General features: G+C 65.2%; 55 protein-coding genes and 1 tRNA gene (2 of these 56 running past the window's edge). 29 read left to right on the top strand and 27 right to left on the bottom strand.

Annotated features, from left to right (window positions below; all coding sequences use genetic code 11):
* Window positions 1-162, bottom strand: the beginning of a protein-coding gene (ybaK, locus tag ACFWO3_RS02530) for a Cys-tRNA(Pro) deacylase (RefSeq protein ID WP_378573347.1). 333 nt of this gene lie to the left of the window's left edge; 162 of the gene's 495 nt are visible here — the first part of the coding sequence; it begins with the start codon at window positions 160-162; the stop codon falls past the left edge of the window.
* Between the two features lie 258 nt (window positions 163-420).
* On the opposite strand from ybaK, the gene ACFWO3_RS02535 reads away from it, so the two are divergent.
* A complete protein-coding gene (locus ACFWO3_RS02535) occupies window positions 421-1,047 on the top strand; it encodes a sigma-70 family RNA polymerase sigma factor (protein ID WP_378573988.1) in 627 nt (208 codons plus the stop codon).
* Window positions 1,044-1,328 carry a mycothiol system anti-sigma-R factor gene (rsrA, locus tag ACFWO3_RS02540; RefSeq protein WP_378573349.1) on the top strand — a complete coding sequence of 95 codons (285 nt, stop codon included), beginning with the start codon at window positions 1,044-1,046 and terminating at the stop codon, window positions 1,326-1,328. The genes ACFWO3_RS02535 and rsrA overlap by 4 nt, the downstream gene beginning before the upstream one ends.
* Before the next feature lie 70 nt (window positions 1,329-1,398).
* On the opposite strand, the gene ACFWO3_RS02545 is transcribed toward rsrA, so the two are convergent.
* Entirely contained in the window at window positions 1,399-1,473 is a 75-nt protein-coding gene (locus tag ACFWO3_RS02545; RefSeq protein ID WP_110293457.1) for a 50S ribosomal protein bL37, read from the bottom strand.
* Window positions 1,474-1,564: 91 nt separating this feature from the next.
* Between ACFWO3_RS02545 and ACFWO3_RS02550 the strand changes: the two genes are divergently transcribed.
* Window positions 1,565-1,780: a biotin/lipoyl-binding carrier protein gene (locus ACFWO3_RS02550; RefSeq protein ID WP_378573351.1), complete on the top strand. Its 216-nt coding sequence runs from the start codon at window positions 1,565-1,567 to the stop codon at window positions 1,778-1,780.
* 8 nt (window positions 1,781-1,788) lie between these two features.
* Window positions 1,789-3,309, top strand: a complete 1,521-nt coding sequence (locus ACFWO3_RS02555; protein WP_378573353.1) for a sensor histidine kinase — start codon at window positions 1,789-1,791, stop codon at window positions 3,307-3,309.
* A gap of 83 nt (window positions 3,310-3,392) precedes the next feature.
* Here ACFWO3_RS02555 and ACFWO3_RS02560 read toward each other — a convergent pair whose 3' ends face one another.
* Together ACFWO3_RS02560 and ACFWO3_RS02565 are read right to left on the bottom strand one after the other, a co-directional pair.
* Window positions 3,393-3,647 carry a WhiB family transcriptional regulator gene (locus ACFWO3_RS02560; protein ID WP_378573355.1) on the bottom strand — a complete coding sequence of 85 codons (255 nt, stop codon included), beginning with the start codon at window positions 3,645-3,647 and terminating at the stop codon, window positions 3,393-3,395.
* 230 nt (window positions 3,648-3,877) lie between these two features.
* Complete coding sequence (locus ACFWO3_RS02565) at window positions 3,878-4,834, bottom strand: diacylglycerol/lipid kinase family protein (protein ID WP_378573357.1); 957 nt, start codon at window positions 4,832-4,834, stop codon at window positions 3,878-3,880.
* 73 nt (window positions 4,835-4,907) lie between these two features.
* Between ACFWO3_RS02565 and ACFWO3_RS02570 the strand changes: the two genes are divergently transcribed.
* On the top strand, window positions 4,908-5,339 hold the full coding sequence (locus tag ACFWO3_RS02570; protein WP_378573359.1) for a hypothetical protein: 432 nt from the start codon (window positions 4,908-4,910) through the stop codon (window positions 5,337-5,339).
* On the opposite strand, the gene ACFWO3_RS02575 is transcribed toward ACFWO3_RS02570, so the two are convergent.
* Both ACFWO3_RS02575 and ACFWO3_RS02580 read right to left on the bottom strand, forming a co-directional pair.
* Complete coding sequence (locus ACFWO3_RS02575; protein ID WP_378573361.1) at window positions 5,309-5,839, bottom strand: GNAT family N-acetyltransferase; 531 nt, start codon at window positions 5,837-5,839, stop codon at window positions 5,309-5,311. The two genes, ACFWO3_RS02570 and ACFWO3_RS02575, sit on opposite strands and share 31 nt — an antisense overlap.
* Window positions 5,836-6,492, bottom strand: a complete 657-nt coding sequence (locus tag ACFWO3_RS02580) for an acid phosphatase (protein WP_378573363.1) — start codon at window positions 6,490-6,492, stop codon at window positions 5,836-5,838. Before ACFWO3_RS02580 ends, ACFWO3_RS02575 begins: the two co-directional genes overlap by 4 nt.
* Window positions 6,493-6,636: 144 nt before the next feature.
* Here ACFWO3_RS02580 and ACFWO3_RS02585 point away from each other — a divergent pair, with 144 nt between their 5' ends.
* Window positions 6,637-7,434 carry a ParA family protein gene (locus ACFWO3_RS02585; protein WP_378573366.1) on the top strand — a complete coding sequence of 266 codons (798 nt, stop codon included), beginning with the start codon at window positions 6,637-6,639 and terminating at the stop codon, window positions 7,432-7,434.
* Window positions 7,435-7,580: 146 nt separating this feature from the next.
* Here ACFWO3_RS02585 and ACFWO3_RS02590 read toward each other — a convergent pair whose 3' ends face one another.
* The 3 genes from ACFWO3_RS02590 to ACFWO3_RS02600 are packed head-to-tail and all read right to left on the bottom strand — an operon-like array spanning window position 7,581 to window position 10,919.
* Window positions 7,581-8,069, bottom strand: a complete 489-nt coding sequence (locus tag ACFWO3_RS02590) for an SDR family NAD(P)-dependent oxidoreductase (protein ID WP_378573368.1) — start codon at window positions 8,067-8,069, stop codon at window positions 7,581-7,583.
* A 39-nt stretch (window positions 8,070-8,108) separates the two neighbouring features.
* Window positions 8,109-9,326, bottom strand: coding sequence for a hypothetical protein (locus ACFWO3_RS02595; RefSeq protein ID WP_378573370.1), 1,218 nt, complete (start codon window positions 9,324-9,326; stop codon window positions 8,109-8,111).
* A gap of 9 nt (window positions 9,327-9,335) precedes the next feature.
* Window positions 9,336-10,919 (bottom strand): DEAD/DEAH box helicase, encoded by a 1,584-nt coding sequence (locus ACFWO3_RS02600; RefSeq protein ID WP_378573991.1) that lies wholly within the window; start codon window positions 10,917-10,919, stop codon window positions 9,336-9,338.
* Between the two features lie 317 nt (window positions 10,920-11,236).
* On the opposite strand from ACFWO3_RS02600, the gene ACFWO3_RS02605 reads away from it, so the two are divergent.
* Window positions 11,237-11,917, top strand: coding sequence for a ferritin-like fold-containing protein (locus tag ACFWO3_RS02605; protein ID WP_378573993.1), 681 nt, complete (start codon window positions 11,237-11,239; stop codon window positions 11,915-11,917).
* Window positions 11,918-12,052: 135 nt separating this feature from the next.
* The gene (locus ACFWO3_RS02610; protein WP_378573373.1) at window positions 12,053-12,283 is read left to right on the top strand and encodes a DUF3107 domain-containing protein; all 231 of its coding nucleotides are present in this window, start codon (window positions 12,053-12,055) and stop codon (window positions 12,281-12,283) included.
* A 71-nt stretch (window positions 12,284-12,354) separates the two neighbouring features.
* Here the strand turns inward: ACFWO3_RS02610 and ACFWO3_RS02615 are convergent, their stop codons facing one another.
* The gene (locus tag ACFWO3_RS02615; protein WP_378573375.1) at window positions 12,355-13,020 is read right to left on the bottom strand and encodes a TetR/AcrR family transcriptional regulator; all 666 of its coding nucleotides are present in this window, start codon (window positions 13,018-13,020) and stop codon (window positions 12,355-12,357) included.
* 299 nt (window positions 13,021-13,319) lie between these two features.
* On the opposite strand from ACFWO3_RS02615, the gene ACFWO3_RS02620 reads away from it, so the two are divergent.
* The 4 genes from ACFWO3_RS02620 to ACFWO3_RS02635 all read left to right on the top strand — a co-directional run bounded on the left by ACFWO3_RS02620 (window position 13,320) and on the right by ACFWO3_RS02635 (window position 17,670).
* Window positions 13,320-14,141, top strand: coding sequence for an SDR family oxidoreductase (locus ACFWO3_RS02620; RefSeq protein ID WP_378573377.1), 822 nt, complete (start codon window positions 13,320-13,322; stop codon window positions 14,139-14,141).
* Window positions 14,142-14,523: 382 nt separating this feature from the next.
* Window positions 14,524-15,468 carry a DUF3152 domain-containing protein gene (locus ACFWO3_RS02625; RefSeq protein ID WP_378573996.1) on the top strand — a complete coding sequence of 315 codons (945 nt, stop codon included), beginning with the start codon at window positions 14,524-14,526 and terminating at the stop codon, window positions 15,466-15,468.
* Window positions 15,469-15,564: 96 nt separating this feature from the next.
* A complete protein-coding gene (gene moeZ, locus ACFWO3_RS02630) occupies window positions 15,565-16,770 on the top strand; it encodes an adenylyltransferase/sulfurtransferase MoeZ (RefSeq protein WP_378573379.1) in 1,206 nt (401 codons plus the stop codon).
* A 45-nt stretch (window positions 16,771-16,815) separates the two neighbouring features.
* Complete coding sequence (locus tag ACFWO3_RS02635) at window positions 16,816-17,670, top strand: TIGR02569 family protein (protein WP_378573381.1); 855 nt, start codon at window positions 16,816-16,818, stop codon at window positions 17,668-17,670.
* Here ACFWO3_RS02635 and ACFWO3_RS02640 read toward each other — a convergent pair.
* A complete protein-coding gene (locus ACFWO3_RS02640) occupies window positions 17,667-18,335 on the bottom strand; it encodes a FadR/GntR family transcriptional regulator (RefSeq protein WP_378573384.1) in 669 nt (222 codons plus the stop codon). The genes ACFWO3_RS02635 and ACFWO3_RS02640 overlap by 4 nt on opposite strands.
* A gap of 67 nt (window positions 18,336-18,402) precedes the next feature.
* Between ACFWO3_RS02640 and ACFWO3_RS02645 the strand changes: the two genes are divergently transcribed.
* The 6 genes from ACFWO3_RS02645 (at window position 18,403) to ACFWO3_RS02670 (ending at window position 26,019) form a co-directional block, all read left to right on the top strand.
* Entirely contained in the window at window positions 18,403-19,578 is a 1,176-nt protein-coding gene (locus ACFWO3_RS02645; RefSeq protein ID WP_378573998.1) for a CynX/NimT family MFS transporter, read from the top strand.
* A gap of 135 nt (window positions 19,579-19,713) precedes the next feature.
* Entirely contained in the window at window positions 19,714-21,135 is a 1,422-nt protein-coding gene (locus tag ACFWO3_RS02650; RefSeq protein ID WP_378573386.1) for an MFS transporter, read from the top strand.
* A 41-nt stretch (window positions 21,136-21,176) separates the two neighbouring features.
* Complete coding sequence (nirB, locus tag ACFWO3_RS02655; RefSeq protein ID WP_378573388.1) at window positions 21,177-23,687, top strand: nitrite reductase large subunit NirB; 2,511 nt, start codon at window positions 21,177-21,179, stop codon at window positions 23,685-23,687.
* A 75-nt stretch (window positions 23,688-23,762) separates the two neighbouring features.
* On the top strand, window positions 23,763-24,170 hold the full coding sequence (gene nirD / locus ACFWO3_RS02660; protein ID WP_378573390.1) for a nitrite reductase small subunit NirD: 408 nt from the start codon (window positions 23,763-23,765) through the stop codon (window positions 24,168-24,170).
* On the top strand, window positions 24,167-25,312 hold the full coding sequence (locus ACFWO3_RS02665) for a uroporphyrinogen-III synthase (RefSeq protein ID WP_378573393.1): 1,146 nt from the start codon (window positions 24,167-24,169) through the stop codon (window positions 25,310-25,312). Before nirD ends, ACFWO3_RS02665 begins: the two co-directional genes overlap by 4 nt.
* The gene (locus ACFWO3_RS02670; protein ID WP_378573395.1) at window positions 25,309-26,019 is read left to right on the top strand and encodes a sirohydrochlorin chelatase; all 711 of its coding nucleotides are present in this window, start codon (window positions 25,309-25,311) and stop codon (window positions 26,017-26,019) included. Before ACFWO3_RS02665 ends, ACFWO3_RS02670 begins: the two co-directional genes overlap by 4 nt.
* Here ACFWO3_RS02670 and ACFWO3_RS02675 read toward each other — a convergent pair.
* Entirely contained in the window at window positions 26,008-27,732 is a 1,725-nt protein-coding gene (locus tag ACFWO3_RS02675; RefSeq protein ID WP_378573397.1) for an NTP transferase domain-containing protein, read from the bottom strand. The genes ACFWO3_RS02670 and ACFWO3_RS02675 overlap by 12 nt on opposite strands.
* A 53-nt stretch (window positions 27,733-27,785) precedes the next feature.
* Window positions 27,786-28,205, bottom strand: coding sequence for a DUF1761 domain-containing protein (locus ACFWO3_RS02680; protein ID WP_378573399.1), 420 nt, complete (start codon window positions 28,203-28,205; stop codon window positions 27,786-27,788).
* Between the two features lie 50 nt (window positions 28,206-28,255).
* Here ACFWO3_RS02680 and ACFWO3_RS02685 point away from each other — a divergent pair, with 50 nt between their 5' ends.
* Entirely contained in the window at window positions 28,256-28,927 is a 672-nt protein-coding gene (locus tag ACFWO3_RS02685) for a winged helix-turn-helix transcriptional regulator (protein ID WP_378573401.1), read from the top strand.
* 1 nt (window position 28,928) lies between these two features.
* Here the strand turns inward: ACFWO3_RS02685 and ACFWO3_RS02690 are convergent, their stop codons facing one another.
* Window positions 28,929-29,231: an MGMT family protein gene (locus tag ACFWO3_RS02690; protein WP_378573404.1), complete on the bottom strand. Its 303-nt coding sequence runs from the start codon at window positions 29,229-29,231 to the stop codon at window positions 28,929-28,931.
* Window positions 29,231-30,004 (bottom strand): alpha/beta fold hydrolase, encoded by a 774-nt coding sequence (locus ACFWO3_RS02695; RefSeq protein WP_378573406.1) that lies wholly within the window; start codon window positions 30,002-30,004, stop codon window positions 29,231-29,233. The genes ACFWO3_RS02690 and ACFWO3_RS02695 overlap by 1 nt, the downstream gene beginning before the upstream one ends.
* A gap of 67 nt (window positions 30,005-30,071) precedes the next feature.
* On the opposite strand from ACFWO3_RS02695, the gene ACFWO3_RS02700 reads away from it, so the two are divergent.
* Together ACFWO3_RS02700 and ACFWO3_RS02705 are read left to right on the top strand one after the other, a co-directional pair.
* Window positions 30,072-33,365 carry an ATP-dependent helicase gene (locus ACFWO3_RS02700; protein WP_378573408.1) on the top strand — a complete coding sequence of 1,098 codons (3,294 nt, stop codon included), beginning with the start codon at window positions 30,072-30,074 and terminating at the stop codon, window positions 33,363-33,365.
* Entirely contained in the window at window positions 33,362-36,727 is a 3,366-nt protein-coding gene (locus ACFWO3_RS02705) for an ATP-dependent helicase (protein WP_378573410.1), read from the top strand. The genes ACFWO3_RS02700 and ACFWO3_RS02705 overlap by 4 nt, the downstream gene beginning before the upstream one ends.
* Here the strand turns inward: ACFWO3_RS02705 and ACFWO3_RS02710 are convergent.
* Window positions 36,684-37,088: a MauE/DoxX family redox-associated membrane protein gene (locus ACFWO3_RS02710; protein WP_378573412.1), complete on the bottom strand. Its 405-nt coding sequence runs from the start codon at window positions 37,086-37,088 to the stop codon at window positions 36,684-36,686. The two genes, ACFWO3_RS02705 and ACFWO3_RS02710, sit on opposite strands and share 44 nt — an antisense overlap.
* 157 nt (window positions 37,089-37,245) lie before the next feature.
* On the opposite strand from ACFWO3_RS02710, the gene ACFWO3_RS02715 reads away from it, so the two are divergent.
* Both ACFWO3_RS02715 and nudC read left to right on the top strand, forming a co-directional pair.
* On the top strand, window positions 37,246-38,313 hold the full coding sequence (locus ACFWO3_RS02715) for a potassium channel family protein (protein ID WP_378573414.1): 1,068 nt from the start codon (window positions 37,246-37,248) through the stop codon (window positions 38,311-38,313).
* A 76-nt stretch (window positions 38,314-38,389) separates the two neighbouring features.
* Window positions 38,390-39,268: an NAD(+) diphosphatase gene (gene nudC, locus ACFWO3_RS02720; protein WP_378574000.1), complete on the top strand. Its 879-nt coding sequence runs from the start codon at window positions 38,390-38,392 to the stop codon at window positions 39,266-39,268.
* On the opposite strand, the gene ACFWO3_RS02725 is transcribed toward nudC, so the two are convergent.
* Complete coding sequence (locus ACFWO3_RS02725; protein ID WP_378573416.1) at window positions 39,265-39,495, bottom strand: mycoredoxin; 231 nt, start codon at window positions 39,493-39,495, stop codon at window positions 39,265-39,267. The two genes, nudC and ACFWO3_RS02725, sit on opposite strands and share 4 nt — an antisense overlap.
* Before the next feature lie 110 nt (window positions 39,496-39,605).
* Between ACFWO3_RS02725 and ACFWO3_RS02730 the strand changes: the two genes are divergently transcribed.
* From ACFWO3_RS02730 to ACFWO3_RS02740, 3 genes are all read left to right on the top strand, one after another.
* Complete coding sequence (locus tag ACFWO3_RS02730) at window positions 39,606-41,696, top strand: ATP-dependent DNA helicase UvrD2 (protein ID WP_378573418.1); 2,091 nt, start codon at window positions 39,606-39,608, stop codon at window positions 41,694-41,696.
* A gap of 125 nt (window positions 41,697-41,821) precedes the next feature.
* Window positions 41,822-41,980, top strand: coding sequence for a hypothetical protein (locus ACFWO3_RS02735; RefSeq protein ID WP_378573420.1), 159 nt, complete (start codon window positions 41,822-41,824; stop codon window positions 41,978-41,980).
* Between the two features lie 178 nt (window positions 41,981-42,158).
* On the top strand, window positions 42,159-42,452 hold the full coding sequence (locus tag ACFWO3_RS02740; RefSeq protein ID WP_378574003.1) for a WhiB family transcriptional regulator: 294 nt from the start codon (window positions 42,159-42,161) through the stop codon (window positions 42,450-42,452).
* A gap of 11 nt (window positions 42,453-42,463) precedes the next feature.
* Here ACFWO3_RS02740 and ACFWO3_RS02745 read toward each other — a convergent pair whose 3' ends face one another.
* The 3 genes from ACFWO3_RS02745 to ACFWO3_RS02755 all read right to left on the bottom strand — a co-directional run bounded on the left by ACFWO3_RS02745 (window position 42,464) and on the right by ACFWO3_RS02755 (window position 46,203).
* Entirely contained in the window at window positions 42,464-43,819 is a 1,356-nt protein-coding gene (locus ACFWO3_RS02745) for an ABC1 kinase family protein (protein WP_378573422.1), read from the bottom strand.
* Entirely contained in the window at window positions 43,806-44,684 is an 879-nt protein-coding gene (locus ACFWO3_RS02750; protein WP_378573424.1) for a hypothetical protein, read from the bottom strand. The genes ACFWO3_RS02745 and ACFWO3_RS02750 overlap by 14 nt, the downstream gene beginning before the upstream one ends.
* A 106-nt stretch (window positions 44,685-44,790) precedes the next feature.
* On the bottom strand, window positions 44,791-46,203 hold the full coding sequence (locus ACFWO3_RS02755) for a zinc-dependent metalloprotease (protein ID WP_378573426.1): 1,413 nt from the start codon (window positions 46,201-46,203) through the stop codon (window positions 44,791-44,793).
* A 115-nt stretch (window positions 46,204-46,318) separates the two neighbouring features.
* On the opposite strand from ACFWO3_RS02755, the gene ACFWO3_RS02760 reads away from it, so the two are divergent.
* The gene (locus ACFWO3_RS02760) at window positions 46,319-47,341 is read left to right on the top strand and encodes a PDZ domain-containing protein (protein WP_378573428.1); all 1,023 of its coding nucleotides are present in this window, start codon (window positions 46,319-46,321) and stop codon (window positions 47,339-47,341) included.
* A gap of 12 nt (window positions 47,342-47,353) precedes the next feature.
* Here ACFWO3_RS02760 and ACFWO3_RS02765 read toward each other — a convergent pair whose 3' ends face one another.
* Window positions 47,354-47,956: a PPA1309 family protein gene (locus tag ACFWO3_RS02765; protein ID WP_378573430.1), complete on the bottom strand. Its 603-nt coding sequence runs from the start codon at window positions 47,954-47,956 to the stop codon at window positions 47,354-47,356.
* A gap of 216 nt (window positions 47,957-48,172) precedes the next feature.
* Here ACFWO3_RS02765 and ACFWO3_RS02770 point away from each other — a divergent pair, with 216 nt between their 5' ends.
* A complete protein-coding gene (locus tag ACFWO3_RS02770; protein WP_378573432.1) occupies window positions 48,173-51,151 on the top strand; it encodes a UPF0182 family protein in 2,979 nt (992 codons plus the stop codon).
* Between the two features lie 69 nt (window positions 51,152-51,220).
* On the opposite strand, the gene ACFWO3_RS02775 is transcribed toward ACFWO3_RS02770, so the two are convergent.
* Together ACFWO3_RS02775 and ACFWO3_RS02780 are read right to left on the bottom strand one after the other, a co-directional pair.
* Window positions 51,221-51,736: a transglycosylase family protein gene (locus ACFWO3_RS02775; protein ID WP_378573434.1), complete on the bottom strand. Its 516-nt coding sequence runs from the start codon at window positions 51,734-51,736 to the stop codon at window positions 51,221-51,223.
* Window positions 51,737-51,926: 190 nt separating this feature from the next.
* Window positions 51,927-52,256 carry a transglycosylase family protein gene (locus tag ACFWO3_RS02780; RefSeq protein ID WP_378573436.1) on the bottom strand — a complete coding sequence of 110 codons (330 nt, stop codon included), beginning with the start codon at window positions 52,254-52,256 and terminating at the stop codon, window positions 51,927-51,929.
* A 422-nt stretch (window positions 52,257-52,678) separates the two neighbouring features.
* On the opposite strand from ACFWO3_RS02780, the gene ACFWO3_RS02785 reads away from it, so the two are divergent.
* Window positions 52,679-52,755, top strand: a tRNA-Met gene (locus ACFWO3_RS02785).
* A 347-nt stretch (window positions 52,756-53,102) separates the two neighbouring features.
* On the opposite strand, the gene ACFWO3_RS02790 is transcribed toward ACFWO3_RS02785, so the two are convergent.
* From ACFWO3_RS02790 to ACFWO3_RS02805, 4 genes are all read right to left on the bottom strand, one after another.
* Window positions 53,103-53,282, bottom strand: coding sequence for a hypothetical protein (locus ACFWO3_RS02790; protein WP_378573438.1), 180 nt, complete (start codon window positions 53,280-53,282; stop codon window positions 53,103-53,105).
* Window positions 53,283-53,358: 76 nt separating this feature from the next.
* Entirely contained in the window at window positions 53,359-54,999 is a 1,641-nt protein-coding gene (locus ACFWO3_RS02795) for an acyl-CoA synthetase (protein ID WP_378573440.1), read from the bottom strand.
* A gap of 78 nt (window positions 55,000-55,077) precedes the next feature.
* Entirely contained in the window at window positions 55,078-55,269 is a 192-nt protein-coding gene (locus tag ACFWO3_RS02800) for a hypothetical protein (protein ID WP_378573442.1), read from the bottom strand.
* 302 nt (window positions 55,270-55,571) lie between these two features.
* Window positions 55,572-56,519, bottom strand: partial view of an acyl-CoA dehydrogenase family protein gene (locus ACFWO3_RS02805; RefSeq protein WP_378573444.1) — the 3' portion only. Its footprint extends 261 nt past the window's final position; the window shows 948 of its 1,209 coding nt (coding positions 262-1,209); its start codon lies off the right edge, out of view; the stop codon is at window positions 55,572-55,574.

Below are 56,519 nucleotides of genomic sequence, written 5' to 3' on the forward strand. Positions count from 1 at the left end.
CTTGAACACCTGCATCGGCGTGATCTCCAGATCAGCGCCCAGTGCATCGACGGCCTCGGTGCCGTAGGAGTCGGCGTTCGGGTCGTGCTCGTATGCGTGCACGCAGTGTTCGATCCCGGCCTTCCGGAGAGCTGTGGTCGCCGGGGTGGCGCTGCCTGCCATGTGTGCACTCCTCGGTTCGGCAAACGGTGACGGGGAACAGATCGGCCGGAAGTGACGTTGCACCATCCAGTGTTCTCGAGATTCGGTGTTCTCGAGATTCATGGTCCTCGAGATTCAGGGTTCTCGAGGTTCAGGGTCCTGAGACAACAGTAAGGAGTGCTGGTGAACGTGAGGTCCTCGGTCATGACGCGTGAGCCGCGTTTGCAGTTGGCGGTAACCTTGACGCCCACGGCGACCGAAGGGATCAACGTGCAGGAAATGGACGGTCCACAGACCCGAGCGACCGAGACTCAGGACGAGTTGATCGCGCGTTTCGAGCGCGACGCACTGCCTCTGTTGGACCAGCTCTACGGCGCAGCGCTCCGCATGACCCGCAATCCCTCGGATGCGGAAGACCTCGTTCAGGAAACGTATGTGAAGGCCTACTCGGCATTTCGTTCGTTCCGGGCCGGCACGAACCTCAAAGCGTGGCTCTACCGCATTCTCACCAACACCTACATCAACTCCTATCGCAAGAAGCAGCGGCAACCCACCCAGTACCCCACGGACGAAATCACCGATTGGCAGTTGGCGGCGTCGGCGGAGCACACCTCGACGGGTTTGCGTTCGGCCGAGGTGGAGGCACTCGATGCCCTCCCGGACGACGACATCAAGGAAGCGCTGCAGTCCCTGCCCGAGGAATTCCGGATGGCGGTGTACTACGCCGACGTCGAGGGATTTCCGTACAAGGAGATCGCAGACATCATGGGCACACCGATCGGCACGGTCATGTCGCGCCTGCACCGCGGGCGCAAGCAGCTTCGTGGGTTGCTGGCCGACGTCGCCCGTGAACGTGGATTCAACCGTGGCGCCGCGTCGGCCCCGGAGCAGGAGGTTTCGCGGTGAGCGAGCAAGACGAATTCGAAAGGCTCGATTGCTCGGCAGTGATTGCCGATGTGTGGTTGATGCTGGACAACGAGTGCGACGAGGCTTCGCGTGCTCGGTTGCAGAGGCATCTCGACGATTGCGGTTCGTGCCTCGAGGCGTACGGCATCGAAGAACGGGTGAAGAGCCTCGTGAGTCGCAAGTGCGGTGGTGACCACGCACCGCAGGGTCTGCGTGAGCGGTTGAGCATGGAGATCAGACGAACCATCGTCGTCACGGATACCGGATCCGACGAGAAGTAGCGCTGCAAGACGCATGGAACACAAACGGGGCCGGGAAGCACCTGCTGCCCGGCCCCGTTTCGTATGCGCCTCAGCTGTTGGGACGCTTGCCGTGATTGGCGGCGTTTCCCTTGCGACTGCGCTTCTTGCGACCACGCTTACCCATGAAAGGCTCCCTTCTGTTTCGCTCCAGTCTTTCACGTGTGGTTGGCTGTGATTGCAACTGGGTTTGTCGGATTCGGGAATGAGGATTCACGATGGCAGAAGACGTGCGTGCCGAGATGGTCTCGACGGTCTATCAGGTGGTCGTGAGCGCGGGGGACAGCGTGAAGGAAGGCGACACCCTCGTCATCCTCGAATCCATGAAGATGGAGATTCCCGTCATCGCCGAGGAAGCCGGCACGGTCGCATCCGTCGACGTTCAGGTGGGTGACGTCATCAAGCAGGGCGATCTGATCGCCGTCATCTCGTGAGCTGAACCTTGTCGACGCTCAGCGATCTGCTCGCCGAACACACCGATCTCCCCGGTTCGGCGGTGGACCACCTTCAGCGAGTGGTGGGCGAGTGGCAGCTCCTGGCCGACCTCTCCTTCGCCGACGTCCTGCTGTGGGTCGGTACGGATTCGGGAATCGGCGGCCTGGGCGCGGGCTCGGTGATCTGCGTGGCGCACTGCAGGCCCACCACTGCTTCGACGGCTTTTCAGGAAGACATGGTCGGTGCCGTCGTGTCGGAGTCCGAGCATCCGCAGGTTCGCCGCGCACTCTTCGAAGGTCGCATCGTCAGAATGACCGAGGACGGTGACCACACCCGGGTGCCGCCGCGCAAGGAGGCAGTGCCGGTTCGTTGGGCAGGTGACGTCATCGCCGTGCTCAGCCGGGACACCAACGCGAACAGGGAACGCGCACAGAGCCCCCTGGAAGTCGCGTACCTGGACTGCGCCGACGACCTGTGCCAGATGATCACCGACGGCACGTTTCCGATCCGAGAGGCGCGAGCAGACACCAATTCGAGTCCTCGCGCAGGCGACGGCTTCATCCGTCTCGACACCGACGGCAACGTTGTCTTCGCGAGCCCGAACGCGCTCTCCGCATATCACCGTATGGGGCTCAATTCGGAACTGATCGGTCAGAATCTGGCGGCCACGACGCGCGCACTGGTCACCGACCCGTTCGAATCGCGGGAGGCGGCGTGGTACATCCGCGACACGATCGACGACAAGCCCGGCCGCCGGATGGAGATCGAGGCCAGGGGAGCGACAGTCCTGTTGCGGGCTCTGGTCCTCAAGCCCGGCGGGGTGCGAGTCGGGGCGGCGGTCGTGGTCCGCGACGTCACGGAGGTCAAGCGGCGTGACAGGGCCCTCCTGAGCAAGGACGCGACCATCCGTGAGATCCACCATCGCGTGAAGAACAACCTGCAGACGGTCGCCGCACTTCTGAGGCTGCAGGCGCGGCGAACCAGGAACGAGGAGGCGCAGCAAGCGCTCACCGAGTCGGTGCGGCGCGTGACATCGATCGCGCTCGTGCACGACACCCTGTCGATGTCCGTCGACGAAGAAGTGGACCTGGACGAGGTGGTGGACCGGTTGGTGCCGATCCTCTCCGATGTCGCGACAGTCGGTACCCCGGTGACGATCGGCCGCGAAGGGAGCCTCGGAGTGTTCACCGCGGAACGCGCGACTCCGATGGTGATGGTGATGACCGAACTCGTTCAGAACGCGATCGAGCACGCCTTCGGTGCCGGCGAGCCGGGGCACGTCACGATTCGGGCCGATCGGTCCGCGAAATGGTTGGACATCGTCGTTCACGACGACGGCAACGGGCTACCCGAAGGTTTCGACCTCGAGACTTCGGATCGTCTGGGTCTGCAGATCGTTCGCACTCTGGTGGCCGCGGAACTCGACGGGTCGCTGCGGCTCGAGAACGGCCCGAACGGTGGCACGGATGCGACGCTGCGGGTGCCGCTCGGTCGGCGGGGCCAGCTCGGTGAACGCCGAAGGCCGTAGGTGCGGGACGTCGGACATTCAAGATGTCGGACATGCAAAAGGCCCGACACCATGTGGTGCCGGGCCGTCAACTTCTCGCTGGTCTAGACGGTAGTGCGTGCGCGCGTGCGGGCGTTGCGGCGCTTGAGGGCGCGACGCTCGTCTTCGCTCATGCCGCCCCACACACCGGCGTCCTGGCCCGACTCGAGTGCCCATGCGAGGCAGTCGGCGGTCACCGGGCAGCGGTTGCAGACAACCTTGGCATCCGCGATCTGTGCGAGAGCCGGACCACTGTTGCCCACGGGGAAGAACAACTCGGGGTCTTCGTCACGACAGATTGCGTTGTGGCGCCAGTCCATCCTTCTGCTCCTTAACTGGGTGCGAAAACGCACCATTTCGTTGGTTCTGAGTTCACCTGTGCGTACTTGGTGTTTCCGCACTGTTGCTTGTGAATGCTTTCACGAACTGGGCTGATGTCAATAGAAATCGACCGCACCGTGGGCGAACTCACTCACTTAGGTTTGCCTTTGTCAATTGATCCGGTATAGAGTTCGGGGGTTGTCTGACCAGGTCAAATTCAGCACCGATTCTACGGCCCCGGCGGCGCCACCACATCCAGAGCGTTCGGAACGAAAACGAACTCCGCTTCGCTTCTCAGGCCGATGTAGTCACCGTCCATCTGAAGCCCGATCGGGGTTGTCGCCGTGACCCGGATTCGGGGCACGTCGTCCACCCGAAACAATTTCTTCGCGCTCGGCTTCGCGCCACGGACCAGAAGCTGGCGAGTCACCCTCAGCGTCGCTATGAGCGACGTCGTCTGCATGGCGAATACGCCGAGACCGCTGTCGAACGAGGTGCCGGGATTCGTGTGTACCTCGCGCTTGTCGAAGAACGTCCAGGGGCTGGAGTTGGAAACGAAGCAGTAGTGCACTCCCTCGACGGGCTCGTGCCCGAGAATCTCGACCCTGAGGGTGGGCTCGGCGCCTTTGGTGCGGAAGAAGCTGCGGACCGCCGCGCGGACGTACCGTGCGGGGCTGGCCGGTTTGCCGTCCGTCCGGTGCGCGTCCACTGCCTCGCACACCTGAGCGTCCCAGCCCAGACCGGCGTTGAACGTGAACCACCGGTTGTCGCAATGGGCGAGACCGATGGTGCGTTTGCGTCTGAACGACAACAAATCGATCAGCTGGTTGGTGGCATCCACGGGGTCCGGGGCGATGCCGAGCGATCGCGCGAAGACGTTCGCGGAGCCGCCCGGAACCACGGCTATCGGCGGAATCGGACCCACCCGCACCGCCCGCATGCTGTCCGGATGCGGGGTGCCGAGCAGCCCGTTGACAACTTCGTTCACGGTGCCGTCGCCGCCGTGCACGATGATGAGCCCCATACCGTCGTCGCATGCCTGCCGGGCGAGCTCGGCCGCATGGCCGCGGTGGGTGGTGTGCGCGACCTCGAGACGCACGCGGCTCGACAACGCGTGGGCAAGCAGATCCCGCCCGGCGGGCGTCGTCGACGTTGCGTTCGGGTTGACGATCAGCAGTGCGCGCACGGGACGTCAGCCTAGCGGCCTCTGGGCGCCCTGCCGGACGAGGCGCCTCCCGATGGTGTTCTAGGCTGGCCGGGTGTCGACACCACCTGTACGCAACTCCACGCCCGTGACCGTTCGGTGGGCCGGTGGACTCGTCGCGCTCGAGGGTGCCGTCGCGGTCGGCGTCGCAGCCGTTCTGGTGATCCGCGGTCTGCTGGGTCACGATCAGTCGATTGCCAGCGGATACGGCACCGCGGCGTGGTTCGCAATTCTCGGTGGGGGAGTGCTTGCCGCAGGAATCGCGCTCTTCCTTGGCCGGAGATGGGGGCGCGCGATCGCCATCGTCGCCCAATTGCTGCTGTTGCCCGTCGCATGGGCTCTGCTCACCGACTCGCATCAGCCCGTGTTCGGGGTGCTCCTCGCGCTCGTGGTGATCGGTGCGTTGGGTTGCCTCTTCAGTGGGCCGACCTCGCGGTGGATGGAGGCACAATACGGTCAGGACCCCGAGGAATCCGAAGAGTCCTGAGTCGGTCGGACGCTCTCGTCGGCGAGCGCCTGCAGTGGCTGCCCGGCAAGGCGATAGGTGGTCCACTCGTTCTGGGGCTTCGCGTCGAGTGACTCGTAGAACTCGATGGACGGGGTGTTCCAATTGGCGACCGACCACGCCAGCCGTGTGTATCCGTTGTCGACACATTCTTTCGCGAGCGCCGCGAGCAACGCCTTGCCGTGACCGCCGCCGCGCGCCGACTGCCGGACGTAGAGATCCTCCAGATAGATCCCGTGGCTGCCGTCCCAAGTCGAGAAGTTGAGGAACCAGACCGCGATTCCGACGACTGCATCGTCGTCGTTCACGGCGACGTGCGCGAAGGCAGCGGGGCTGTCGCCGAACAGTGCGTCGCTGATCTGCGCCTGAGTGACCGAGCATTCGTCCTTGGCGCGCTGGTGCTCGGCGAGGAGGTAGATCAGCTCGGTGATATCGGCGACGTCGCCCTGCTCGGCACGTCTGATCTGGGCGGCTCGAGTCATGCGAGTTCCTCCTGGCGGACAATGTTGTGGCTGATCACCTGGCGGGCGCCGTGCTCGAAGCCGAGGATCGACAACCCTGCCGGTGACAGAGCAAATCTACGACCTTCGGACACCGGAAGGTCGATCCATCGGGAAATCAGTGCGCGTGAGAAGTGGCCGTGGCCGACGAGAACGACGTCGTGTTCCGCGAGCTGGGATTGGGCAACCGACAACACGAGGTCACATCGAGAGTGGATGTCCTCGGCTGATTCGCCGCCGGGGCAGGGGTGGGTCCAGACCGTCCAATCGGGAACGGATTCGCGAATCTCGGGGGTGGTGCGGCCCTCGTACTTCCCGTAGTCCCACTCGGCGAGTGCGTCCCAGGTGCGGTTCACGCGCAGACCGGCGAGTCCGGCGGTCCGGTGCGCGCGCAGTCGGGGGCTCGACACGATCAGCGGTGCCCGTAGGCCCAGCGTGTCCACAAGCGATGCGACACGCCGAGCCTGCATCTCACCCACCTCGGAGAGGGGAATGTCGGTGCGGCCGGTGTGTTTTCCCAGTTCGGACCACTCCGTCTGGCCGTGCCGCAATAGCACGATCCGCGGGTTTCGCTCCGAGTCGGAGACCGCCGCGGCATCGGACGTTTCGGCATCGGACGTTTCGGAGGCGCTCATCGAACTATCATTGCAGCGACCAAGCCGCGAGTTGCACCGGCCGGGCACAGTGCGTCGCACCGACCCGGGTCGGTGCACCGTACGACCTGCTTCGTTCCGGACGAATGTCTCGCGGTCGGCGGGGAAGTGAGTGAGGATCGAATCGTGACAACCATTCTTGCAGTTGCGAATCAGAAGGGCGGGGTCGCGAAGACCACCACCGTCGCATCCTTGGGGGCGGCACTCGTCTCGCTGGGACAGCGGGTGCTTGTGGTCGACCTCGACCCCCAGGGGTGCCTGACGTTCTCGCTGGGCCACAATCCGGATCGGTTGGAGGTATCGATCCACGACGTCCTCACAGGTGACGTCACGGCGGACAAGGTGGTTCTGGACACCGACGACGGCGTGGCGTTGCTTCCTGCCACCATCGATCTGGCCGGGGCCGAAGCCATGCTCCTGATGCGGCCCGGCCGGGAGTTCGCACTCAAACGGGCACTGGCCCCACTCCACGACGACTACGACACGATCATCATCGACTGCCCGCCGTCGCTGGGCGTGCTGACATTGAATGGTCTCACTGCCGCCGAGTCCGTTCTCGTTCCGTTGCAGTGCGAGACGTTGGCGCACCGTGGCGTGGGACAGCTTCTGCGCACGGTCGGCGAGGTACAGCAGATCACCAACCCCGACCTCGTGCTGCTCGGCGCCCTGCCGACGCTGTACGACGCCCGGACCACACACAGCAGGGACGTCCTCTCCGACGTCTCGGACCGCTACGACCTACCCGTACTGTCGCCGCCGATCCCGCGCACCGTGCGATTCGCGGAGGCCACCGCTTCGGGTGCGACGGTTCTGTCGGGTCGCAAGAACAAGGGAGCCCAGGCCTACCGTGATCTCGCGGAAAACCTCGTCAAGCATTGGGCGGGGTCCGAACTGACTACGTTTGCGCTCGGAAGTGGCGGGTGAGTTCGTCCTGAGTCGGGTGTCAGGGAGCCGGCCAGCGCCGCCACTTCGTCCGGTCGTCCGCCGCCGCCCGAGGGGGACGGGATAGAAGTCGAGCGCCTTGGCCAGTTCCGGGTCCAGATGATCGCCTGACGTCATCGGCGTGTCGATCATCCCGGGTGCGATCGCGCTGATGCGTACTCCTGCGCCGATCCATTCCGGTCGGACGGCTTCGTGCCGTGCCCAGTGCGCGTGGGCAAGTTTGGCAGGCTCACGAGATCCTCGGGGATTCCCGGTTGTGTGCTGGTACTGCTGGACGACAGTACGACCACGGATGCGGCGGGTGCGGTGACAAGAGCGTCACGGACGCCTGCCACGAAATCGACCGTCCCGAAGTAGTTGACGGCAGCCAGCAGGCCCCCGGGGTGCTCGGACAGGGGCCCCAGTCCAGCGCAGCACACCAGTCCATCGAGGTGGCCGTCGGCCAGTTCCGTTGTGGCAGCAGAGGCCTCGGCCCGCCCCTGCGGTGTGGACAGGTCACCGACGACGTCCGCGTCGTGCAGGTCGACTCCGATCACCTTGTGGTCCGCATCGAGGAGGCGTTGACGTGTTGCAGCACCGATCCCGGATGCGGCGCCCGTTATGGCATGGGTCGACATCCCGAAAGTAGAACACGTTCCATATTGGTCGGGTGTGCTTCAGCGAAGCGCCACCACGGTGTCGCCCCGTTGTTCGAGAATCACGTCACCGACGACGGATGTCGTGACGGGACCCTCGTAATCGCCACGGTCCACGGGAATCGTGCGAAGTGGTCGGCCGGTCGCCCCGTCGAGCACCGCGATTCCTGTCGGGACAGGCACGAGGAAGTTGCTTCCCATGGCTGCGCCCGGGCCGATGGCGCCGACGAATGCCCAATCGGGATGCAGATCGGTCTGATTCAGCCGCATGACTTCGGTGCCGGTCCACCAGGTCAGGCCCTCCGGCGTCGACGACGTCAGCACCTCGGGACCCACAGGGCGGGGGAGTGGAGTCACCGACACCTCCTCGCCGTCGCCACCGTAGACCCCGATGCGGTCTCCGGCGGTCGCTCCGGCAGGCAGATAGACGGCCGTCGTGTCGCCTTCGACCGCGAGGATCCTGGCCCCTCCGGCGTCGACGTCGAGGTCGGCCAGTACGGACGACCCGTACTCCTCGGGTTCCTGACCGTCCTCGGGGGCAGGGCTGAGAATCGTCAGCCTATCGGCCTGTTCTCCGGGGCATCGCTCCAGCACGGCTGTGCGTGAACTGCTCGTGGCGGCGTCACGCAGTACACATCCGCTGCGCGGTTGCTTGTTGGGGTTGATCGGCGCGTCGACGCGGCCGTACTCGACCGTGCGAACCAGGTCGGAGCGCCACAGCTCCATCCGGCTGTCACCGCGGGACACCACGTAGGTTCCACCGTTCGAGACGGCGACTGCCTGATCCGCATCACTGTTGCGCTGCGCCTCGAGAACACCGGTGCCGCCCGCGAGTGCGGTGACCTGCGAGCAGCCACGGTCGTCCCGGTACACGGCAACCACTTCGTCCCAAGCGGCCACCGCCCCGCACAGATCGATGTCCCGTTCGTAGCGCCACACCTCGTCACCCGTCGTGCGATCGCGACCGATCACGGTGCCGCCGTCGGCGGTCACGACGACAGCCTTCGCGGCGACGACCGGGGTGTCTGTTGCCGAACTCGTTGCCTCCCAGACGGGTTCGAGCGTCTCGGGAACCGTCAGAACGGTCTCGGCGGCCTCGGGAGGCGTCTCGTTGGTGACGGAGGTGGTCCCACGCGCATCGCTTCGGAACCACACAACCGCGGCGACCACGACCAGCACGATGACGATGGCGGCCGCGACGATCAGATCGACGCGGGTGCGCCGCTCGGGTGCGAGCACGGTGTTCGGCTACTCCGAAGCTGCCGTGCCGGCCGCCTTGGCGGGACGGCGCCGACGCCGACGACGCGGTTTGGACGTGCCCTCACCGGATGCGGGGGCAGGCTGATCGCTCGGAGCAGTCTGGGATGCGGCCTGCTCGTTGGTGGCAGACGCGGGCTTGCCACCACGGGTACGACGACGGTTGCGGCTGCGTGCCGGGCGTTCGGACCTCTCGGTCCGCTCCGAGCGCCCGGTCTTCTCCGCACTCTCGGAGGCAGGTGCGGACTTCTTCTTGATCGAACCCTTGGCATCCGTCGGGATCGACAGTTCCTCGTACAGGTGGGGCGAGGACGAGTAGGTCTCGGCGGGCTCCGGGATGTTGAGGTCGAGCGCCTTGTCGATGAGCTGCCACCTGGGAATGTCGTCCCAGTCCACGAGGGTGACGGCGGTACCGGTGCGACCCGCACGGCCGGTACGGCCGATCCGGTGCACATAGGTCTTCTCGTCCTCGGGGCACTGGTAGTTGATGACGTGGGTGACGTCGTCGATGTCGATACCGCGGGCGGCGACGTCGGTGGCGACCAGCACGTCGATCTTGCCGTTACGGAACGACTTGAGCGCCTTCTCGCGGGCGATCTGGCCGAGGTCGCCGTGGACCGACCCGACAGCGAAGCCGCGCTCACCGAGGTCGTCGGCGACCTTCTGAGCGGTCCGCTTGGTGCGGGTGAAGATCATAGTGGCGCCGCGACCCTCGGCCTGCAGGACACGTGCGACCATCTCCGCCTTGTCGAGGGCGTGCGCACGGTAGATGTGCTGGCTGGTCCGCTCGTGCACTGCGGACGACTCCGCTTCCTCGGCCCGGATGTGCGTGGGCTGCGTGAGGAAGGTGCGGGCAAGCGTGATGATCGGGCCGGGCATGGTGGCCGAGAAGAGCATCGTCTGCCGCTTCGTAGGGACCATGCCGAGGATGCGCTCGATATCGGGGAGGAAGCCGAGGTCGAGCATCTCGTCGGCCTCGTCCAGGACGAGAACGCCGACCTTGCCCAGGATCAGGTGACCCTGCTTGGCGAGGTCGAGGAGACGGCCCGGTGTGCCGACGACGACGTCGGCACCCTTCTGCAGGGTGGCGATCTGGGCTTCGTACGGGCGACCACCGTAGATGGCGAGAACTTCGAGCTTGTCCTTCTCGCCCTTCAGGTACTTCGACGCATTCTCGAGATCCTGGGTGACCTGCACACAGAGCTCGCGGGTCGGGACGATCACCAGGGCGCGAGGGGTGCCGTCGAGGGCGGCGGTACCCGTGGTGCCGGTGGAGATGCGGTGCAGGAGCGGAACGCCGAAGCCGAACGTCTTGCCCATGCCCGTGCGGGCCTGACCGATGAGGTCGTCACCGGCGAGGGCGAGGGGGAGAGTCAGCTCCTGGATTGCGAAGGTGCGTTCGATTCCGATCTCGTCGAGGGCGCGAACGATTTCGTCGCGGACACCGAGCTCGGCGAACGTAGGTGCCACGTGCGACTCGTCGAGAGTGGCGGATAGTGTGGTTTCGGTTGCGTCGTCTTCGTGATCGACAGTGATCTTGCTCAGGGGACTTGCCTTCCTCGTAGCTGCACGCACGCACGAGGTGAGGGCTGGGCCGCTGGTCGGCCCGATTTCCCAGTCGACGTCTTGTCGACGTCCTCTACCGGCCGGTTCCTGCGTCCGCCTCAGCGCGGAAATCCGGAGGAATTCGGCGAAGCGTCGGGAACCGTCGATCAGGTGCGCGCACATTGTCACGGATAGCCACTCCGGACCGATCTACGATCCGAATTGTGCGTCCGCCCGAAATCTGCAGGGCGAAAATACGCGGCTTCCACGGTCATTGTAGCCGTACGCATGGAACGAGGGACCCGAGCATGGCAGACATCACCGGTCCGGCACTACGCTCTTCGCTCATGGGAGCCGATATTTCAGAATCGTCGTCGTCGCAGATCTCGCCGGAGCATCCGGGGGTGGGAGAGCTTTTCGCCGTTCTCGCCTACGGTGAGATCTCGGCGTTCTACCGGTTGGCGGACGACGCGCACATGGCGCGCACCCTCGAAGGCAAAGTTGCGTTGGCCAGCATGGCCGCCGCGGAGATGAACCACTTCGAGATGCTCGAATCGGCTCTCACCGAGCGTGGCTTCCACATCTACGAGGCCATGGACCCGTTCGTGCGTGCGTTGGACGACTACCACGCGTCGACGACCCCGTCGACCTGGTTGGAGGCGCTGGTCAAGGCCTACGTCGGCGACGGAATCGCAGCCGACTTCTACCGCGAGATCGGCCATTCCCTACCGCCGGAGGTATCGGCAACCGTGGAGGAAGTGCTGTCGGAAACCGGTCACTCCGAGTTCGTGGTCCACGAGGTGAGGCGCGCGGTCGAGGCCAGCACCCGCGACAAGGACCGTCTCATGTTGTGGGGCCGCAGGCTCCTCGGCGAAGCGATCACTCAGGCGCAATTCGTACTCGCTCAGCGTGAGGCACTGACGGATCTGGTGATCAACGCGTCCGGCGACCTCAACGGGATCGTGGCTCTCTTCGACCGCATGCAGGAAATGCACGCCGAACGAATGGCGGTGCTGGGACTCGTCTGACGTCACCGACGTGACTCGTGGCCGGCCGGCGGGGCGTGTTCGCTCTCGGCACAGGCCGGGTAGGCGCACCCTCGCCGGTGCTGCATTAGCCTGGCCTGGACAGCTGATAGTTCTCGGAGAGTTCGGAGGTTGACCGTGGAGGTCAAGATCGGCGTAATCGACAGCCCGCGGGAGCTCGTCGTCGCCAGCGAGCAGACGGCAGACGAGGTCGAATCCTTGGTCTCGGGTGCGTTGAGCGGCAAGACCGAGGTCCTGGAACTGAAGGACGAGAAGGGCCGCAAGTTCCTGGTGCAGGCCGCAAAGATCGCCTACGTCGAGATCGGCCCGACCGATCCGCGCAAGGTCGGGTTCGCGCCCTCCTCGTAGCTCACGGCCGAACGCAGGGAGAGGCCCTCACAGTCGTCGACTGTGAGGGCCTCTCTTCTGCGTTTCGGGTCCTAGTTCTGTTCGGACTGCAGTGGCACGTGCGAGAGACCGCCCCAGGCCAAAGTGACCGTGACGTCCACGGCCTCTTCCTTGGGGATCGGTCGGGAAGCTTCCAACCAGTATCGGGCCGTGAACTGGCTGGCGCCGACGAGACCGACCGCGAGAATGCGCGCTCGGTACGGATCGAGTCCGGAATCGTGGCTGACGAGGTCGAACACGGCGTCCACACAGGCCTCGGTCGCTTGCTCGACTCGGCTCTGGACCTGAGGCTCACCCATCAGGTCGGATTCGAAGACCAGCCGAAATCCTTGCGAGTCGTTGTCGACGAAGTCGAAGAACGCCTGAACGGCCGCACGCACGCGCTGCTTGTTGTCGGTGGTCGACCGCAGTGCCTGACGGACGCCGGCGATCAGGATGTCGACGTAACTCTGCAGGACGGCGACGTAGAGCTCGACCTTGCCGGGAAAGTGCTGGTACAGGACCGGCTTGCTGACACCCGCGCATTCGGCGATTTCGTCCATGCCGGCCGCGTGGTAGCCACGGCTGACGAACACCTCGCTCGCGGCGGCCAGGAGTTGCTGTCGGCGTGCGTCCCGCGGCAGGCGAGCGCTTCGACGAGGAGTTGTGGTCGTCGTGGCATCGCTATCGGAGTTCGTCCGATCCGCGAGTTCAGTCATGGTGCGTCCTATCCAGTCATGTATTCCGAGTCACATCATTGTGTGCGGTGTGACCATCTGAACGATACCTGTGCGAAGGATTGTGGGTGCGTCGCGGTCGCTCCGCGCCCGGAAGGGTTGCGGCGGAATGAGCAACCGCTGTTTGGAGATTGCAGGGTCGGGTAGTCGACAGGGGCTGGCCGACTTGGCCGTTCGACCGTGTAAGTGCTTTGCATCGCAGGAGCACCTCGGCACGTTCGATCGTTTGACGACGATCGTTGGCCAGCGTCGATGCATTGCTATGGCTGAAAGGAGCCCTTGTGAAGTCCGCAACTATCAATGGCCGTGTGATCGCAGTGACGGGGGGTGCCCAGGGGATCGGCAAAGAGATCGTCCGTCAACTCGCGGAACGGGGAGCCTTCGTGGCAATCGGCGATTTCAACACCGCGAAAGCTGCGGAGACCGTTGCCGAACTCCGCGGTGAGGTGGTGGCGTTCGAACTCGATGTCACATCGACGGAATCCTACGACGCATTCTTGGCGGAAGTCGAAGCCAAATGGGGGCCTTTGGACGTGCTTGTCAACAATGCGGGCGTCATGTGGGTCGGGAAGTTCGATGAGGAACCAGAGTCCTGGACCCAACGGCAACTCGATATCAACCTGCATGGCGTACTTCGGGGTGTGAAGCTCGTCGGGCCGAAGATGCGCGCTCGTCGCGCGGGTCATATTGTGACCGTCGCATCGGCCGCGTCCAAGTTGCCGACCCCTGGTGAAGCAACGTATTCCGCTACGAAGCACGGCGTATACGGATACCTGAAAACGCTCAAAGAAGAGTTGCGCGGTAGTTCGGTCGAACTTTCGATCGTCATGCCGACAGTGGTGGACACCGAGTTGGCCAAGGGTACTTCGAGTGGCGCTGCCACCATGCTCCAACCTGCCGATGTCGCGCAGGCGGTGGTCGACGTCATCGAGCGCCCGCGTTTCGAGGTTATGTTGCCCCGTTACGTCAATCCCGTGATTCGAGTGGTCAACGTCCTTCCGGAAATGGTGCGTGACCTCGTGTTCCGTAGACTGGTGCCAAACCAGGTCACCAGTACCGACAACGCTTCCCGCGAGGAATATCAATCAAGGTCGGATGACTAGGTGCGAATGTGCCCCGTGTCGGGGGCACGCCGGAGCGCACTTGTTGACTGGCTGATAGCGGAGATGCGGATGAGCGAGGTTGTCGCCTTGAGGTGTGATAGCCGACGGTTAACCACTCGTTGAGTCGCGGTGCGTCCAGACTGTGCAGATCGGTAGGCTCGTACGAAACTGTCCGACACTGTGAGATTCTAGGGCGGTGAACGACCGAGGAGGACCGCCGCGCGTGCGTAGTCGAACTCCCCAGAGTGACGATCACGGAGATTGGCATTCGCACCGCGACGAACGGCGGCCGGCGCGTCTCGCGAACGACGACGGCCATCTCGAATCCGGACTCCGCGAACGGGACTTCGAACAGCGGCAACGAAGGGGCTCGCATCAACCACTGCGTGCTCAGTGGGATCCGACGAGACGTGAGGTGCGGTCCCGGAACCCTCGACCCGAGCGGCAGGCCCGGAAGCAGAGCAAGGTCGGTCGTTTCGTATCCATGTACGGATGGCGGGCATACGCCATCCCGGTACTTCTGGTCGTGACCGTGCTCGTGCTGTTCGATGCGATCCGCGATACCGGGTCCGACCAGGCTGCCGTTGCCGCCGACGAACCCGGGTTCGGAACCTTGTCGAGTGAGCCGACGGGGTCGGAAGTCATCGGTGTTCCGCCGGAGGCAGACGGAAAATTCGCGGAGTCGATCGCTTCCGGTGCACTCCCCGACGGTGGGCCGTTCACGGCGGAAGGTGCGGGCACCTGGCACATGGTTCCCGGTTCCGCCGGCAAGGTCGGGCAGGGGACCGAGCGAGAATTCACGTATTCGGTGGAGATCGAGGACGGGATCGACACCTCCGGTTTCGGCGGCGACGAGTCGTTCGCCCGCATGGTCGATCAAACGCTGTCCAACCCGAAGAGTTGGACGCACGACCCGCGTTTCGCCTTCCGGCGCGTCGATCAGGGTGAGCCGGATTTCCGGGTGTCGCTCACCTCGCAGATGACCGTTCGGGACGCCTGCGGCTACGACATCGAACTCGAGGTCTCCTGCTACAACCCCGGCATCGGCAGGGTGTTGCTCAACGAACCGCGATGGGTACGCGGGGCCATCGCATTCCAAGGCGACATCGGTTCGTACCGCCAGTATCAGATCAATCACGAGGTGGGGCACGCGGTCGGGTATCGCGATCACCAGCCGTGTGAAGTCGACGGTGGCCTGGCGCCGGTCATGATGCAGCAGACGTTCGGCACGGCGAACGACGACATCGCCAAGCTCGATCCCGAGGGGGTCGTGCCGAAGAACGGACTCACCTGCAACTTCAACCCGTGGCCATTCCCGCGCGGCTGACGGAGCCGCTGTCCGAGCGGGAAGAATGTGCGGCCGCGCCGTGTTGCCACAGAGGTGTGACCCGGCAGGTGACGCGATCCGAATGAGGAGAGTTCCGTGACTGTAGACAACGCTGAGCGCACGCGGTCGGGCTCGCTTCCCCCGCTGACGACGCCCGCCGAGGAACTGTCTCGCGACGAGGTCGCCCGGTACAGCCGTCACCTAATCATCCCCGCCGTGGGAATGGTGGGGCAGAAGCGGCTCAAGAACGCGAGGGTGCTGTTCGTCGGCGCGGGCGGTCTGGGGTCTCCCGCGCTCATGTATCTGGCGGCTGCGGGCGTCGGCACGATCGGCATCGTGGAGTTCGACGAGGTCGACATGTCGAACTTGCAGAGGCAGATCGTGCATGGCCGGTCGGACGTGGGGCGGCCGAAGGGGGAGAGCGCGCGTGACACCATCCGCGAAATCAACGAACACGTGCAGGTCCGCCTGCACGAGTTCCGGCTGGACACCGACAACGCGGTCGAACTTTTCTCGCAATACGATCTGATCCTCGACGGCACCGACAACTTCGCCACGCGATACCTGGTCAACGATGCCGCGATCCTGGCGCACAAGCCGTACGTCTGGGGTTCGATCTACCGGTTCGAGGGCCAGGCCTCGGTGTTCTGGGAGGACGCGCCGGATGGGCGTGGGCGCAACTACCGTGATCTGTACCCGGAGGCCCCGCCGCCGGGCATGGTTCCCTCATGTGCCGAAGGTGGAGTGCTCGGGGTGCTGTGCGCGTCGATCGGGTCGATCATGGCGACGGAGGCGATCAAGCTGATCACCGGAATCGGTGATTCGTTGCTGGGTCGGCTCATGCTCTACAACGCCCTCGACATGACGTATCGAACCGTCACGCTGGGCAGGGACCCCGACCGTCGGTCGGTCACCGAACTGATCGACTACGACGCCTTCTGTGGTGTGGTGTCCGACGAGGGTGCTGCGGCCGCCGCGGATTCCACGATCACACCGGTGGAGTTGCGGAACCTGCTCGATTCGGGGGCGGCAGTGGAACTCGTCGATGTTCGCGAGCCTGTCGAATGGGACATTGTTCACCTGCCCGGCGCTGTGCTGATACCCAAGGACCGGATCCTGTCGGGCGAGGCCCTCGCGGAGCTGCCCCAAGACAAGCGGATCGTGCTGCACTGCAAGACCGGTATTCGCTCGGCGGAGGCCCTCGCTGCGGTGAAGAAGGCCGGATTCGCGGATGCTGTGCATTTGCAGGGCGGAGTGATTGCGTGGGCGAACCAGGTCGATCCGACGTTGCCGGTCTATTAGGCGCGCCTACCGGGCTGCTGCCGTCGCGGCGGTAGCCTGGCGGACGTGAGCACCGGCCAACCTCCCCAGCACGTGTGCTCCACGTTCGGCCTGCGCGAAGTCGATCCGACCCCACTAGGGGCGGATTGGGACGGCGGATGGCTGTGTGGAGACGTGGTCCTGTCGCCCGTCGCCGATCACGCCCGAGCGGCATGGTCCGCAAAGGTGCGTGAGACCTTGGAAGTGGACGGCGTGCGTCTCGCTCGCCCGGTGCGATCGACAGACGGTCGCTACGTGGTGTCGGGCTGGCGCGCCGACACCTTCATCGAGGGCTCTCCCGAGCCGAGACACGACGAGGTCGTGTCGATGTCCGGACGGCTCCATGCGGCGACATCTCAGCTGGACCGTCCCCGATTTCTCGTGCAGCACCCTGTTCCGCCCCTCGCCGAGGTCGACGTGTTCGTCGCTGCCGACCGTGCCGCATGGGAGAAGGTGCCGCTGCGCAGCGCCAAGGGCGCCGAGCAACTCGAAACGCCGTCACCCGACGGGCGTAAGAGTCTCGAACTGATCGCCGGTCTGGCGTCGCTGCGCAAGCCCGTCAACAGTCCGGACCAATTGGTCCACGGTGATCTTTTCGGGACCGTGCTGTTCTCGGGGGCGGAGGCCCCCGGAATCACGGACATCACGCCGTACTGGCGGCCGCCTGCGTGGGCTGCCGCGGTGGCGGTGGTCGATGCGATTTCCTGGGGCGGAGCCGACGAAGCTCTGATCGGGCGCTGGGAAGATCTGCCGGAATGGCCGCAGATGCTGCTGCGGGCCGTGTTGTTCAGGCTGGCCGTGCATGTGCTGCACCCACGCTCGACTGCCGATGCGTTCCCCGGACTCGCACGGACCGCCGATCTGGTTCGGCTGGTTCTCTAGCTTCCGAGAAGTTCGTCGAAGAGGGTGCGCGCTGCCGTCGCCGCACCGTCGGGGTCTCCGTCGACGATCGCTGCGACCAAGGCGGAGTGCTCGTCGTGGAATCCGATGCCGGTGGCCGTGACGTGGTGGTCGATCGTCTGCTCGATGCTCGGCAACAGGGAGTCGTAGAACTCGAGGTAGACGGAGTTGTGGCTCGTGGCGACGATGGCACGGTGGAGTGCCACGTCCGCGGCAACGGCCGTGTCGCGGTCTTCCGCCGGCCACTGTTCGCGCCGTTCGCGTAGCAACCGCTTCAGGGTTTCGATGTCCGCTGCGGTGCGCCGCCGTGCCGCCAGGTGGGCCGCCGTCACATCCAGTGCCTGCCGGAGTTCGAGGACATCTCGTTCGTGTGCGCTGGCGAAATAGTTCCCGAGTGCGGATCCGACCTCGGAGGTGGCGACGACGAACGTCCCGGAGCCCTGTCGGCGCTCGAGGATGCCCGCGTGGACGAGTGATTGAACCGCTTCGCGGACTGTGTTGCGTCCGGTGCCGAATTGTTCGACGAGTTCGGGTTCGGTCGGGATACGGTCGCCCACTTCCCATCGCCTGTCACGGATCCGTTCGCGGAGTTGATCCGTCACCTGTGAGATGAGACTCGTTCGCCTTACTGGTTTCACAACGGTCATCCAATCATCCTATGATTTTCCGGTGAGTCTCATACGTGGTCGTCTGCTCGTGTTCTCCGCGATCGCCATGTCGGCGCTCGTGCTGAGGCTGGCGGTCACCTCGTTCACCCCTCTTGCAGCGCAGATTCGCGACGATATCGGATTCTCGCCGACCGTCGTCGGAGTCTTCGGCATGGTGCCGACCGCCATGTTCGCTCTGTTCGGTATCGCCACGCCGTATCTGGCCCGCTGGTGGGGCCTCGAGCGAACGGCGCTGATCGCCATGCTGATGGCCGGCACCGGAATGCTGTTGCGCGCAATGGTCGACGACGTCTGGTCGTTGCTTGCACTGTCCGCCCTTGCCCTCGGCGGCATGGGTATCGGCAACGTCGTGGTGCCTCCCTTGGTCAAGCGCTACTTCTCGGATCGCCTCGCCCTGATGAGTTCGGTGTACATCGTCGGGGTGCAGATCGGCACCATCGCACCTGCCTTCGTTGCGGTGCCCCTCGCGGAAGCTGCCGGGTGGCGGGTGTCGATCGCAGTGTGGGCCGCATTCGGGTTCGCAGCGGCCCTGCCGTGGATCGCCGTACGCCTGCGTGCACGGCGGGCAGAGGTTCGCGGCACGGCAACCGAGCACCACACCGATCACCCGGATCAGGTCCGGGGCCAGGCCTGGCGATCACCGGTGGCCTGGGGTATGGCCGCGATGTTCGGCATGACGTCGTGCATCACCTACTCGATGTTCACGTGGATCCCCGACATTCTCACGAGTGCCGGAGCAAGCGAATCCTTCGGCGGCGCCATGGTCGGGGTGTTCTCGTTCATGGGCCTGGTGGCCGCCCTCGGTGCTCCTTCGCTGTGCGCGCGTATGACCAACCCGTTTCCCGTGGTGCTCGCCTGCGCCGCCTGCTATCTGATCGGATTCGCCGGACTTCTTCTCGCACCGATGAGCGCACCGATCCTGTGGATCGTGATCGTGGGCCTCGGTCCGAGCACCTTCCCGATGTCGCTCACCCTCATCAACCTCCGGACGCGGACTCACATGGGGTCGGCGTCGCTCTCGGGGTTCACCCAGGGACTGGGTTACGCGGTGGCGTGCGTGGGTCCGCTGCTGTTCGGTGTGTTCCACGATGTGACCGGCGAATGGGGGGCGTCCTTCGGACTCCTGACCGTTGCGGTGGTGATCGTGGTCATAGGTGGAGCGCAGGCATGCAAGCCCCGAATGATGGAGGACAGCTGGATCGCTGCAGGTAGAAACCACTGATCGTCGCAATTTCTCGAATCTCACGCCCGCGGGCTCACCACGGTGAGGATCAATTGACTTTGCGGTCATCGGCCGCAGCACTCACGCAACACCCGTTTTCTACCTTTGGGTCTCCACACGACGAGGAGGCCCGGGGTGAAGAGCTACACCGAACGCCGTCACTACATAGAACACTGGGATGCCGAGGACGTAGAGGCCTGGGAAGCAGGCGGCAAGGACGTCGCGAAGCGAAACCTGATCTGGTCCGTGATCGCCGAGCACGTCGGGTTCTCGGTGTGGTCCATCTGGTCGGTGATGGTGCTGTTCATGCCGAGCGACATCTACGGCATCGACGCAGCCGGGAAATTCTTCCTGGTCGCTGTTCCCACCCTGGTGGGTTCGATCCTGCGTATTCCGTACACCGTCGCCACTGCGCGGTTCGGTGGACGAAACTGGACGGTCTTCAGCGCTCTCGTGCTGTTCGTCCCGACGCTCGGCGTCCTGTACCTGATGACGAATCCGGGTGCGTCCTACACCACTTTCATGCTGGTGGCCGCACTCGCCGGTGTGGGCGGCGGCAATTTCGCGTCGTCGATGACCAACATCAACGCGTTCTACCCGCAGCGCCTCAAGGGATGGGCGCTCGGCCTGAACGCGGGCGGCGGAAACATCGGCGTTCCGACCATCCAGCTGATCGGATTGTTCGTCATCGCGACGATCGGCAACCAGGCGCCGTGGATCGTGTGCGCCGTGTACCTCGTCTTCGTCGCCGCGGCGGCCGTGGGCGCTGCCCTGTTCATGGACAACCTGGGTAACCAGAAGTCGGATCTGCGGTCCATGGCCACAGCGCTGAAGTTCTCCCGGTCGTGGGTGATCAGCTTTCTCTACGTGGGCACGTTCGGCTCGTTCATCGGGTTCAGCTTCGCCTTCGGGCAAATCTTGCAGATCAATTACCTGGCCGGTGGCGCCACACCGGCCGAGGCTGCCCTGAGCGCAGCCCAGATCGCCTTCATCGGGCCACTGCTCGGTTCGATCGCCCGCCCACTCGGCGGCAAGCTCGCGGACCGCATCGGCGGTGGAAAGATCACGGTCTACACCTTCGCCGCGATGGCCGTCGCGGCAGGCGTACTGGTGGTCGCCGGGACTGTCGACGACGCGAGCGAAGGTGCCGCGACAGGTGCCGTGATGGCGACATTCGTCCTCGGATTCATCGCGCTGTTCCTGCTGTCAGGGCTCGGGAACGGCTCGGTCTACAAGATGATTCCCGCGATATTCGAAGCCAAGGCTCAGGGCCTCGTCGGCCTGGACCGCGCAGACAAGGCCGCCTGGTCGCGGAGCATGTCCGGTGCCCTGATCGGATTCGCGGGCGCGGTCGGCGGACTCGGCGGTGTCGGCATCAATCTGGTACTCCGCGCGTCGTACAACAGCCCTGCGAAGTCGGCGACCATGGCGTTCTGGGTTTTCCTCACCTTCTACCTCGTCTGCATCGCCGTCACCTGGTTCGTCTTCCTGCGCAGGCCGTCCCCACACGAGTCACCCGCCCGCGACGACGAGAAAACCCTGTCGGCCGTCGTCTGACGCGAACACGATCACGGCAATACGAGTAGTAGGAGCCCATCATGAGCCACAAGTCAGCAGTCGTCGTCGGCCACGGAATGGTCGGACACCGGTTCGTCGAGGCCTTGCGTGCACGCGACGAGCTCAACGAATGGTCGATCACCGTTCTGTGTGAGGAGCCGTTGCCCGCGTACGACCGGGTCGGACTTTCGTCCTACGTGGGCTCGTGGGACCACAAGGAACTCGCCCTCGCCGGCAACGACTACGCCGGCGACGACCTGGTCGACCTGCGGATCGGCTCGAAGGCAGTGTCGATCGATCGCGAGTCGCGTGAGGTCACCACTTCTTCCGGAGCCGCCGTGTCCTACGATGCGCTGGTCATGGCGACGGGCTCCTACCCGTTCGTGCCACCGGTTCCCGGTCACGAACGCCCCGAGTGCTACGTCTACCGCACGCTCGACGACCTCGACGGGATCAGGGCGACCGCTGAGGCCGCAGGACCGGGCTCTGTCGGTGTTGTCATCGGTGGTGGTCTGCTCGGCCTGGAAGCAGCGAACGCACTGCGCCTGCTCGGCATGACTCCGCATGTGGTGGAGTACAACTCACGGCTGATGCCCGCCCAGGTGGACGAGGGTGGTGGCGCTGTGCTCGAACGCCTGGTCGCCGACCTCGGCCTGACCGTGCACACCGGCGTCGGCACTCGATCGATCGAAGCCTCCGACAACGGTGTCCGCGTGCAACTTTCGGACGACTCTGCCATCGACGCCTCGTTGGTGGTGTTCTCCGCAGGCATCCGCCCGCGCGATCAGCTCGCCCGCGACACCGGACTCGACGTCGGTGAACGTGGCGGTATTCTGACCGACCGGGGCTGCCGCACGTCGGATGAGAACGTGTACGCGGTCGGCGAATGTGCGGCCGTCGAGGGCAAGTGCTACGGCCTGGTCGCGCCCGGCTACACCACCGCCGAGATCGTGGCAGACCGCCTACTCGGTGGCGAGGCAGAGTTCCCCGGGGCCGACATGTCCACCAAGCTCAAGCTCATGGGCGTCGACGTCGCCAGTTTCGGTGACGCGATGGCGACGTCGCCCGGGGCGTTGGAAGTCGTACTCAACGACGCGTCGAAGGGCACCTACGCCAAGCTCGTCGTCTCCGACGATGCGAAGACTCTTCTCGGCGGCATCCTGGTCGGCGACGCCTCCGCCTACGCGACGCTGCGTCCACTCGTCGGCAGCGAGCTTCCCGGCGACCCTGCCGCGCTGATCTCGCCGGTGGGCGAGAAGCCCGGCGCCGGAGCTCTTCCCGACGATGCCGAGGTGTGTTCCTGCAACGGCGTCACCAAGGGCACGATCTGCGGTGCGATCGCCGACGGTGCCTGCGATCTCGCCGCGATCAAGGGGTGCACCAACGCCGGAACCACGTGTGGTGGCTGTCTGCCGACCGTGAAGCAGTTGTTGGCTTCGTCGGGTGTCGTCATGTCGAAGGCCCTGTGCGAGCACTTCGAGCAGTCGCGTGCCGAATTGTTCCAGATCGTGCAGGCCACGAACACCCGCACCTTCTCGGCCCTGATCGCCAAGTACGGCAAGGGATCCGGCTGCGACATCTGCAAGCCGACGGTCGCGTCGATCCTGGCGTCCACGGACTCCGACCACATCCTGCACCGTCAGCAGGCGTCTTTGCAGGACACCAACGACCACTTCCTGGCGAACATTCAGAAGAACGGCACCTATTCGGTCGTCCCACGGATGCCGGGCGGTGAGTGCACGCCGGAACAGCTGATCGTCATCGGTGAGGTCGCCCGCGACTTCGGGCTCTACACGAAGGTGACGGGTGGCCAGCGCATCGACCTCTTCGGTGCTCGCGTGGAACAGCTTCCGGCGATCTGGAAGCGACTCGTGAACGCCGGCATGGAATCGGGGCAGGCGTACGGAAAGTCGTTGCGCACCGTGAAGAGCTGCGTCGGCTCCACGTGGTGCCGGTACGGGGTCCAGGACTCGGTCGGCATGGCCGTGAACCTCGAGAACCGTTATCGCGGGCTGCGGTCGCCGCACAAGATCAAGTTCGGTGTCTCGGGCTGTGCCCGCGAATGTGCCGAAGCCCGCGGCAAGGACGTCGGCGTCATTGCCACGGAGAACGGCTGGAACCTCTACGTGGGTGGCAACGGCGGGCAGTCACCGAAGCACGCCCAGTTGCTCGCAGGGGGCCTCGACGACGAGACCCTGGTTCGGTACATCGACCGGTACCTCATGTTCTACGTGCGCACCGCGGACCGTCTGCAGCGGACAGCGCCCTGGATGGAATCTCTGGACGGCGGGCTCGACCATCTGAAAGCCGTCGTCTGCGAGGACAGCCTCGGGATCGGTTCCGAGCTCGAAGAGGACATGGCCAAGCACGTCGCCGGATACCGCGACGAATGGGCCGGCGTTCTCGAGGACCCGGAGAAGCTCTCGCGATTCGTCTCCTTCGTCAACGCGCCCGACCAGGAAGACCCCACGGTGTCCTTCGACGACTCCGGCGCCAGGAAGGTGCCCGTACTCATGGGAATGCCGAAATTCGCAGGTTCTACATCGGAGTAATGGCGGCTTAACACCGGAGAAACACCCGAGCCGTAGACAGGAATGGACCGCATGAGCGGTGCTGAGGAGGAAATCATGACCGTGACCCACGTCGGCCGCGCAAGCGTGCAATCCGGGCGTCTCGAATGGACGTCGGCCTGCCCGCTCAGTCATCTGATTCCAGGCCGAGGCGTCGCAGTGTTGCTGCGGGGCGGGGAGCAGGTTGCGCTGTTTCGCCTCGAGGAGGGAACGCTGCGCGCAGTCGGAAACATCGACCCCTTCGGCCGCGCCGCCGTGATGTCGCGCGGCCTGGTGGGGGACCGCGGTGGCGAACCCATAGTGGTGTCACCGCTGCTCAAGCAGGTTTTCTCGCTGGTCGACGGCCGCTGCCTGGACGACGAGGACATGCGGTTGCCCGTCTACGACGTCCGAGTGTGGGCAGGCGTCGTCCAGGTCCACAGCTCGGTCCCGTTGCAGGACCAGCCGGGGCGTGCGGTTTCGTGAACGATGCGACACCACTGTGTGGGTTCACGGTGGGTATCACGGCGTCGCGCCGGGCCGAGGAATTCGGAACCCTGCTGACGCGGCGCGGAGCCACCGTCGTATATGCCCCGTCGATCCGGATCGTTCCGCTGGCCGACGACCTCGAGCTCGAGCGGGTCACCCGCGAGATCATCGGGAATCCGCCGTCGATCGTGGTGGCGACGACCGGTATCGGATTCCGCGGGTGGATGGAAGCCGCCGAGGGGTGGGGGCTGGCCGAGTCGTTGACCGATTCCTTCGCTCACGTGGATCTCCTTGCACGTGGGCCGAAGGCGAAGGGTGCGATTCGGGCGGCGGGTCTGCGTGAAACGTGGTCGCCGGAATCCGAATCTTCTGCCGAAGTCCTGGACCACCTCCTGGAAGCGGGGGTCGAAGGGAAGCGAATCGCCGTGCAGCTTCACGGGGCCATCACCGAGTGGGAGCCGATTCCCGACTTCTGTGAGGTTCTGCGCTGTGCGGGTGCCGAGGTCATCGCAGTGCCGGTCTACCGGTGGACACCACCGGAAGAACCGGGCCAGCTGGACCGGATGATCGAGATGGTGACGCTGGGTGGCCTGGACGCGATCAGCTTCACCAGCGCTCCCGCCGTCGCCTCGATGTTGGGTCGGGCGAAGGAAATCGGACTGCTCGAGCCCATGCTGCATGCTCTGCGCGGCCGCGTCGCCGCGGTGTGCGTCGGTCCGGTCACCGCAGCGCCGCTGCACCAACTCGGTGTACCAACTTCCGAGCCGAGCCGTGCACGCCTCGGTGCGCTGGCACGGCACATTGTTGACGAGCTACCCAGGCGGGCCAACAGAATTCAGGCCTCCGGTCACGAACTGAGTATCAGAGGATGCTGCGTCGTGGTCGACGGAGAAGTCCGCCAGTTGCCGCCCGCTGCAATGGCCCTGATTCGCGCGCTGGGCGCACGCCCCGGCCGGGTGGTGTCGCGAGACGAACTGCTCGGCGTCCTGCCTGGTGGCGGCGGCGACACCCACGCCGTCGAGACGGCAGTCGCCCGGCTCCGTGCATCGCTAGGTGCACCGAAAGCTGTTCAGACAGTGGTGAAGAGGGGATACCGGTTGGCCCTCGATCCCGTCGAATGCGGAGAGGAACGACTATGAGCGATCCGAGAATGGTGCTGGTGGCACACGGAACACGCAACCCGCGAGGGGTGGAGATGATCGCCTCGCTCGCCGACGCGGTCTCCGAGCGGGTGGGACGAACTCGTGTCGCATTCGTCGACGTCCTGGGGCCCGCTCCGGCGGAAGTGTTGCGGGAGTTGGATGGACCGGCGGTCGTGGTACCGGCGTTCCTTGCCTCCGGCTACCACGTGCACACCGACGTTCCCCGTGAGGTCGCGGCGAGCGAACACCCCGAAGTGGTGGTGACCAGGGCTCTCGGACCCGATCCGGTTCTGACGCAGGTATTGATTCGCAGGCTCGTGGAAGCCGGCTGGTGCCCCGGTGATTCTGTGGTGCTGGCTGCAGCAGGCTCGTCCGATCCCCGCGCACTTCGTGATGTCCGCGTTGCCGCCGCGATGCTGTCCGAAGCTGTGGGCGCCCGGGTGGAGATCGGTTACGTGGCAACAGGTCAGCCGCGTGTTCCAGACGTGGTGGCTCGGGTCCGTCGCGGCGGCGCCGAGAAGGTGTTCGTCGCGTCGTACCTACTGGCACGCGGCCTGTTTCACGACCGTTTGAGTGAAGCTGGAGCGGACGGCGTGGCTCAGCCCCTCGGCGTGGATCCGGACGTGGTGGGTTTGCTCGAAGACCGGTTCGTGGCCGCTGCCGATTCGCTGCTCGCCACCGCTCCCTACCGCTCAGCGCGGTAACGGGATCAGCTCTACCGGCCCGGTGTGATCCGGGTGCACGATCGCCAGGGCGTCACGCCCGACGAGTCCGGCGAGATGGGCCGTACGAACCGACTGCTCGACCTTCCAGCGTCCGTCGGGTAGTTGGATGGCCGGCAGTACGCGCGTGACGGTCGTGGCAATGTCACGAAGGTCGGCCACCGTGCCCTTTCGCGGCGTGGGTGGCTCCGAGTTCCGAAGTGCGGCGGCGATAGTGGGCAACATCGTCGCCAGTGTCGCCACCGCTGCGTACGGGTTCCCTGGAAGTCCGAGGACAACCCGCCCGTCGGGGAGTGTGGCGACGATCTGGGAACCACCTGGCCGGATCGCCACGCGCCCCACGATCACGTGCGCACCCACCTCGTCCAGCGACCGACGCAGTTGATCGGCAGCACCACCACCGGTGGCACCGACGATGACGAGGACGTCGGTGTCGGTGATCTCGCGGAGTACCTGTTCGAAGCCTTCCGGCGTGTCCCGCAGGTGTGCGTGTGTCGAATCGTGAACTCCGCAGTGTGCCAGCAGCATCGGCAGGATCGGGCCGAGGGTGTCGCGAATCTGACCGGTGTGCAGGGGGCCGCTGCGGCGGATCTCGTCGCCTGTCACCACGACGTGGGCACGAACCGGACCGCGAACCGGCGCAACTGTGATCTCGGCGGTCGCGGCTGCCGAGATCAGGGCAGGGTCGACGGGTGTTCCGGCTTCTGCGATGACCTCGCCGGCGTGCCAGTCCTCTCCTCGGCGTCGGGTGTCGTCGCGAACGGGGGTGTCGACGCGGCGGCTCACCACCGAACCGGCAACGGTGACGTGCTCGTCGCGCAGTACGGCGGCCGAGCCGGCCGGAACGTGGGCGCCGGTCGCGATTCTGACGGCTTCACCGTCCTCGATTTCGACAGTGTCGGGGCTGCCGGCGAATCGGGTCTCGTTGCGGAGGTGCCACGGTCCTCCGCCCGCCGTGACGGCGTACCCGTCCATGGCCGACACGTCCATGCGCGGGCAGGCCTCCGCTGCGACCAACGGAGCCGACAATGCAGCGCCTCGGGCTGTTTCGAGGTGCCGTGCCTCCGGTGTCAGGGGTCTCACCGCGCGAAGAACGGCTCGTCGTGCCTCGTCGATCCCCAGAGCTTCGTGCCGAGGATGGGCACGCGCGCGGTCGATGTCGGACATCGTGTCGCAGTCGAGGGCGCCGGCGGTCGAGATCCGAGAGTAGTGCTCGGGGACAAGAACTTTCATGGGTTGATTCACAAAGGTGTTCAACGACTTCAGACGTTCGTCGAGCACTCCTGCGACCCAGGCCGCGCACAGAAACTGCACTCGATCCGTCTCGTCCACTGCGAACGAGGCGCCCGCATCCCGGGTGGCGTCGCCCAGGGCGTCGATCAGACCCGTTTCGAGGAAGGGAAGGTCGGCGGCGAGCACCACGATCGTGTCGTTCGTGCCGGGGCGAATCGCTTCGAAACCGGCTGCGACAGCGGCCACCGGACCTGACCCGGGCGGTGATTCGCGTGTCTGCAGAACATCGGCCTCCAGGTCCGGGCGGTGTGGCCCGACGACCACGATGCGCTCGCACCCCGAGACGGCGGCGAGCGCCGTGTCGAGCATCCGACGCCCACCCACGACGAGTGCGGGCTTGTCCACCCCACCCATGCGGCTGGCTTTTCCTCCGGCCAGAACTATCGCGTGTGTGGACACCATGGAACCATGCTGCCGCACCGGTCAGCCGATTGCACGAACGTTCCGATCGATCTCTATTGCAGCAACCCGATGGCGAGGGTCATGCCCAGAAACAGTGTGAGTTGGTACGCACCGTTGATCGCGGTGAGTCGAGCGGGTTTCTGCTCGAAACCGTTGTGCTGCGCCAGCGTGGACATGGAGAGGCCGAGCCACGAAGTGCCGCCGACGACGAGGGCGAGCCAGACCGAATCGCTGTCGAAGTAGGCCGACGCGATGGAGCAGGCGGACGTGAGGGTCAGGGAGGTTACGAGGATCGACGCGACCAGGATCGCGAAGGGTCTCGTACCTCCCCGCGCCGAGTGCTCCTTGGTAACCCCGGTCAGCTCCCGCCAGGCGCCCCCGACGAGTCCCCAGTCGCTGTACCAGACCCACGCAATTGCCAGCCCGACCACGAACGCGATCGCCGCGGCCAGGAAGCTGATGCTCGGTTGCATGGAAGTCCCCCAAATCGACGTGTCCATTTCGGTTGATATAATCAACTGTGATGGAGAAAGTCAATCGTCAATCGAAGAGCCCCCGTACCTACGGACAGTTCTGCGCGCTGGCGCGTTCCCTGGACGTCGTGGGTGAGCGCTGGACGCTCCTTGTAGTGCGCGAACTCCTCCCCGGCCCAATGCGCTATACCGAGCTCAAGAACTCGCTCGAGGGCATCGCGACGAACCTCCTGGCCGAGCGACTGCGATCCATGGAAACGAACGGGATCGTCGAGCGACGGTTGGCGGAGTCCGGCGTGACCTACGCCCTCACGCCCTGGGGCATGGGATTACGGGAAGCCATGGAGGCTCTCGGTCGGTGGGGAGCACCCTTGCTCGAGACCGGCCGTGGCGACGACTCGTTTCAGCCGCGCTGGCTGACTCTTGCGCTACCCGCGCTCCTTCGCGGCGCGTCCGCTTCGCCTTCGGTGGAGCTCGGCATCGAGACGGATGGCTTCCTGATTGTCCTGAAAATCGACGGGGACGGACCCAGCGCGTTCGTCCGTCTGGAAGGCCGACCGGCGACGGTCCTCAGCGCTCCGCCCGACGTGGTCGTTGCCCTTGCCTCCGGGAGCATGGGAATCGAGCAGGCACTCTCGACGGGAGAGCTGGAAGGCGACGTGCACGTCCTCGAAAGGGTCTTCGCAGTGCTGCCGACGGGTAATGCCGATCGACGGGCCTGACTCACACGGCGAATCGATGGCGGGCCGAGGCGAGATCCACGCGCCCATCACGGATGCGGACGCCTTCGAGTTCGAGCGCTGCGATCTGTCTGTGAGCGAGGTGCGCCGCGGGCCGTCCGGACGCTCCGATTACTCTGTGCCACGGAAGATCTGCTGCGTCGGTGCGCATGATCCAACCGACCGTTCGCGGACTCGACAGGCAGGCCGCTTCCGCGATGTCGCCATAGGTCGACACCGACCCGGGCGGTATCGAGGCGACCAGTTCCCGAACCCGCTCGATCTGGTCGTCGGTGGTGGCGGACATCAGAGGTAATTGCGGAGGATGCCGGCCACGTCGTCTGGGCGGGCCTGCGGAACCATGTGGTCGCAGTCGAGTTCTGTGGTGGTCAGGTTCTCGCCCAGACGCTCGCGCAGGGCTGCCCGGAACTTCTCCGTCGTGTAAGGCGGCTGGACCTTCTTCGCAGGCACCAGGGCAGTGGGCACGTTGGGTGGCAACACGTACTCACGTGCCAGTTCGCCCCACACTGCGACGACGGCGGGCACGGACATCCGCCAGTTCACGCGCCCGTTGTCCAACTCGATCAGGTGCTCGTCGATCTCGGCGTCCAGGACGTGGGCGGGGACGTCCGCCCACGCTTCGCCTCGCTTCTCCGCGCGAGCTTCGGCGGCATCGGTGTAGTCGGGGGAGGAGATTGTCAGCTCGGCCACCTTGCTCATCAGGTCGCCGTCGAGTCCGATGGCCGGGTCGAGCAGGACGAGAGCGCGCACCCGTTCCGGAGCGACGTTCGCGAGATGCACCGCGAGGGCCCCGCCGAACGAGTGGCCGACCACGACCACGGGTCCCCGGGCGTGCGCTTTCAGAGTGTCGACGACGGCAGCGACATGTGCCTCGATGTTCCACGGTGCCGACCAGGTGGAACGGCCGTGACCGAGCAGATCAGGTGCGATCCACCTCGCCTCCGGAACGTGGTCGTGAGCGAGTGTCTCCCACCGTCGACCGTGTCCGGTGACCCCGTGGAGCGCGAGAATCTCGGGTCCGTCCTCGGGCCCGTACAGGTACGTATGCAATGCCGACACGAGAGTCCACTCTAGGTTGCGGTCCCGAGCCGAGGTCGTGTCGTACCGATCTGGTGAAATGCTCGTCATGACTCGAACAGCCGTGCACCACGGGAAGGCGCCCGACCGCGCCAGGCTCGTGGAGCGCAGGCCGCCGGGGCAGACGAAGCGTGATTGGGATCCGCGGACACGACGGCTGTTCACTGCCGCGTCCCCGCGGGGATGGCATCCGTGGCAGGTGCTCGGCGGGCCGGGCACGGGAAAGACGTCCCTTCTCGTCGACTGTGCGGTGGATCGTATCTCGTCGGGAGAGAACCCGGAGTCCGTTCTCGTGCTCACGCAATCACGTCGGGCCGCGACGCGGGTCCGTGAGGAGATCACGGCCGGCCTGGTCGATCACGAGGCCGAACACGGCGCGCGGGCTACCCGCGAGCCGCTCGTGCGGACCGTTCACTCCTATGCGTTCGCCGTCTTGCGTCTACAGGCGTCGGCTCACGGGAACCCTCCGCCGCGGCTCATCACCGGCGCGGAGCACGACGCCGTTCTGCGTGAGATGTTGCGAGGCGACATCGAGGACGGCGGGCTCATGTGGCCGGAACGATTGCGCCCCGCCCTCGGCATGAACGGTTTCGCGGCCGAGGTTCGTGACTTGATGATGCGTGCCAACGAGCGCGGGCTGGGCCCGGAGGATCTGATCAAGCTCGGCCGTGAACGCAATCGTCCCGAGTGGACCGCGGTGGGCCGGTTCGCGGCTCGCTACGAGTTCGGGATGTTGTTGCGGGGATCGGTCGGGGTGGAGGCGCCCGAGGCCACTGCACCGGCGCTCGACGCCGCCGAATTGATCAGCGCGGCGTTGATGGCCTTCGCCACCGACCCGGAACTTCTGCGTGGCGAACGTGCGCGGGTGCGGCACCTGTTGGTCGACGACGCTCAGCACCTCGACCCGCAGGCCGCCGAACTGGTGCAACTCGTCGGAACGGGCACGAGCAGCACCGTGATCGCCGGCGACCCCGATCAGGCTGTCTACGGATTCCGCGGAGCGGACTCGCGATTCCTGATTCGACTCGCAGAGAAGGGTTCCGACCGGCAGGTGATTCTGTCCACCAATTTCCGGAGTGCCGCGGAGGTCGCGGCAGTGTGCTCGAAGGTCGCGAGCCGGCTTCCCGGACACCACCCGCACCGGGGCTGGTTGCCACTCGAACACGGTGGACGCGCGCAGGTGCACGTCCTCTCGAGTCCGGCGAAGGAAGCCGCACTCATCGCGGACACATTGCGACGGGCACACCTGCTCGACGGCATCGCGTGGTCCGAGATGGCGGTGATCGTTCGCTCGGTGCCGCGCACATTGGCGCCGCTTCGTCGCGCGTTGCTCGCGTTCGGCGTGCCGGTCACCACCTCCGCCTCGGAACTGCCGTTGGCTCGGCAGCACGGTGTGAGCGGGCTGCTGCTCGCGCTGCGTGCACTATCCGGGGATGCCTTCACCGGCGAGGATGCGGTCGCGCTCCTGTCCTCGCCTGTCGGAGGTGTGGAACCCGTGGCATTGCGTCGCCTGCGCCGCGGCCTCCGACGCTCCGAGCTTGCCGGTGGCGGGGAGCGGGAGTCGTCGGAACTGCTGCGCCTCGTCCTGATCGGCGAGATCGGCCGGTCCGATCCTCTGCTCGAACGCCTCACCGACGTCGAAGCAGAGTCCTTGCGCCGAACGATGGCCGTATTGCGAAAAGCGGCGGTGCCTCTCGATCGGGGTCGCGGCCTCGAAGAGGTGCTGTGGGCGGCCTGGCAGGCGACCGGACTCGAGCGCGTGTGGGCTGCGGCGTCGGCCCGGGGCGGACCGGTCGGCTCTCAGGCGGACCGCGACCTCGACGCCGTGGTCGCACTCTTCGACGCCGCTGCCGGTTACGTCGACCGTCTACCGCGTGCTCGGATATCCGGATTCGTCGATTACCTGACGAGTCAGGAGATTCCGAGTACGTCGCGCAGCGTTGCGGCGGTACCCGTCGACGCCGTGACGATTCTCAGTGCGCATTCGGCGGCAGGGCGAGAGTGGGACGTCGTCGCTGTCGCGGGAGTACAGGAGGGTTTGTGGCCGAGTATGCGCGCCCGCGGTTCTCTGCTGGCGACCGATGCGCTCATCGATTTCGCGGACGGGGTATCGGACGGGAGTGACGCCGCAGGCGAACGTATGTCACGTACAGCTCCGTTGCTCGCCGAGGAGCGCCGTCTCTTTCTGGTTGCGTGTGGGCGGGCCCGCCGGGCCCTCCTGGTTACCGCGGTGGAGTCGGCCGGCGGTGACGAATTGGTGCCGTCACGGTTCGTCGACGAGCTGGCGGAGGTGCCGGGCGACGATGCAGCCGACCCCGATTCCCAACGGCCCGAACAACCGTCGAGCCGTGTTCTGGCACTACCTGCACTCGTGGCCGAACTTCGCAGCGTCGTGTGCGATCCGGATATCGGGGTGCGTGACCCCGAACGAAGGAATCGTGCTGCGGTGCAATTGGCGCGCCTGGCGGAAGCCGGTGTGCGCGGGGCCCATCCGGACCACTGGTACGGCACCTCGGACCCGAGTTCCACCGAGACACTGTGGGAGGTGTCGGATGGTCCTGTGTCATTGTCACCGTCGAGCATCGAGCTACTCGAAACCTGCGCTTTGCGTTGGCTTCTCGAACGACACGGCGGAACCGACGGCGACAACACACACGCCATCTCCGGCACGTTGGTGCATACGCTGGTGCAGGCTCTCGCCGGCCGAATCCCGGCCGACCAGGTCGATGCCGCACTCGAGAACGCCTGGAGTGCGATCGATCTCGGATCGCAGTGGTACTCGCGCAGCGAGCTCGACCGAACCCGCGAGATGTTGGCCACGTTCTCCAACTGGCTCGCGGGCACGCGCGGCGAACTCACCGAGATCGGTGTCGAGGTGGGCGTCGACGGTGTACTCGAGCCGCGCGAGGAGGGCGGGCCTTCCGTCCACCTACGCGGCCGCATCGACCGGTTGGAGCGAGGCACCGACGGGCGTCCCGTCGTCGTCGACGTGAAGACGGCACGCAATCCGGTCACGAAAGACGCTGCCCAGCAACACGCACAGTTGGCGGCGTACCAGGTTGCGGCAGCGGTCGGCGCCATCGACGGTGAGCCGCCCACACAGCCAGGGGGAGCGCGGCTGGTCTTCGTGGCGAAGTCTCACAACAAGGACGGGGCCGCCCAACGTACCCAGGCCCCGCTGACGGACGAGAGCCTGGAGACCTGGACCGATGTCATCCATGCCGCGGCCGCTGCCACCAAGGGGCCGCAGTTTCTCGCCCGAATCAACGACGGCTGCCGACACTGTCCGGTGCGATCGAGCTGCCCGGCCCACGACGAGGGCAGGCAGGTGACGGGGGAGTGAGCCGGGTGAGCCCGGAGGATCTCGCCCGTGGACTCGGCCAGTTCCCACCCACACCGGAGCAGGCCGCGGTCATAGCGGCCCCGATGGGTCCGACGCTGGTTGTCGCGGGGGCAGGCGCAGGCAAGACCGAAACCATGGCGGCTCGCGTGGTGTGGATGGTGGCCAACGGGTTGGTCGAACCCGAAGCGGTTCTCGGACTGACCTTTACACGGAAGGCGGCGCAACAGCTCACCGCGCGTATTCGCAAGCGGCTGTCTCGCCTGGCGGGATCGGAATTGCTGCGGTCGATCGACCCCTCGGGAGAACTGCGATCGAAGATCGTCTCGGGTGAACCCGAGATCAGCACCTACCACGCGTACGCGGGGCGGTTGTTGAGCGAACACGGGTTGCTGTTGCCGATCGAGCCGTCGTCCATCCTGCTGTCCGAAACCGAACTGTGGCAGTTGGCACACAGGGTCGTAAGCTCCTGGGACGGGGACCTCGACACCGACAGAAGCCCCGCATCGCTCACCGAGGCAGTTCTTGCTCTGTCCGGGCAACTCGCCGAGCACTTGGTGCGGCCGGACCAGCTTCGTGAGGCGCACGTCGAACTCGACCGGTTGGTGCACACACTGCCGGCGGGGCCGGGTCAGCGCGGCGCCCCGGCGAAGGTGCTGATCGACATTCTCGAAACACAGCACGCCCGAACAGCGTTGCTGCCACTCGTCGAACGACTGGGTGACACCCTCCGAAGAGAAGGCGCACTCGACTTCGGCAGCCAGATGTCACTCGCTGCGCGACTGGCCGCCGAGCACGGCGAGGTCGGCGGGGCCGAACGTAGGCGATTCCGGGTCGTGTTGCTCGACGAGTATCAGGACACGGGACACGCACAGCGAGTGTTGTTGTCGTCCCTGTTCGGTGGCGGGCGGGACGGTTCGCTCGCGCTCACCGCTGTCGGCGATCCGATGCAGTCGATCTATGGATGGCGTGGTGCGTCTGCGGCCAACCTCCCGCGGTTCGCCACCGACTTTCCGTTGCCGAACGGATCACCCGCGCCGATTCTCGAATTGCTCACGAGCTGGCGGAATCCACCCGAGGCTCTCGAACTGGCGAATGCGGCGTCCACCTCGCTCCGGGGAAGAGGCGTCCCGGTCAGTACCCTGCGTGCTCGTCCCGATCCGGTGCCGGGAGATGTGCGCATAGCGTTGACGACCGACGTCGTTGCGGAACGAGAATGGTTGGCGGACAAGATTGCCGAGCAGTTCGACGCCGCGCGAGCGGCGGGTGAACAGCCACCCACAGCGGCGGTGCTCATCCGCCGAAACGCGGACGCGGCACCGATCGCCGAGGTGCTGCGCCGCCGGGGGCTGCCAGTAGAGGTGGTGGGACTCGGCGGTCTGCTGCACACCCCCGAAGTCGCCGACGTGATCGCCATGCTGCGTGTGGTCGCGGACCCGATGGCCGGTAGCGCCGCAGTTCGTGTTCTCACCGGCGCACGGTGGCAGATCGGGGCGCGCGATCTCACGGCACTGTCGTCGAGGGCGGCCGAGCTCGCGATCCGGAAGGGTTACGGCACAACGGGTTCGGTGACCGATGCAGCAGCGTTGGAGGCCGCGGTGGGGGAATCCCTACCCGGTGAACTGGCGGAGCAGGCAGGGTTGGTGGACGCCCTTGCCGACCCTGGTCCTGCTGAACGCTACTCGGCAGACGGTTACGTCCGAATCACCGCCGTGGCACGCGAGCTCGCGTCCTTGCGGGAACGGATCGGCCAGCCGCTCACCGAACTGGTGGCCGACGTCGAACGGGTTCTCGGGATCGGGATCGAAGCGCAGGCCCGACTACGAGAAGGCGTGTCCGGGGAGGCCGGCCGCGAGCACCTGGATGCCTTCGCCGACGTGGTGGCCGGCTACGCCGGACGTACTTCCGCATCGGTGTCCGGATTGCTGTCGTTTCTCGCGGCCGCGGAGACCGTCGAGAAGGGGCTCGCGCCCGGCGAAGTCGACGTGGACCCCCATCGCGTGCAGGTCTTGACGGTGCACTCCGCCAAGGGGCTCGAGTGGGAAGTGGTCGCGGTACCGCACCTGACGGGAGGGGTGTTTCCGTCCAAGACGGCATCGAGCACATGGCTCGGGGCGTTGGGCGAGCTTCCACCGTCGTTGCGTGGCGACCGTGCGCTGCCGGGAGACGGCATGGACGGGGTTCCGGTGCTCGATCTCGAGAGCGTCTACAACCGGAAGGATCTCGAGAACGCCATCACCTCACACAAGGCGGCGTTGGCCGATCGGAAGCTCGACGAGGATCGTCGCTTGTTCTACGTGGCGCTCACCAGGACCGAGCGGGTCCTGTTCGTCTCCGGGCATCACTGGGCGGAGACGGGGAGTGAGCCGAAGGGGCCGTCGGAGTTTCTCACCGAGCTTCGTGACGAAGTCGTTCGAGACGAGAACGGTGCCGTCGCGGTGGTCGAGGAGTGGGCGAACAGACCCGAAGATGGTGAGAACCCTCTGACCGCGACTCCGAAGGAAGCGACCTGGCCGCGTGATCCGTTGGGACACAGGCGAGCGTGGGTGGAGGAGGGAGCGTCGCTGGTTCGGGAGGCGATCGCGAACTCCGCTGCGCAGAATTCGGCCCACCTCGAAGACGATCCGGAAAACTGGGCCGCGGACGTCGACGCGCTATTGGCCGAACGTGAGGCGAGGGCACACGCCCGAGCCGAAGTCGTATTGCCTGCGCAATTGTCGGTCAGTCAGCTCGTCGAGTTGAAGGCGAACCCGAGCGAACTTGCCGCACGGCTGCGCCGGCCGTTGCCGTATCCCCCGAACCCACTCGCACGCAGGGGTACCGCATTTCACGCCTGGGTCGAACGCCGCTTCGGGGCAACCAGACTGCTCGATCTCGACGAACTACCCGGTGCGGCCGACACCGTCGACGGACCGGAGTCCGAACTCGAAAAATTGCAGGCCGCCTTCCTGCGGTCGGAGTGGGCGAACCGGAGTCCGGTAGAGGTCGAAATTCCCTTCGAGACTTCCGTCGCCGGCACAGTGCTACGCGGGCGAATCGATGCGGTGTTCGGTGACGCCGACGGTGGGTGGACTGTCGTGGACTGGAAGACCGGAGCGGAACCCGCAGCGGAACGGGAGGGTTCGGTCGTGATGCAATTGGCCGCATACCGGCTGGCCTGGGCGGAACTCGTCGGCGTGCCGATCGACATGGTGCGGGCGGCCTTCCACTACGTGCGGTCCGGGCGCACAATCGCACCCGACGACCTGCCGGACGAACACGCGTTGGCTGAGCTGATCCGGACTGCAGGTCGGACACCGGCTCTGGGCGAACCTGCGACTTCTAGTGGCGAGGCGCTCGGCGACGAGCTGCCAGGGACTGGGTGACGAGCGGGATCTGCAAGGGGAGGCGGGCGAGTGCGCCGATCTTCTGTGCCCGCGTGGTCTTGCTGCTCCGCAACCAATCGACGGCCATCTGGATGTTCGCGGGCAACACTGCCACGAACAGGACTGCGGCCAGGCCGGCGCCGAGTCGACGCGTCCTAGGGACTGCAAGGGCGGTGCCGATTGCTGCCTCCGCGACACCGGATGCGTACGTGTACGTGCGTGCCTCGCCCGGGAGTTGGCGGGGAACCGTGCTGTCGAAGAACTTCGGCGACGCGAAGTGCAGTACCGCCGCACCGAGAAGGAGCGCCGACAACCGGTAGGCGGCAGCTTGGCTGGGTGGAGTTGGGTCTTCGCTCGGCATTCGTCCAGTGTGGCACGAGCCGGCGAGACGACCCGCCGTGCGGGTGAGGGGCGTGCGGGTGAGGGGAATGTCATCGCAGCGCGACGATCGGGGTTAGGCTTGCCAGCCGATGTGAAGTCTGTGGTGAAGAACCTGTTATCGACGTGGAGACGATTGTATGGCCGGCAGGCTACGTGCGAGATTGAACAGGTCGGAAGCGCTCACCGACCAGCCGGATTTCGCGTTGGTGGGTGTTCTCAAGATCCCGGAACTGCAGAAGAGTCCGGCACGAGCCATCTACCGGCGGGTGGGGATCGCCCTCGGTGCGCTCATGCTGGCCGTTCTGATCGTGTACTTCGACCGTGACGGGTATCGCGACGTCCAGGACAACGAGCTGTCGTTCCTCGACTGCGTCTATTACGCCACGGTGTCCCTGTCTACCACCGGATACGGCGACATCACCCCGGTCGAGCCTTCCGCGCGACTGATCAACGTCCTGTTGATCACTCCGCTGCGGATCTTCTTCCTGATCATCCTGGTCGGTACCACTCTCGCCGCGTTGACGGAAAGTTCACGTCAGGCATTCAAAATTCAGCGTTGGAGGCAGCAGGTGCGCAATCACACCGTCGTCGTCGGATACGGAACCAAGGGTCGAACCGCGATCGACGCGATGCTCGGTGACGACGTTCCCGCGTCGGAGATCGTGGTGGTGGACACGGACAGTGTGGCTCTCGATGCCGCCGCCGCCAAAGGTCTCGTGACCGTGCAGGGTTCGGCGACGAAGTCCGATGTTCTGCGGTTGGCGGGAGCTCAGAACGCAGAATCGATCATCGTTGCCGCAAACCGGGACGACACGGCTGTGCTCGTGACCCTCACAGCGCGTGAGATCGCCCCGAAAGCGAAGATCGCCGCCGCTATCCGCGAAGCCGACAATGCGCACCTGTTGCGCCAGTCCGGTGCGGATTCGGTCGTCGTCTCCTCGGAGACGGCAGGGCGTCTGCTCGGGATCGCCACCACCACTCCGACAGTCGTGGAGATGATCGAGGATCTGCTGACTCCGGAGGCCGGTTTCGCCATCGCCGAACGTGCGGTCGAACGTGACGAGGTGGGTGGCTCCCCGCGTCACCTCGCCGACATCGTCCTGGGTGTGGTTCGCGACGGCAGGCTCGTGCGGGTCGGTTCGCCCGAGGTCGACGCCGTCGAAGCCGAGGATCGGCTTCTCTACATTCGCCGGGTCACCGCCTGACACCCACACAGGTTCCGGTTGCAGATTCGGACGGCGCAGTAGGGTCGGGTCCGTGCCTGACTTCCAGTTGACCGAAATGCCTTTGTTGTCGCGATCTTCGGTGGGTCGTGCGGAGGAACTGCGTTCGGATGTCGATGCGCTCGTGTCAGGGTGGGGCGAGGCGCACGTGTTGGAGGTGGACCCGCGAGGTCGGGTCCGAGTGGACGGCACACGGCTACTGCTGCGCGACGCAACCGAATTCGGTCGGGAGCCCATCCGTGGAGCGGTGTTCCTCGGAATTCGGGAGGGCCGGCACGTCTGGGCCATGCGCGCCAGTGAACTCGTCGGTGAACTCGCGGATCTCAGATTGCTCGGCAGTGAGTTGGGTGACGAGGACGCTGGTCTCGTCACCGGGGCCGTCGCGATTCTGAACTGGCACGACTCGGCCCGTTTCAGCGCGTACGACGGCGCGCCGAGCGAGCCGTCGGTATCCGGTTGGTCCAGGATCTCCACATCCACCGGCCACGAGGAGTTTCCGCGTACGGATCCCGCAGTGATCTGCCTCGTGCACGACGGTGGCGATCGAGTTCTGCTCGCTCGGCAGCCGAGTTGGCCGCGGCGGCGGTTCTCGATTCTCGCCGGCTTCGTCGAGGCGGGGGAGAGTCTCGAGACCTGCGTGATGCGTGAGATCAAGGAAGAGGTCGGACTCGACGTCGAGGACGTGCGTTACCTCGGCAGTCAGCCGTGGCCGTTTCCTCGTTCCGTGATGATCGGGTATGCCGCGGTGGGCGATCCCGAGGCGCCACTGGTGTTCGCGGATGGCGAGATCGCCGAGGCGCACTGGTTCACGAGGGACGAGGTCCGGGCAGCTCTGGAAGCCGGCGACTGGACCTCGACCGCCGACGCCCGGCTGTTGCTGCCCGGCTCGATCTCGATTGCCCGCGGAATTCTCGAATCCTGGTCTGCTGCGGGCTAGAGACCCAGGGCCTTCTCGACCTGCGAGAGGCTGGGGTTGGTTGCGGTGCTGCCATCGGCGAACTTCACGGTCGGAACCACATGATTGCCGTTGTTGACGCTGCCTACGAACTCGGCCGACGCCGGGTCCTGCTCGATGTCGATCTCCGTGTAGCCGATGCCGGCCTCGTCGAGCTGAGTCTTCAGGCGTCGGCAGTATCCACACCACGTGGTGGAGTAGATGGTCATGGTCCCAGTATCCGAATTAGCAGTCACGGCGGGTACAACGCGCTGGGACGGCTTCGTGTTCCCGGTCGTCCGTGTGGGAGTTGTCGGGGCGTACTGCCATGATGGAGCCCATGTCAGGCCTCGACCCGGAACAGACTGCAGCCGTTCGCGCGCCGAGGGGACCGGTATGTGTGCTGGCAGGAGCCGGTACGGGCAAGACGAGAACCATCACGCGGCGCATCGCACACCTCGTCGAGACCGGTCACGTGGCGGCGGGGCAGGTGCTGGCGGTCACGTTCACCGCGCGTGCCGCAGGTGAGATGCGCGGGCGACTGCGCAGCCTCGGCATCGGCGACGCGGGGCCCCAGATTCAGGCGCGCACCTTCCACGCCGCCGCTCTCCGACAACTTCGGTACTTCTGGCCGCAGGTCGTGGGAGACACGCCTTGGCAATTGCTGGACCGCAAGTTCGCGGCCGTGAGTGCCGCTGCCGGGCGCGTCGGCCTCCCGACCGGGACCGACAGTGTCCGTGACCTGGCGAGTGAGATCGAGTGGTCCAAGGCTTCGCTGATCGCGCCCGAGGACTACCCGCAGGCCGTTTCCCGGCTACGGCGTGAAGCCCCCTTCGACGCGGAGAAGGTGGCCGCTGTGTATTCGGCCTACGAAGAGTTGAAGGTGCGCAGCGCGGACGGAATGCTTCTCGATTTCGACGACTTGCTACTGCACACGGCCGCGGCACTCGAAGAACACTCGGCGGTAGCCGAGGAGTTTCGTGACCGGTATCGATGCTTCGTCGTAGACGAGTACCAGGACGTCACCCCACTCCAGCAACGCGTCCTCGACGCCTGGCTGGGCGAGCGCGACGACCTGACCGTCGTGGGCGATGCGAATCAGACCATCTATTCCTTCACAGGCGCCACGCCCAGCTACCTGCTCGACTTCTCGAGAAGATTCCCCGATGCCACCGTGGTCAGACTCGAGCGTGACTATCGCTCGACTCCCGAAGTCGTGTCCCTGGCGAATCGGGTGATCGGTGCGGCGCGCGGTCGTATCGCGGGCACTCGACTCCAGTTGGTGGGTCAGCGCAAGCCCGGGCCGGAGCCGAGCTTCGCGGAGTTCGACGACGAAGCGATGGAAGCAGCGGCAGTGGCACGGGGAGTGCAGCGGCTCATCGCTGGGGGCACCCCGGCAGCCGAGATCGCCATCCTCTACCGCATCAATGCGCAGTCCGAGGCGCACGAACAGGCGCTGACTCGTCTCGACATTCCGTACCAGATCCGCGGTGGTGAGGGCTTCTTCACGCGTCCCGAGGTGCGACAGGCCGTCGCAGCTCTCCGGCAGACGGCCGGCCGAGACGATCTTCCTGCGGACGCGGATCTCCTCACGGTCGTCCGCGCGGTGCTGGTTCCCCTCGGCCTGACCGACATGGAGCCGGCGGGCGCTCAGGCGCGAGAGAGATGGTCCTCGCTCACCGCATTGGTCTCGCTCACCGAGGAGCAATTGGCGCACGATCCGGAGCTCACTCTCGACGGCCTGCTGCGCGAACTCGCCGCCCGGGCAGAAGCCCGCCACCCACCGGTCGTACAGGGTGTGACGCTCGCGTCGCTGCATGCCGCGAAAGGACTCGAGTGGGACGCCGTGTTCCTCGTCGGTCTGGTGGACGGCACGCTTCCGATCCAGCATGTGTTGGGGGACTCGAGTTCGGGGCCGGACGAGCGGGGTATCGAAGAGGAGCGCAGGCTCCTGTATGTGGGTGTCACCCGTGCACGGGAGCATCTCCAGCTGTCCTGGGCGCTCGCCCGGAACGAGGGGGGACGCAAGTCGCGGCGACGGTCGCGATTCCTGCACGGTCTGATTCCGGACGATTCACCGGCTTCGCGGATCGCTGCACCACCCTCCACGACCAAGAAGCGTCCGAGGTGCCGAGTGTGCGGCAAGCAGTTGATCGGCACCACGGCCACGATGCTCGCCCGGTGTGAAAGCTGTCCTTCGGATGTCGACGTCGAGATTCTGGAGGCACTGCGAACGTGGCGGCGCGATACTTCGCGTGCCATGAAAGTGCCTGCATTCGTCGTGTTCAGTGACAACACACTGACGGCAATCGCCGAACAGCGACCGCGCGACGATCGTGGTCTCGTGGCAATTCCGGGTATCGGCGCGAAGAAGCTCGAACAGTTCGGTGCGGACGTGCTGGCCGTCGTGCGCGGAGACACTCCGAACTGAATCGTAAAAGCCCAGGTCAAAAATGGGTTGTGCGGACCGTTCGCAATGCCTACTGTTGTATTCATCGCCGCGGGGAGACTCGTGTGCAGTCCATGTCGGAATCGATCGAAAGGAGGTAGTTCGAAATGACCAAGTTCATCGCGCAGACGATGTCGATCGCTGCTACCGACCTTTCGGCCCTCGCAGCTGCAGAGCGTGCAGCAGGGGTGTGGCTGGTCGCCCGCCGACGTCCCACTGCAGCAGACGAGTCCGTGGTCCGGAGATACCGAGGTTGCCCCCGGTAGAACTGTTCTCACCGTCACTTTGGCCACGGACACCGCAATTGCGGACCGTGGCCATTGTTGTTTCGAGCTCCTCGCTCGTCACTCCGGCTCTGGTTCGCCCATCGATCGAAACCAGACAGACGAACAGTCGAACGAAGCCGAGGAGGACGACGTGTCTACCGCGACATGCCGAGGGGACATCGAAAACGCAACCGCTACAAGCGGACTGGCGACGGTAGCCGTGGTTCGGGACGATCTCCCGTGCCGTGGAAACGATCCCGACCTGTGGTTCGCAGAGTCACCTGCGCAGTTGGAGCAAGCGAAGGCACTGTGTGCGGGTTGCCCGATCCGCACCCGATGTCTCGACGCAGCACTCGACAGGGCCGAACCCTGGGGAGTGTGGGGCGGCGAGATCCTGGATCAGGGAACCATCATCGCGCGTAAGCGACCGCGTGGCCGCCCACGTAAGACCGCAGCCCTGGCCTGCGCCTGACGGCGCAGCGCTCAGGGCGCGATCCGGTCGGGGTCGGGATCGGCGAAACCGGGCAGCCAACGGGTCAGGATGCCCATGTACGGCGCGTATGCGTCGAGTTGCGCGCAGATCCCGACAGATCCGAGTAGTACTCGGAAGATCATCAGATATTCGGCCGGCAGGTTCAGGGCCCTCGCGGTCCTGAACTGCTGGCTGTTCATGTCGGTGGCCACACCGGCCGCACGTTGCAGCCACGCACGTGTGAAGTGGAACGACTCCGTATGAATCGGGTCGGTGAACGGCCTCAGGTAGTCGGCGATCTCACTGTCCGTCACGGTCCGTCCCGGCAATACGAATCCATGATCGTGGAGAAGTTCGGTGAGTTCGTCGAAATCCTCACGAACCGCCAGGCGAACCATGGTTCCCAAGATGGCTGGCAGACCGTCCGGGAAGGGTGCGCAGGCACCGAAGTCGATGACACCGAGACGACCGTCGTCGAGCATCATGAAATTGCCCGGATGCGGATCGCAGTGCAGCAAGCCCACTCGTGCAGGCGAAACGAAGTGGAACTCGGCGAGCAGCGCGCCCGCCACGTTTCTCTGCTCGGGTGTCCCGGACGCGATGATCGACTTGAGTGGGGTCGCGGTCATCCACTCGCTGACGACGACCTTCGGTGCGCTGGCGACGATCTTGGGAATCGCGAACTGCGGGTCGGATTCGAAAACCTTCGCGAATCGGCGCTGATTGTTCGCTTCGATTCGGTAATCGAGTTCTTCCTCTGTGCGGGCGGTGAACTCGTCGATCACGGCCCGCACGTCGACCCCGGGCATCACGGACGTGAACAGCCCGGCGAAACGAGCCAGCGTCTTGAGGTCGGCGCGCAGGGCCTCGTCGGCGCCCGGGTACTGGACCTTCACCGCCACCGGGCGGCCGTCCGACCACACGGCACGGTGCACCTGGCCGATGCTCGCCGATGCCGCGGGCTCGTCTTCGAACGAACTGAACCGCTTCCGCCAGTTGGTTCCGAGTTGCTGATCGAGCATTCGGTGTACGGCCTTGGACGGCAGCGGTGGGGCTTCTGCCTGCAGCTTGTTGAGCGATTCGCGGTAGGGCTCGGCGAACTCCTCGGGGATCGCCGCTTCCATGACGCTGAGTGCCTGCCCGAGCTTCATCGCCCCGCCCTTGAGTTCACCGAGGACGGCGAACAGTTGTTCGGCGGCCTTGGCGTTCAGCTGGGCATCGATCTCGTCTTTGTCGCCGCCCGCGAGTCGTCGACCGAAACCGACGGCGGCCCGGCCTGCCATTCCCAAAGGAAGACTCGCGAGCTTCGCGGTGCGGGCAGAACTCCTGCGTGGGATGTCGGACACCCCACCATCATGAACGAACATCGTCGATCCCGCCCGTACCGGGGGCGAGATATCTGCAACTACACCGCGTTTGACGCGGCCATCGTCGGATCACCACGCGTGGAACGTCCAGATCGATCTCCAGGGTGGCGCCGAGACTGGCCGGGGGTTCGTCGGGATCAGCCGCCGCTATTGCATCGATCTGGGCCAGGGTGAGAGCCGCAGTGGCCAAGATCATGGCGGGGTTTGCATCGCCGACAGTGCCGACGAGCTGTGCGGCCAGGTGCGGCCAGTGTTCGTCCTGTTCGGAGCGGGACAAGTCGGCGCAGCGGAGGCAGCTGGTGGTACCGGGCAGCACCATCGGACCGACGACGCCTCGGCCGTCGCGAAGCCGAACATGCAGGTGCGGGATGCCCAAGCGAACCAGATCGCGGACGAGATGCGGTTCGATCGCCAGATCGTCCGCGAGTACGACGCATGTGTCGTTCCAGCGTCGTGCATCGGCGTCCGCGTTACCGTTCGCTGAACGGCTCACACGTACGCCGTGTCGCGGGAGTGCCTCGGACACCGCATCCGACAGCGGCCCCCGTCCGTGCACACGGACGGACAATCGGGGTCTTGCAGGCCTGGCGTCCAACAGGCCGGCGCACTCGAGTTCGGTCAGGAGAGCGGTCATGTCGTCGGGGCGGATTCCGCGTTCGCGAGCGGACCACATGATCGTGGGGCGGCTCGTTCGTCCGTCCATCAGACGCAACACACCGACAACCTCCTCGGCGAGGATTCCTTCGGGTGGAGCGAGCACGATCGCCCGGTCGGGGTCCCACCCCAGCTGAACCCTGCCGTCCGGGCGCTGGAGCAATTCGGTGAACCGCGCCAACTTGGGGCCGACCGGCGTGTGCGAACTCATTCGCCCAGCATGTCAGCGCAAATGACACAGGTTGCCGGTGGTTTCGTGGTTATCCACAGCCTCGTGCTCACCGTGAGCTGCAGTTTTACGCCCGATGAACGATTGGTCAGGAATCGGTGTCTTCGCCGGGCTCGTTCTTGTCCTGCTCCGCTCGCTCGGCACGTTCGCGCGCCTCGGTTTCCTCGAGGAGAGCCATCGGATCGTCGAAGTTACCCACCTCGCCGCCACCGAGCACTCGGTCGACGAACGCGGCCGGGTTGTCGAGGTCGGACGAGTCCGGGAGCAGGTCAGGGTGCGCCCAGACGCCGTCGCGCTCGTCGATGCCGGCGTCGGCGGTGAGCTTCGACCACAGCGTCGCCGCCTCGCGAAGCTTCCGGGGACGGAGTTCGAGGCCGACGAGGGTGGCGAAAGTTTGTTCGGCCGGTCCGCCAGTTGCCCGACGGCGGCGCATGGTCTCGCTCAAGGCACTCACACCGGGCAGTCGGTCCTTCAACGCCTCGGGGACAACGACCTCTACCCAGCCTTCGACGAGGGCGAGCAGTGTCTCGAGTCGTTCGAGCGCAAGCTTCTGCTCGGGCGTCGTCTGTGGCTCGAATGCGCCCTGCTGAAGAATGTTCTCGAGCTGCGACGGATCGCTCAACGACGCAGGATCGAACCCTTGCGCCAGATCCTCGATCGCCGAGAAGTCCATGGTGATTCCGCGCGCGTACTCCTCGACCGTGGCGAGAAGCCGCTGACGCAGCCACGGCACATGGTTGTAAAGGCGCTGGTGGGCAGCTTCGCGTGCGGCGAGAAACACCAGAACCTCGCGGTCGGCCTGTTCGAGGCCCTTGCTGAACTGCTCGACGGCGGCGGGCATCAGGGCCCCGGTTCCCGCAGGACCGAGCGGCAATCCGACGTCGGTGGAGGTGAGGACCTCCTTGGAGAGCTGTCCGAGCGCCTGACCGAGCTGGGAACCGAAGGCCAGACCGCCCATCTGATTCATCATGCCCATCATCGGGCCGGCCATCTGGCGAGCCTCTTCGGGCAGGCCCTGTACCCACATCCCCGACACTTTCTCGGCGACCGGATCACACAGGCGCTTCCAGGTGTCCATGGTGTTGTCGAGCCAGTCGTTCGGCGTCCACGCCACGTTGCGGGTCGCACCGGCGGGGAGTGTCGTTGCCGCGTCGAGCCACAATTCGGCGAGGTGCGATGCATCGGCGATCGCTTCGGAGCTTCCCTTGGTGATGGGGGCGACCTCACCCATGCTCTGGCGCGCGAGCTTCTTCGCCACGTCGTAGTTGACGGGGCCTTCCTGTCCGCCCGATCCCATCGAGCTGCCCATACCGCTCAGCATCTCGCCGAACTGGGACAGCATCTTCCCGAGGGACGCGGGGTCGAACCCACCCTGGCCGAGTCCTTCCGCTCCGAAGTCGCCGAATGACGAGGCGCCACCGGCACCGCTGTTCTTGTCGCGATCTTCGTTCTTGTCGCGATCGTCGTCGGAGTTCGAGAAGCCGAACGGGGGATTGCTCATGCCTTCAACGGTACAAGGCGTTACCCCCGCGATGTCTCGTGTGCGTCACGCTGACGGCGAACACGGCCGACGGCCCGAACACACGTGGCTGTGGGCGCGCTCTACGCTGGTCCAGGTGAATCGACGGATCGTGACGCTCGTTGCCGGGCTGGCGCCGATCGTGGTGCTGGGCATCGTGGGCACCGTGATCAAGGTGCCGTTCGTGGCACTCGGACCCGGGCCCACCTTCAACACACTCGGGGTGGTGAACGGTGAGGACGTGGTGAAGATCGAAGGAACAGAGGTCGATCCGACCACGGGCAACCTGAACATGACCACGGTCTCCGTGCGAGACAACCTCAACGTGTTCGAGGCATTCGGGCTCTGGGCCAGTGGCGAACAGGGGCTCGTGCCAAGGGCCGAGGTGTACCCGCCGGACAAGTCGACGGACGAGGTGAAGGAAGACAATGCCGCCGACTTCCAGATGTCGGAGAACAGCGCCGAACTCGCGGCGCTCCACTTCCTGGACCTGCCGGTCGGCCTGAGCGTGGCGACGGTCGGGCCGGACGGTCCGTCCAAGGACGTGCTGCGCGAGGGTGACGGGGTGATCAGCGTCGCCGGACAGCCCGTATCGACCACGGGTGACGTCCAGAGGATCGTCGCGGATCTCGGGGCCGGTGCCGAGGTCGACATCGTGGTTCTCCGCGACGGGGTGGAGACACCCGTCGCGGTCACCCTCGCGGCGCGACCCGACGATCCGGCCAAGGGGTACCTGGGCATCACCCCGGAGGAGACTCCGGAAGTCCCGTTCACGGTCGAGTTCAACCTGGCCGACATCGGTGGACCGTCGGCAGGACTGATGTTCACGCTCGCCCTGATCGACAAGCTGTCGCCGGGGGAGCTGAACGACGGCAAGTTCGTCGCAGGCACCGGAACCATCGATTCCGACGGCGAGGTCGGGCCGATCGGTGGGATCCGATACAAACTCATAGCCGCACGCGAAGCCGGAGCCGAGACCTTCCTGGTTCCGGCCAAGAATTGCGACGAAGCGAGTCAGGGTGCTCCGGAGGGACTGCGCCTGGTCAAGGTCGACGACGTGGACGGTGCCGTGAACGCGCTCGGCGCCCTCGCGCGCGGTGAGGAAGCACCGCACTGCTGAGCCGGGTGCCGGTCAGTCGTCCTCTGCTGCCTCGAGAGTCGCGTACAGGGCGGCAACCAGATTCGGAGCGAGGTCCTCGTAGGTGAGCAGTTCGAGGTCGGCGTAGGGATCGTCGTCCTCTTCGGGCTGGAGTTGAAGCAGGCACAGCGAAGGTCCGTCACGCAGCACTGCCGCGATCAGGCGTCCGTTTCGTCGCTCCGGATGTGAACGGGCCGCGTTGCGCGCAGCCTCGTCGGCCGCATCCCGATCTGCGAGGAGTGGAACGAGTGCCTCGTCGAGGTCGGCCTCCGCATCGGGTGGCAGGACCACGATCTCCTGAGTGAGTGCACACCCGGCAACCGAGGCGGGCCACGTCGTGGTCGCGAGGAACTCGTCGAGTGCCGGTGTGCCGCCACCGATGTCGTCGGGCAACGATTCCTGCTCGATCGGCGTGAGTTCGGCCCCGTCCTCCAACTGGTCGAGGAGGGTGGGTTCGGCGGCAGCCAAGGCCGCGGTCGGAACCAGGGCGAACATCTGCGGCGGTTGATCCCAGCCTCGGGCATCGACGAACTCGACGACCTCCCGAACGCAGCGGGCAAGGGCATCTGTCGGATTGTCGAAATTCTCGGAACTCACCGTTTCATCTTCTCACCGCCTCGGTTCGGCCCGAAGGGCCGCGCCGATTCGACCGCAACGGCGTGCCCGATCGGCCCCGAGGAGACATCATGTGAGTGGTCGTTCGGTCGTTACGTAGAGTGGGACGAAACGGTCACCACCCCAGGTGGTGGACACAGGTACGGTTGCAGTTGATCGCGTCGCCGAGGGCGTCGCCGAACTCTTGGAGCGTGAGACGTGGGCATGCGGCCCCCCGCCGGTTTACCGTCGTTGTCCAAGCGGAGTCGCGTGCTGCTGATACTGGCACTCGTCGCCGCCGCACTGTTGTTGGTGGGACCCCGGCTCATCGGCACCTATACGGACTGGCTGTGGTTCGGCGAGGTCGGATTCCGCAGTGTGTTCACCACCGTTCTGGTGACCAGGCTGATCCTGTTCGTTGTCGTCGGCGTCATCGTCGCCGCGATCGTCTGGTTGGCCCTGTTTCTCGCTTACCGGTCGCGTCCGGTGTTCGTACCGGTCGCGGGACCGAACGATCCGGTCGCGCGTTACCGCACCACCGTGATGAGCCGCTTGCGGCTCTTCGGCGTGGTCATACCTGCCGTGATCGGTGCATTCTCCGGTCTCATCGCGCAGTCGAGTTGGGTCACGGTTCAGCTGTTCCTCAACGGCGGCGATTTCGGGAACGTCGATCCCGAGTTCGGCTTGGACGTCGGCTTCTACACCTTCGACCTGCCGTTCTACCGGTTCGTGCTGAACTGGTTGTTCGTCGCTGTCGTGTTGGCGTTCTTCGCCGCACTGGTCACCCACTACATCTTCGGCGGTATCAAGCTGGCCGGGCGTGGGGGATCGCTCACGAGCGCCGCTCGCATTCAGCTCGCCGTACTCGCCGGCACGTTCGTTCTCCTCAAGGCCGTCGCCTACTGGTTCGACCGGTACTCCCTCTTGTCGAGCAGTCGCAAGGAACCGACGTTCACGGGCGGTAGCTACACGGACATGAACGCGGTCATGCAGGCCAAGCTCATTCTCCTGGCCATCGCGGTGATCTGCGCGATCGCCTTCTTCGCCGCAATCTTCATGCGCGATCTGCGAATCCCGGCAATGGCCACCGCACTGCTCGTGCTGTCTTCGATTCTCGTCGGCGCGGCCTGGCCCATGGTCGTGGAGCAGTTCTCCGTGCGACCGAACGCCGCCGACATGGAGGCGCCGTACATCGAACGGAACATCGCGGCCACTCGCCAGGCGTACGGAATCACCGACGACAAGGTCGAGTACAAGGACTACCAGGGATACAGCACCACGAATCCACGCGATGTGCCTTCCGACGCGACCACCATCGCGAACACTCGACTGCTGGATCCGAACATCCTGTCCCGCACGTTCACTCAGCAGCAGCAGCTGAAGAACTTCTACGGCTTCCCGCCCTCGCTGGACATCGACCGGTACACGATCGACGGCGAGATGCGCGACTACATCGTGGCCGCACGCGAGTTGTCGCCGAAGAGCCTGCAGGGCAACCAGACGGACTGGATCAACAAGCACACCGTCTACACGCACGGCAACGGCCTCGTGTCCGCACCCGCGAACCGAGTCAACGCCGCCGCAGGCGAGTCCGTGGAGGAAGCTGCGAACAGCAACAGCGGCTACCCCGTCTACCAGGTCAGTGACATTGCTTCGCAGGCTGCGGGCGACCAGACGATTCCCGTGGATCAGCCGCGCATCTACTACGGCGAGGTCATCGCGGACACCAACGACGACTACGCGATCGTGGGCAACACCGAGGGCGACGCGCCTCGCGAGTACGACACCGACGAGGCGACGTACACGTACACGGGGGCCGGGGGCGTCCCGATCGGCAACTGGTTCAACAGGTTGGCGTTCGCCGCCAAGTACGCGGAACGAAACATCCTCTTCTCGAGTGCCATCGGCAGCGATTCGAAGATCATCTACAACCGTGATCCGCGAGATCGTGTCACGCACGTGGCACCGTGGTTGACGGCGGACGGAGATTCGTACCCGGCCGTTGTGGACGGCAAGATCGTCTGGATCGTGGACGCGTACACGACGTTGCAGGACTACCCGTACGCGCAGCGAAGCTCGCTCGACGGATTGGTCGAGGACAGCATCGACGAGAACACCGGTCGTCCGCTGCCACGCAAGGAAGTCTCGTACATCCGAAACTCGGTGAAGGCGACCGTCGATGCCTACGACGGCACGGTCAAGCTGTACCAGGTCGACGAGCAAGACCCGGTTCTCGACGCCTGGATGGGCGTCTTCCCCGATGCGGTGGAGCCGAAGAGCGAGATTCCGCAGGAACTGAGCGAACACTTCCGCTACCCGGAGGATCTGTTCAAGGTGCAACGCGAGATGCTCGCGAAGTACCACGTGGACAACCCCAAGGAGTTCTTCACCAACAACGCCTTCTGGTCGGTACCCAGTGACCCGACGATCGATACGACTGCGAGCCAGCCGCCGTATTACGTACTGGTCGGTGACCCGGAGACCGGTAAGCCCTCGTTCAATCTGACGAGCGCGATGGTCGGTTACAGCCGTGAGTTCCTCTCGGCGTATCTGTCGGTGAAGTCGGACCCTGAGGATTACGGCAAGTTCACGGTGCTGCAATTGCCGACGGATACCCAGACTCAGGGCCCGCAGCAGACGCAGAACTCGATGATCTCGGATCCACGCGTGGCGTCCGAGCGGACATTGCTCGAGAGATCGAACAAGATTCAGTACGGCAATCTGCTCACCTTGCCGATCGCGGACGGTGGCATCCTCTACGTCGAGCCGATGTACACGGAGCGAAGTTCGACGGGCCCGAACTCGTCGACCTTCCCGCAGCTCTCTCGGGTTCTCGTGAGCTACCGCGAGGCGCCGCCGAGCAACAGTGTCCGGGTCGGTTACGCGCCGACCTTGGCGCAGGCACTTGATCAGGTGTTCGGTGCGGGTACCGGCAATGTGGCAACCGCCCCGAGCGCGGAGGGTGAGCCGGAGCAGCAGACGGGCGATGAACCCGTACCCACCGAAGGGGGCGTGACACCTCCGGCGCCGGCACCGGCCGCACCTCCGGCAGGAGATGTTTCTGCCGCGGTCACCGAACTGGACAGTTCGCTCGCCGCACTGCAGTCTGCGCAGCAGAGTGGCGACTTCTCCGCCTACGGTGAAGCACTCGAGCGGGTGCAGCGTGCCGTCGCCGCGTACCAGGACCTACCCAAGTAGGAATTCCGATGAGAAGCGCCCCGGCCGTCCGAGAGGACGACCGGGGCGCTTTCGCGAATCCGTGTGGAATCAGCTGATGGCTGCCGCGACCTGCGGGTTGGTGAGCACCTGCTGGTACTGCGCTGCGAATCCGTTCTGATCGGCGAACTGCTGGGCAGCTTCGAGAGCCTGATCGACGTACGGCTGCGCTTCCGCGGGAATCTGCGTGCCCTGATCGGCCGGCGCCTCGGGTGCCGGAGCCTCGGTGGTCGTGGTGAGGTACTGACCGCATACCGGCCATGCACCGGGGCCCTGGGTGTTCAGGACGTTCTCGGCGACTCGGACCTGCTCGGCTTTGCTGGCGTTGTGCGCCGAGCCGGTTCCTCCGTTGGCTTCCCAGGTGCTCTGCGAGAACTGTAGGCCGCCGTAGTAGCCGTTTCCGGTGTTGGTGCTCCAGTTTCCACCGCTCTCGCACTGTGCGACGCCGTCCCAGTCGTGGGTGGCAGCGTTGGCGGTTCCGGTGCTCAGCGCGAACGGTACGGCAGCGACCGCGCCGGTGAGCGCGAGGGCGCCGAACGTGCGCTTGGCGATATTACTAGTGGTCATGCGGGTGGTTCCTCTTCACTTCAGCGGGTGTGGCCACCTCGTGTCGGCGGCGGATCGGGAAAACGAAACCGCTCCACAACCTCCGCGCGCGTCGGGTTCGAATGACGACCGACACGGGGAAGTTGTGGAGCGGGTCGTGTGCGCTCTGAGTATTGCGCGAACTGCGGCGTTGTTACGCCGAGCGGTCAGCTCAGAGGTTTGCGCCGCAGACCGGCCATGCGCCGGGGCCCTGCGTCGCGAGAACGTTCTCTGCAACTGCGATCTGCTGCTCACGGCTGGCGTCTGCGGCCGAGCCGGTGCCGCCATTGGCTTCCCAGGTGCTCTGCGAGAACTGCAGGCCGCCGTAGTAGCCGTTTCCGGTGTTGGTGCTCCAGTCGCCACCGCTCTCGCACTGTGCGACGGCATCCCAGTCGCCCGAAGCCGCGTTGGCGGTTCCGGCGCTTACTCCGAGCGGCACGGCGACGACTGCGCCGGCCAGTGCCAGAGTGCTGAGGGTTCGCTTCGTGATGTTGCGGGTCATGCGGTTAGATCCTTACGTCGGGGGTAAATCCGCCCGTTTGGAACCGGGCCGTGAACGACCGTACGGATGTATTACGGATAGGTCACGGCGGCGCAATCTCCGTGTCAGTGACCATCAGGTGGGATTCAAACCCCCTGTTTTCCCAGTTCGGAACGCATTCACAACCTTCCGTATGCGCTTCTGTTACCGCAAAGTGATGTGGCACGTCTCACGCTCACAGGCCCTTTTCTGGAATGATTCGGCGACTGATTTGTCCGATTGTGATGTTGGATGGGTTCCGAATCGGGCCGGTTTGGAGGTGTGTCTTACTGCTATCGGAAGGGGTAATTGCGGTAGCCGGACGGTCGCTCGGTGAAGCCCTCGGTGACGCCGATGTGCGATTTGCACACCGTTCGCGCTTTCGTGTAGCTTTGTTCATGCAACGCGGGGTGGAGCAGCTCGGTAGCTCGCTGGGCTCATAACCCAGAGGTCGCAGGTTCAAATCCTGTCCCCGCTACCACTGAAGATTGGCCGACACCTACGGGTGTCGGCCAATTTTCGTTTGTCAGGGTCGAGCCTTGCCAGGTCAGGTCGAGTCGGCTGACGTAGTGGGGCCCGTCGTCTATCGGATTGTCCGGCGGCAGATACCCCTCGCCAACTCTGCGGAACCCGGCCTTCTCCAATGCGTGCCAGGACGCTCGATTGGGAACGGCCACCGGCACGATCACGGCGTCCATGTCCGGTAGATCTGTGCGACCGGTGTCGATGAACGCTCGAAGCATCGCGATACCCGACTCCCTGGCCGACAAGGTCTTCTTCGCCGATGAAATAGTCGATGGATAGCGTGCGGGGAGGCACCTCCACCAGCTACCCCAGGAGCGCTGTGTCCTCCGGATAGTCCTTGAGGCGGTAACGCTGAACGAAGCCAATAGGAATGCCGCCGCACCGCACGATGAGGTCTGCCGACGGTTCGGTGCCGTCTATGCTCCCGCCGAAATCGTTCTCGAGATCGGCGTCGGTGGTTCCGTGATTCCAGAACCTGGCCACATGCGGCTTCTCCAGCCAGGCACGAGGCCGCGGAAAGTCGCTTCTCCTTGTGCGGACGAACGTGAACTCGGTGCGGTCACAGGTCGTAGAGGGCCTTCCGCAGCAGTTTTCCGGTTGCATTGCGCGGCAACTCGTCGATGAACGTCACTTCTCGCGGCACCTTGTACCGGGCGAGGTTCTCCTTAACATATGCCCGTATCTGCTCGGCATCGTGATCGAAACCGGGGGCCGATACGACGAACGCGCGCAGCCGATGCCCGAAATCGGAGTCCTCCACACCGATCACCGCTGCCTCGATGACGTCCTCGCGGTTCGCGAGAAGGTTCTCCACCTCCAGCGGGTAGACGTTCTCGCCGCCGGAGACGATCATGTCGTCGTCTCGTCCGTCGACGAACAGCAGACCGTCGTCGTCGAAGTGGCCGACGTCGCCGGTCGAGAGTAGTCCGTCGATGCGTTCCTTGTCGCGGCCGTCGGTGTATCCGGAGAAGCTGAGTCCACTCGAGACGAAGATTCTGCCGACGGTGCCCGGTTCGGTGACGGGGTCGCCATCGTCGTCGTACAACCGCACGTGGCAGGTGACCGGGGCACGGCCGGCGGTTCCGGGTGCCTTCGCCAGATCGGCCGGTGTCGCGACAGTTGCTACGGCAACCTCCGTCGACCCGTACAGATTGTGCAGGACCTCCCCGAATGCGTCTGCCGTCCTCTTCGACAAGTCGGGAGAGATCGCGGAGCCCGCTGCGAAGATGATCTTCAGGCTCGAGGTGTCGTAACGGGACAGAACGTCGGGCCCGAGGTCGATGATGCGCTGGAGCATCGTGGGAACGACGACCAGGACATCGCACTTGTGTTCGGCGACCAGCCGAACCGTGTTCTCGGGGTCGAACTTCCGATGCATGATGACGGTCTGCCCGAGCGCGAGGGCCAGCGCGAACTGTGACACCCCGGTCCCGTGGAATGCGGGCGCCGCCATCATCATCGTCTGACTGCGCCGCAGCGGGACGCGGTCGAGGAACTGTGCAGACGCCAGGGGAGACGTGTGACCGCGTGGCGCGCCCTTGGGGGTTCCCGTCGTTCCGCTCGTCAGCAGGACGAACCCACCTTCGGTTCGAGGAGCGGGGACGGGCCGGTGATCGAACTTCGCTGTCAGTTCCTCGAGGTTGCGGTCGTCGGGCTCGCCGTCGGACCACGACCGGTACACGATCACGTCGTCCGGCAGAGCGGCTGCGACATCGGAGAATTCGTCGTCGTAGACGAATGCGCGAACTTTTTCGCGGGCCGCGACGTCGACGAGCTGCGGCCGTGCGAACCCCGTGTTCATCAGCACGAGTTTCGTTCCGTTCTTGGCGGAGGCGAGCATCGTGAGCACGAGTCCGCGGTGGTTGCGGCACATCGCTCCCATGACGGACCCCTCACGGATTCCATCGGCCTGCCACGCACGCACGAGTGCATTCGAGTGCTCTTCGAGTTCGCGATAGGTGAGCGAGCCGTGTTCGTCGACGAGAGCCACTGCATCCAGTCCGTTCTGGGCGTGAGCGTGAACGGGACCGGCAAAGGGCCCGTACTTGTTCACTGCCAGAATCGAATTGATGCCCCGGTCGAGGCGTGGGAAGGGGACCAGGCCGGCGCGACCCATGACAGTGACGGCCCCGGCCGCATCGGTGATCTTGCCGAGAATGTCAGGGCCGGTGATCTTGCCCAGGATGCTCTGCCGTGGCATGGAAACCCTCCCCAGGGTTCAGGTGACATGTGTCACTGCCAAGAGTAGAGGATGATGCAGGGCAGGGTGCCGGGGTCTTCAACGATCCTGGCCGGGCCCCTCGGCGAGTTGCTCCGCGTAAGCAACGGCGTCTTCACTCTGGGTGAGACGGGCGACGAGTCCCGGCGCGATACCGCTGAGCCTCGCAACGATACGAACGGGAAGGTCTGCGACATCGATCTCCGACCGATCACGTTCTATGGCCGCGACGACCGCGAGTCCCACTGCCATGGATGTGACGCCTTCGATCCTGGAGGAGCGGGAAGGTGTGCGTGCCAACATGCCGGCGTCCACGACCGAACCGAGGAAATGTAGACGAGATGCTCACGTCCGCGCAGATCGACGTCGAGCGCGCGGACGATGGCGCACCGAGGCCGCCGGACGCGCCCGTCACCGCTGCTCTGGCGCCGCGAATCTGCATGATCGCCTCCGTGACCTACCCAGGAGACCTCGGAGCCTGCGCCGAAAGGAAGGGGACACACAGCGAAGCCCCCGTCGCGCAGTGGCGTGACGGGGGCTTCGGTCCGGTGCGATCACTTCAGTTCGGAAGAAGACTTTCCGAGGAGGCGACGCGCGATGATGAGCTGCTGAATCTGCTGGGTGCCCTCGAAGATGTCGAGAATCTTCGAGTCGCGGGCCCACTTCTCCAGGAGCGGACGCTCCGAGTAACCGACGGTGCCGGCCAGTTCGACGGCTTTGAGCGACACCGCGGTACCGGTGCGGCCCGCCTTGGCCTTGGACATCGAAGCCTCGAGCGAGTTGGGCTTCTTGTTGTCGGCCATCCAGGTCGCGCGGAGCGTGAGCAGGTAGGCGGCTTCCCAGTCGGCTTCGAGCTGGAGGAACTCAGCCGCTGCCGCGTGCTGGTTGTAGGCCGGGGTGTCGTAGGAGATCTCGACGCCCGCCTCGGTGAGGATGTTGCGCAGTTCCTCGAGAGCAGCGCGGCCCAGGCCGATCGCCATACCCGCAACGAGGGGACGGGTGTTGTCGAACGTCTGCATGACGCCCGCGAAGCCCTTTTCGACGTTCACCTCGGGGGAGCCGAGGATGTTGTCCTTGGGGATTCGGCAGTTCTCGAAGAGCAGGACGGCCGTGTCGGACGCCTTGATGCCGAGCTTGTGCTCGAGACGGGCGACGCTCAGGCCGGGAGCCTCACGGGGAACGACGAACGACTTGATCGCCGCGCGTCCCTTCGACTTGTCGACGCTCGCCCACACCACGATGTGGGTGGAACGCTCACCGGAGGTGACGAAGATCTTCTCGCCGTTGAGCACCCACTCGTCGCCGTCGAGGACCGCCGTGGTGCTGACCGCCGCCGAGTCGGAGCCGAAGCTGGGCTCGGTGATGGCCATCGAGGCCCACACCTTGCCGAAGCGGTCGAGCTGCTCGTCCGTGGCGACGGATGCGATGGCCGAGTTGCCGAGACCCTGGTAGGGGATCGCGAGGGTGAGACCGACGTCGCCCCAGCAGGTTTCGATGACGTT

It is taken from the genome of Rhodococcus sp. NPDC058521 (assembly GCF_042719695.1).
In the GTDB taxonomy this organism is placed as follows: Bacteria; Actinomycetota; Actinomycetes; order Mycobacteriales; family Mycobacteriaceae; genus Rhodococcus_F.

Bases quoted from the DNA above. Each gene is read 5' to 3' on its own strand.
- ACFWO3_RS02755 (WP_378573426.1), bottom strand. From the start codon at position 46,203: ATGAGCAATCCCCCGTTCGGCTTCTCGAACTCCGACGACGATCGCGAC.
- ACFWO3_RS02795 (WP_378573440.1), bottom strand. From the start codon at position 54,999: ATGCCACGGCAGAGCATCCTGGGCAAGATCACCGGCCCTGACATTCTC.
- ACFWO3_RS02685 (WP_378573401.1), top strand. From the start codon at position 28,256: ATGGAGAAAGTCAATCGTCAATCGAAGAGCCCCCGTACCTACGGACAG.
- ACFWO3_RS02550 (WP_378573351.1), top strand. From the start codon at position 1,565: ATGGCAGAAGACGTGCGTGCCGAGATGGTCTCGACGGTCTATCAGGTG.
- ACFWO3_RS02780 (WP_378573436.1), bottom strand. From the start codon at position 52,256: ATGACCCGCAACATCACGAAGCGAACCCTCAGCACTCTGGCACTGGCC.
- ACFWO3_RS02735 (WP_378573420.1), top strand. From the start codon at position 41,822: ATGACCAAGTTCATCGCGCAGACGATGTCGATCGCTGCTACCGACCTT.
- ACFWO3_RS02675 (WP_378573397.1), bottom strand. From the start codon at position 27,732: ATGGTGTCCACACACGCGATAGTTCTGGCCGGAGGAAAAGCCAGCCGC.
- ACFWO3_RS02615 (WP_378573375.1), bottom strand. From the start codon at position 13,020: ATGACTGAACTCGCGGATCGGACGAACTCCGATAGCGATGCCACGACG.
- ACFWO3_RS02680 (WP_378573399.1), bottom strand. From the start codon at position 28,205: ATGCAACCGAGCATCAGCTTCCTGGCCGCGGCGATCGCGTTCGTGGTC.
- ACFWO3_RS02645 (WP_378573998.1), top strand. From the start codon at position 18,403: ATGTCGGCGCTCGTGCTGAGGCTGGCGGTCACCTCGTTCACCCCTCTT.
- ACFWO3_RS02670 (WP_378573395.1), top strand. From the start codon at position 25,309: ATGAGCGATCCGAGAATGGTGCTGGTGGCACACGGAACACGCAACCCG.
- ACFWO3_RS02730 (WP_378573418.1), top strand. From the start codon at position 39,606: ATGTCAGGCCTCGACCCGGAACAGACTGCAGCCGTTCGCGCGCCGAGG.
- ACFWO3_RS02580 (WP_378573363.1), bottom strand. From the start codon at position 6,492: ATGAGCGCCTCCGAAACGTCCGATGCCGAAACGTCCGATGCCGCGGCG.
- nudC (WP_378574000.1), top strand. From the start codon at position 38,390: ATGCCTTTGTTGTCGCGATCTTCGGTGGGTCGTGCGGAGGAACTGCGT.
- ACFWO3_RS02700 (WP_378573408.1), top strand. From the start codon at position 30,072: ATGACTCGAACAGCCGTGCACCACGGGAAGGCGCCCGACCGCGCCAGG.
- ACFWO3_RS02800 (WP_378573442.1), bottom strand. From the start codon at position 55,269: ATGGCAGTGGGACTCGCGGTCGTCGCGGCCATAGAACGTGATCGGTCG.
- ACFWO3_RS02710 (WP_378573412.1), bottom strand. From the start codon at position 37,088: ATGCCGAGCGAAGACCCAACTCCACCCAGCCAAGCTGCCGCCTACCGG.
- ACFWO3_RS02535 (WP_378573988.1), top strand. From the start codon at position 421: ATGGACGGTCCACAGACCCGAGCGACCGAGACTCAGGACGAGTTGATC.
- ACFWO3_RS02745 (WP_378573422.1), bottom strand. From the start codon at position 43,819: ATGTTCGTTCATGATGGTGGGGTGTCCGACATCCCACGCAGGAGTTCT.
- ACFWO3_RS02605 (WP_378573993.1), top strand. From the start codon at position 11,237: ATGGGAGCCGATATTTCAGAATCGTCGTCGTCGCAGATCTCGCCGGAG.
- ACFWO3_RS02640 (WP_378573384.1), bottom strand. From the start codon at position 18,335: ATGACCGTTGTGAAACCAGTAAGGCGAACGAGTCTCATCTCACAGGTG.
- ACFWO3_RS02590 (WP_378573368.1), bottom strand. From the start codon at position 8,069: ATGTCGACCCATGCCATAACGGGCGCCGCATCCGGGATCGGTGCTGCA.
- ACFWO3_RS02775 (WP_378573434.1), bottom strand. From the start codon at position 51,736: ATGACCACTAGTAATATCGCCAAGCGCACGTTCGGCGCCCTCGCGCTC.
- ACFWO3_RS02560 (WP_378573355.1), bottom strand. From the start codon at position 3,647: ATGGACTGGCGCCACAACGCAATCTGTCGTGACGAAGACCCCGAGTTG.
- ACFWO3_RS02575 (WP_378573361.1), bottom strand. From the start codon at position 5,839: ATGACTCGAGCCGCCCAGATCAGACGTGCCGAGCAGGGCGACGTCGCC.
- nirB (WP_378573388.1), top strand. From the start codon at position 21,177: ATGAGCCACAAGTCAGCAGTCGTCGTCGGCCACGGAATGGTCGGACAC.
- ACFWO3_RS02690 (WP_378573404.1), bottom strand. From the start codon at position 29,231: ATGTCCGCCACCACCGACGACCAGATCGAGCGGGTTCGGGAACTGGTC.
- nirD (WP_378573390.1), top strand. From the start codon at position 23,763: ATGACCGTGACCCACGTCGGCCGCGCAAGCGTGCAATCCGGGCGTCTC.
- ACFWO3_RS02750 (WP_378573424.1), bottom strand. From the start codon at position 44,684: ATGAGTTCGCACACGCCGGTCGGCCCCAAGTTGGCGCGGTTCACCGAA.
- ACFWO3_RS02715 (WP_378573414.1), top strand. From the start codon at position 37,246: ATGGCCGGCAGGCTACGTGCGAGATTGAACAGGTCGGAAGCGCTCACC.
- ACFWO3_RS02725 (WP_378573416.1), bottom strand. From the start codon at position 39,495: ATGACCATCTACTCCACCACGTGGTGTGGATACTGCCGACGCCTGAAG.